The organism is Helcococcus sueciensis DSM 17243 (assembly GCF_000423145.1).
Classification (GTDB): Bacteria; Bacillota; Clostridia; order Tissierellales; family Peptoniphilaceae; genus Helcococcus; species Helcococcus sueciensis.
In genome coordinates this window covers 1-57,671 of sequence record NZ_AUHK01000008.1, presented here as the reverse complement: position 1 = coordinate 57,671, position 57,671 = coordinate 1, and the positions used below count along the sequence as shown (strand labels likewise).

The window sequence follows — 57,671 nt, the reverse complement described above, 5'->3', positions numbered from 1 at the left end:
GACAAGGGAATTGGGCAATTAGCAGGCACTCACATCCCAGTTGGAGGTAAAGGGAATAGATCGGTATTAGCAGGACATAGAGGTTGGTGGGGAGACACCATGCTTTTCTATGCTGATGAGATTGAAGAAGGAGATTATATATATATCCAAAGAGCTAATAAACTTTTAAGATATATAGTAGAACATAAAGAAATTATATCTAAACATGATTGGGACAAATTAGATCCTGTAAAGGATAAGGATATGATTACATTGCTGACTTGTTTGCCTATGGGAGCTATAAATAGATACGAAAAAAGATTAATAATAGACACAGTAAGTGATGAGAAATACAACGCACCAAAACCTAAAGAAGAAATAAAAGAAACCAATCTAAATGCCCTAGCAGTAAGTCAAGATCAAAATGCAGAAATACCATCTTTAGTAAAGACAATGAATTTAGCTATGCTTTTAGGAGCTATTTTAGCCATTCTTTTATTTATATTTACATTTATTAAATTCTTAAGAAGAATTAAAAATACTTTCTTAAAATAAATTAATATGAAGAATAAAGACCAATATCTTCAATACTGATACTGGTCTTTTTTATTGAAAAAGAGTTTAGATATTTATAGACTGCCCCAAAAAGTTGCCCTAGAACCAGATTTTTGAAGTCATCTTATCTATCTAACTCTTTTTAAAATTCTATTAAAATACATTGTTCATATCTAAAGCATCCAAATAAAGGATTTTTGTATCTATATTAAACCCAAGCTTTTCATATAGATTTTTTGCTTTAATATTTTCAACATCTACTGCTATTTGAAAATCCTTACTATTTTCTTTTTCAAATTCTTTTATTGTTTTTGATAATAGATTATAGGCATGACCTTGTCTTAAATATGCCTTCTTAGTTGCTACACTGTACATATAGTTTACATCTGATGCAAAATCCACAGATACTCTAGATATAATATCCTTGTCATTTCTCAACACATATATATCTACGGTATCTGATTTAATACTAGAAATATTATATCTTTCTGCAATTTCTAAAGGTGAATCAAAGGCTTCATGCATCAATTGAGTCAATTCATCTACATCTTTCATACTTGCCTTTTCAAATATCAAATTAGTATCATCCGATTTATTATCTAAATTTTCTTTATTAAATTTTCTAGATAATTGAAACTCTTCGGAGTCGCATCTTGTTAGATTAAGATTTTTAATTATATCAGAATTATTATCAAGAAAGACTTCTTCTGTTATAAATGATACGGTATTTAAGTCATAATCCTTAGTTTCTTTCAGAAAAGTTTTATATAGATGAGTAGCTATCTTTTTTCTTCTATAATCAGGATCTATTTTTAATTGAATTTCTACATCTTTGCTATCAGCATATGTAGCGAGAATTCCTATCAAATCACCTAAATCATTATATGCCATGAAAAATGCAGGCATATCCTTATCAAAATTATAGTCATTATCAAGATAAGGCTCTCTATATGTGTGGTCAAATTTATTAACTTTATTTATAAGTTTGGCTATATTATCAAGGTCTTTTTCATTAAGTTTATTTTTATATATTATTTTCATCTTGTACCTCTTGAGCTTATATGTTTTAATAAATTAATTATATAATAAAAAATAGTTTTAAGCTTTATAAACTCAAAACTATTTTTGTATATTTATATTTCCTGAACTAGTCTATATATAGTATCAGGGGAGGTTTCAGATAATATTTCATCAACTATATTTTTGTTTTCAACAATTTTTAATAATTTATTATACATAGAGTCGAGAGAATACTTTTCATCTTTATTAATTATTAAAAAAATTACAAGTTTTGTTTGTTTTCCATCCCATTCTATACTTTCTTTAAGAGTTACTAACACCCAAAAAGTTTCTTGAGAAACTTTTTCGAGAGGGTGAGGGATAGCGGTGTAATTTCCTATATAAGAAGATGCTATTTTTTCACGTTCAAGTATTGAATAATAAAATTTATCAGTAACTAAACCTTTATTAATCAAATCTCTACTTACGTATTGTATTAGGTCTTCTCTATTATTAAAGCCGAGATTTAAATGTATATTGTCTTTTTTTAGATATACCCTGTGGTTTCTATTTTCAATGAATTCAATAATTTTAAAGTATTCAGATTCATTTAATATATTTTCAATATAAACATAAGGCTTGCCTATGGATAAATCTAGCGGAATAGTTGAAATTATCAAATCATATTCATTTTTAGGAAACTCTTCTATTTCATATAACTCTATGGAGTCAACTATATTAATTTTTGAACTGAACATATTTATAATTTTTTGTTTTACTAATTTTGAAGTAGCGAGTCCAGTTGTACACACAATCAAACATCTAACTTTATCAAATTTATTACTTATCCTTTCGATATAAGTACCTATATGAATTGCGATATAAGCAATCTCATCTTCAGGAAGTTTAATATTAGTCTTTTTATAAATTATGTTAGTTGACTCTATGGCTAGTTGAAATGCAAGAGGAAAACTTGTTTTAATATGTTTTAGTAAAGGATTAGAAAGAATTATATTATTTTTTACTCTATAAATAGCAGGTCCTAGATGAGAGATTATAGCTTCTTTTAATTCTTCATCTCTCGAAGGTGTTATTTTAAGTGATTTCTGAATATTATTTATTATTTCATCTACAATGCTGTTTAAGTCAATATCTAAAAAAGTGTTCATTTTATATCCACTTTTAAGATTTAATCCTAGTAAATGAGAAGCTAAATATTTTTTCTCAATATCAGAAAAATTAATATTAAATATTTTAGAGGTCCTATTTAATATTTCATCTGCTAATTTATATTCAAAGCTTTTAGATATATCATCACTTAAAGTAAATATTAAATCATCGCTATAATCAGTACGATCTACAATGATTAATATATGATGAAGAATATTATTAAAAGCTACATTTGAAATTGATTCATTATTTTCTAATAAAACATTTTTAATAATAGTTTTAATTTTATTGTATTTTTCATCTGATATTCTAAATATTTGTTTATTAGCTAAATCTTCAGAGATTTCATTAGTTTGTTTTGTTAAAAAAGACAATGCTTTTCTTATATCTTTTTCAGATCCGATAAATTTAGTTCCATATTTAGGCTTAGATTTTTCTTCAATATTATAATTATTAAGAGTTTTTTTAACTCCAATAAAATCATTATTTATTGCAGTTTTACTAACATATAATTCATCTATGAAATCATCAAGTTTTATATAATCATCTGCAAGTAGAAATCTTAAAGACATATATAATATACGATTTTGGCTATAAGAAAAATCAAACGAATCAATTTTAAAATATTTTTCAAATTTATCTAAAAATTTATTTTTATTATAAATATAAATTTGATATTCTTTTTCAGGGTTTCTTTTGATTTCTCCGATAGAATCAGTTAAAAGTTTATTTAAATCAGAAATATAATTTCTAATAGTTCTCTCACTTACTGAAAATTCATTAGCCATTTCTTGTAGAGAATACTTTTCACCCAAATATAACTTATATAATAATTCTACTTGTTTTTTATTCATATTCTCCTCTAACAGTTCTATTTATTAAAATAAATTATTTACATATTCTTTCAAATCTTCAAAGTTAGTAGTTTTTTTAAGAAAACTACTACCAATTATAGCTCCATCAGCACCATTTTCTATTACTTGTTCAACGTCTTCCTTATTTTTAATACCGAATCCCACAAAACATTCTAAATTTGATCGAGATTTAATGTTTTCTATAGATTTAATATATTCATCTGGAAGTTTGTCAAATGACCCGGTTTTACCACTACCAGACATTACATATGCAAACAACGAATTTGAATACTCTTCTAAATTTATTGATTCGGAATTTTCCTTAGATATAAGAGGAATTTGTTTATCATATCCAGTTTTATCAACTACGATTATACCATGATAGTAATTTTTCAATTTGTTTAAGTTTAATTTATCAATGGAAGATTTGTATCCCATCAATATAGTTTTGAAATTATATTTAGAGTATATATACTTTAAATCTTTTTCAAATTCTTCTAAAGAAAATCCTCGTTTTAGAATTTTTTTGTTTATATCTTTTATAGTATCTCCATCAAGATAAGCATTTTCATCTGGAAGACCTATTTCAACTCCAAAGATATTGGACTTATCTAGTAAATCCAATATCTTGAAAAAATCATCTCTATTAGGGTATAAGTAAGTCAAAAATATTACTATTTTTTTCATATTAAATTCCAATTATTCTTAATAAGTATCCTAGTAATGGACCATAGAATGCATAGTCAGTTTCTGCTAAGATTTTCATTATTGAAGCATAGCTTCCTACCATTGGAAGAAGTAAGGCTTGACCAAATATTAAAATCAATCCATTTATAAATGAAGCTATTATAGCACCCCTTCTACCACCAGTGCTATTACCAAATATAGCTGTTGCAGCTCCAGTAAAGAATGTTGGTATCAAAGCAGGGAACACTGGTATTGGATATTTAAGAAGTCCTAATATAAATACTCCTAAAAATCCTGCTAATAAACTTGACAAGAATCCTACGATTACACTAGTTGGATAATTTGGGAATAGTAGAGGAACATCTAAACCAGGTATAGCATTAGGTATTAATTTAGTTGAAATACCATGGAATGCAGGAACTATTTCTCCAAGAAGCATTCTTACACCTGTGATTATAACAGTGATCCACATACCAAATGTTAAACCATTTAATAAACTAAAAGTAATTATATCTTTACCTTCTGAAATGTTTTGCATTACCCATGATGGTCCTGCTGCTAAAGATAATACAAGGAATAAAGATGTCATAACTATTGATAAAGCTATAGTCATTTCTCTAAAGAATCCTAAAGATTTTGGTAATTTTATTTCTTCTATGTCTTTACTGTTTTTACCAAATAGTTTACCGGAAAGTGCACCAATTAGAAGACCAACTGAACTTGAATGTGCAAGTGTAAAGTTTTCACCACCTTTAATATTTTTCATAAATGGATATACATAAGCACATGTCATAGTCATATAAATTCCTAATAAAATTGAGCCTATTATAATAATCCATGTTGTACTTAAAGATGTATTATATTTAAGTAGTGCAGCTATTAAACCTGAAAAGAAGAATGAAACATGCGCACTTAAGTGTACGAATTTATATTTTGTAAATTTTGCAATTAAGATATTTAAAGCAAAACCGAGTGCGAAAATCAAACTCATTTCCATACCGATTTCTCCTAGACCACTCATAGCTTGATCCATACTTTCGACATTGACATTAAGATTAAAAATCTTAATGAACATAGGTTGTAAAGGAAGTAATGACATACCTAGAGATTTACCACCTGTGTCTATCAACATAAAACCAATCATGGTTTTAATAACACTTGAAACTATTTTATGGAAAGGTTTTTTTTGGATTAATAATCCTATTAAACAAACTAAACCAATAATGAATACAGCCTGAGATAAAACATTATTAATTAAATATAGAAAAATATTCATACTATGCTCCTAATTCTTCAGTTACTCTTAGAATTTCTTGTCTTAAGAAATTTTTATCCATCATATTATCTATTCTTATGATTTTTGCAGTACTTGAACTTAATCTATCTGCAAAATCAGATGTTGTGATTACTACATCATAATCGTCTGGTGTTACAGAAGAAATGTCAGATGCATCTACTAAAGCATCAATATCTTCATCATCTAATATATCTTGTGAAAAAAGTCTAAGCATCATACTACTTCCTACACCAGCTCCACATACAGTTACAAATTTAAGCATTTTTCCCTCCTATAATATTTCTAATACTTCTTCTTTATCATTTGCTTTTAATATTTTTTCTACTTTATTTTCGTCCATTAGAATATCTGCCAATTCAGCAAGAGCTTCTATATGACTACTATGATCGGTTGCGCTTAAACAAATTACCAATTCAACAGGATCATTGATTTTATTACCGAATTCTATTGGTTTACTTAAACTTATCAAACTTAACCCTATTTTTTTAGCTCCAGTTTCTACTTTAGCATGTGGTATGGCTATTCTAGGAGTTAGGACAAAGTAAGGTCCATTAATCCTATAATTTTCTATCATTGCATCAATATATGAGTGTTCAATAAATCCTTCTTTTTCAAGAAGTCTGCCACCGGCTCTTATAGCATCATCTGGGTTATCAACATCTACATTCAGTTCAATTAAATTGACATTTAATATTTCCTTAAGCATTTAACCCTCCTTATTAAATTTATATATAGACTATCTAACTCTATACATATAATGTATCACTACGAAAAAATCTTTCGATACATCTTTTTTCAAATTTTTGGAAATTAGATATATTAAGATATTTAATAGATTTAAAATTTATTAAAATATTTATTTATAAAATAAATGCATATAAAAAACAGAGACAAATATTTCTAAATGTCTCTGGTACAAAGTCCGATTTTGAGGGATTTAAATTATTATATTTGTTTTTAGTCAAGATATTTTAAAAACTATTTCATTTGTCGAATTCCTTCTTCAAGTATTTCAATCTGTCTTGAAAATGGTAGATGATATCTAATCGTGCTCTTCCCATTACCAATGTAAGCAATTGTAAGCATGATTCGTCCTTTGGATGATTATGTTTATAATATTGTTTTAGTTGAAAAATGGAGTTGATACAATGCTGGGGGTGTGGGATGGATATGTACTAGTTATATAAGAGTTGTTAATATGTGGTATTTTGGTTCATATACATAGGTTATTTCACTTCAAAAGCTTAGAATAATAAAACTCTTTTTCAAAGTTTTATTACTGATATAATCTAAGTATAAGGAGATATTAATGGATAAAAAGACCTTAGATATAAGTTTATTTATTTCAAGAAATGAAGAATTAAGCTTAGAAGAATTATCAAAAAAATTTAATAAATCAGAGAGGTCTATAAGAAATGATATTGATAGTATAAATGATTTTCTAAGAAAGAATAATATGGATTCTATAGTTTTGAAAAATGGATTAGTATTTCTTTCATTAAATGAAAATCAGATTAAAGAAGCTTTCAATAAACTTGATTATTATGACTATACATTAGATATTGTTGAGAGAACTATAATAATTATTATTTATGGTCTAATATTCAATGAAAAATTTACTATATCTGACTTATCCAGACTCATGAATGTTTCAAGATCTACAGTTAAGAAAGATTTTTCACGAGTGAAATCTTTTATAAAGAACTATGGTTTTAAGCTTAAATCTGAACCAGCTAAAGGAAATATACTAGTTTGTGAAAATGAGTGTGATATCAATAATTTGATATTAGATTTATTGAACTATGACATAAATAATGTAGAAAGATTTTTCTATCAGAAATTAGATATAAATATCAATGATATCGGAAATATAGAATTATCAAATTATTTAGACTATATGTATTCAATAATAACTGAAATCGAACACAATACAAGTCAACATCTAACCAAAACTTCAAAGAGATTTTTAGTTCTTTATTTATTAATATACTTAGTTAGAGTTATGAATAAAAAAGAATCTAAAGATACAAATAATGTAAGTGTAAGTAAAAATATTGAATATAAAAATTTTGGAGATAAACTAATCTATTCTATTGAAAATGGATTTGATATCAAACTCAATCAAGAAGAAAGAAATCTTATAAATCGACTAATCAATAAATTGAATTTCCAAGTTAAAAAATATGAAAACGACAATTTATTAAAAATACAATTTCTAACAAGAAGGTTAATTGAAAGAATATCAAAAGAGATAGAGATAAATCTAAATCAAGATGAAGAACTTTTAAGAAATTTATCTAAACATCTATCTTCAATCGTTCAAAATAGAATAAAAAAAATAGATGAATTTGATCATATAACAGAGATAGCTAATGAATATCCAGAGATTATAGAGGTAGTTGAAAAATCTCTCACAGAAATTGAGAAAGTAGCTTCTAGAGAATTATCTAATATAGAAATACATTTTATTGTAGTTTATATAGTAGCTTCTATTGAGAAGTTAAAAAATCAGATTAAAGATATAAATATTTTAATAGTATGTAATGAAGGTATAGCTACCTCCTTCTTAATTAAAGAAAAAATTAAAAGAATAGTGCCTGGAACAAATCAATTTATAGCTAACAAATACAATTATACAAGTGAACTAGAAAGATTAAACCCAGATATAATAGTTTCAAACATAACATTAGATGATAGTGTGGAATATATTTATATTAAAAATATAACTGTATTTGAGGAATTAAAATTTCTTAATGAAAAAGTTGATCGCATAAAACTAGATAAAATAAAAAACTTTGGAAAATTTGAAAGAAAAGATAATTATATAGACTATAAATATAATGATAAACAATTATCCTTAACGGAAATATTACCACAAGAAAATATTAAATTTAATGTAAATGTCAAAAACTGGGAAGATGCAATAGAAGAAGCATCTAAGGTCCTATTAGAAAAAGATTATATTAATAAAGAATATGTAAAAGCAATGATTGATAATATAAAGCAGTATGGACCTTATGTAGTTGTTTCAGAATCTGTAGCTATTCCTCATGCAAGCAGTGACAGTGGCGCATTAAAGACGGGTATGAGCTTAATAAAATTGAAAGATGAAATAAAATTTGGAGATGAAGAGGAAGCTACATTTGTAAAATACATCATATGTCTAGTTTCGGTTAATAATGAACATTTTGATGCTTTTTTCAGTTTAGTGAACGGTCTACAAAATGCGGAACTAAAGAAAAAGTTTATGAATGCTAAAACGTCAAAAGAAGTTTCTAATATATTAAAAGAAATGGAGGAACAAAACCTATGAAAATAAAAGATTTATCTACGGTTACGGTAATATTACGTGGATATACATATAGTCAAGTAGAAGCAGTTGTTAAATCTATGCAAAATACAAGTTTTAATACAGTAGAAATAACAACAAATTCACCAAATGCATTTGAAACGATAAAAAAAATATCAGAAAAATATCCTGATATAAATGTTGGTGTAGGTACTGTTTTAAATAAAGAACATGTAGAAAAAGCCATAGAATCAGGAGCTAAATTTATTCTTTCTCCTATTTGTCTTGAAAAAGAACTTATTGACATGTGTAAGGAAAAAGGAATGTTAGTAGTAGCAGCAGCTTTCTCTCCAACAGAGGTTTATAAAATGGTTAGTTATGGAGCTGATGTAGTAAAAGTTTTCCCTGCCAAAGAAATAGGCGCAAGCTATGCAAAAGCTATACAAGGTCCTTTAGGAGAATTAAATCTTATGGCAGTCGGAGGAGTTAATTCAGAAAACTCACTAGATTTTCTTAATAATGGATACAAATACCTAGGTATTGGATCAGGTATTTTTAATAAAGAAGACATAATTAACGAAAATATAGAAAATATGAAAAAATCAATAAAACAATTTATAGAGAAAGTTGAGGTGATGAATGAGTAACTCATATTTTGATGAGGACTTAGTCTTTATTAAAGATAATTCAAAAACAAAAGAAGAAGTTATAACTAAATTAGCAAATAACTTATACAAGAATGGTATAGTTAAGGAAACTTTTTTAGAAAAGATTTTGGAAAGAGAAAAAGATTATCCAACGGGACTAGACTTGTCAGGAATAAATGTAGCTATACCACATTCTGATCATGAATATGTAAATGAAGGAAGAATTAGTATAGCTATATTGGAGAATCCAGTTAAGTTTCACAAAATGGATGAACCAGAAGAAGAGATAGATGTTTCAATAGTAATAATGCTTTCTATAGCAGAGCCTAAAGCTCATATGGATTTATTACAAAAACTATTTGCATTTATACAAGAACAAGAAGTTTTAGAAAAAATTGTAAAAATGGATAGTAGAGAAGAAGTTATTCAAGCTGTAAAAGAATATATAAATTAATCGGAGGTAGATATGAAAAAAATATTAGTTGCTTGTGGGAATGGAGTAGCTACATCAACAATGGTAGCTTCAAAAATTAGAGAAAAATTAAAAGAAGAAGGAATAAATGCAATTGTTGAACAAGCAAAACTGTTAGAAATTCCATCAAAACAAGATAATTACGACTTAATCGTTGCAACAGGTAAATATGATAACAAAGCTGTTACTAAGAAAGTTATTAGTGGAATGCCATTCTTAACAGGTATTGGAACAGAAAAGGTTATAGAAGAAATATTAGAAGAAGTAAAATAGGAGGGTTTTATGGATTTTTTATATAATGCATTTCAGTCACTGCTAGGCGCTGGTGCATATGTATTATTACCACTTATAATCACAATAGTAGGATTAGTATTTGGTATGAAAATTTCCAGAGCTTTTAGATCTGGTTTAACAGTAGGTATCGGATTTGTAGGTATTAAACTTGTAATAGATATGTTGGCAGGAAATATAGGACCAGCATCTAAAGCAATGGTAGAAAATTTTGGATTGAACTTAGATATAGTTGACGTTGGTTGGGGAGCTATAGCATCCGTAACTTGGGCTTCACCAATTATACCATTATTAATATTAATAATATTCTTAACTAATATCTTAATGTTAGTAACTAACACAACTGACACATTGGACGTTGACATTTGGAATTATCACCATATGGCAATAGTAGGATGTATTCTATACTTCTTAACAAATAATTTACTAATAGCTGGATTATCAGCATTTATTATGGCAGTTATTACATTTAAACTTTCAGACTGGACAAGTCCATTAATTGAAGATTATTTTGGAATACCAAATGTTTCATTACCAACTATGTCATTCCTATCTACAGCTATAATCGCTTATCCATTCAACTGGTTAATCGATAAAATACCTGGAGTTAGAGATTGGGAGATTAAAATAGATAATGCTCAAAAATATTTAGGAATTTTTGGTGAACAATCAATACTAGGATTTATGTTAGGATGTGCTGTTGGTTTATTAGCTAAATATAGTATATGGGATGTTATAAACTTAGGTGTACACATGGCTGCAGTAATGGTATTGATACCTAAGATGACAGCTTTATTCGTAGAAGGATTGATGCCTATTTCAGAAGCTGCTACAGAATTTACAAAGAGCAAATTTAAGAATAGACAATTCCTTATCGGACTTGATGCTGCGGTAGTTGTTGGAGATAGCTCAGTAATCACTACAGCTTTAATTTTAATACCTCTAACAATTTTATTAGCTGCAATATTACCAGGTAATAGAGTAATGCCTTTCGCTGACTTAGCAGTTGTCACATTTAGAGTTGCTCTTATAGTTGCGTTGACTAATGGTAACTTATTCAGATCATTACTTATTGGTTCAGTAGCAATGTCAGCTATTCTATATGCAGGAACAGCTACATCACAAGCATTAACTGACTTTGCAGTGCATACAGGATTAGATTTTGGTGGACAATTAGTTTCTTCATTTGCATCAGTTTCATTGACAATAAGTTACATTGTATTTGAAGCATTCAGATCAAATCCTATATTATTTGTACCTTTATTAGTTGTGGCATTTATAATAATATATGTATTTGCAGAAAGAAAATATAAAGCGTATAAGAAAAACAAATAAGGAGAATTATTTTGAAAATTACTAATATTGAAGTATTTGAAGTAAAACCAAGATGGATATTTGTTAAGATAGATACAGATACAGGAATATCCGGATGGGGTGAAATGATTTCTGGAACCAGAACAAGAGCTGTTGTTAACGGCGCTAAGGAATGGGGAGAGAGAATATTGCTTAATAGAGATCCTTTCGAAATTGAAAGATTATGGCAAGAAATGCACCGTTCTTTCTTTAGAGGTGGCCCTATTGGAGGTACAATAGTATCTGGTTTTGAAATGGCTTTATGGGATATAAAAGGTAAAGCTCTAGGAGTACCTGTTTGGGAATTATTAGGTGGAAAAGCTAGAGATAGAATTAAAGTATATTCATGGATTGGTGGAGATAGACCAGAAGATGTTGTAGAACATGCTAGAGACAGAGTTAATAGAGGATTTGATTCTATTAAGATGAATGCAACAGAAGAGTTACATTATATAGATTCTTTCAAGAAGATTAAAGAAGTATCTGATAGAGTTAAAGCTTTAAGAGATGAATTTGGTTATGATTTAAACATCGGTATTGATTTCCACGGTAGAGTTCATAAAGCTATGGCAAAAGTATTAGTAAATGAATTAGACCAATATAATCCAATGTTTTATGAAGAAGTTGTACTTCCAGAAAATGAAGAATTATTTAAGGAAGTTGCACAACATACAACAACTCCATTGGCTACAGGTGAAAGATTATATACTAGATGGGACTTTAAAAATATATTTAAAGAAGGTGTTATAGATATAATTCAACCTGACGTAGCTTTAGTTGGTGGTATAAATGAGCTTAAAAAGATAGCATCCATGGCTGAAGCGCATGATATGGCGGTAGCTCCTCATGCTCCTTATGGACCAATAGCTTTAGCAGCTACTTTACAAGTTGATGTATGTACACCAAATGTATTTATACAAGAACAATCACTCGGAATTCACTATAATAAAGGATTTGACTTACTAGACTTTGTTAAGAATAAAGAAATATTTGAATACAAAGATGGTTATGTAGATATCCCAACTAAACCAGGATTAGGTTTAGAATTAGATGAAGATAAAATCAGAGAGGTTTCTGCAGAAGGCTTATTATGGACAAATCCTAGATGGAAAAACTATGATGGTACAATAGCAGAATGGTAAAAAATGTTCGATAATATTGATAAAGAAAAAAATAGAAGAAATGCAATTATAGGTATAATATTAATTATTATACCTATAATACTATATGCATATAATAGTTCGCTTAAGTTACCTCATGTAGAAGATATTGTCAATGTTTCTATAAACAATGACAAAGAAGAAGTAAATATTAAGGATACAAAAGAAATTGAAAGAATACATGAATTACTAAATAAAGCTCATGGAAAATATTTAGTTATGAGTAATGATGGTACTAAAGTGAAAGAAAGAGTAGTTTTAAACTTAAAGAATAGTAAATCATATATTATAAATTTTAGAGATGCAACTATAGAATATAATGGGCATCTATATGATATAAATCCTGATGAATATCAAAATATAATAAGTAAATTTAAAAAAATATATCAAGAATAAATTTTAAATATCATAATTTATCAGAATAAAAAGGAAATCTTATAAAGTTACAATTTCTAAAGATTGAGTCAATAATATTTACAATAAAATAATAAAAAAAAGCTATTATATAATAACAATAAGTTATATATAATAGCTTTTTAATTTGGTATATAGTAATCATCTATTAGAATGCTGTCCATCCACCGTCTGCTACTATGGTTGTACCATTTACAAAACTAGAGTCATCTGAAGCTAAGAATAGCATTACATTTGCAATTTCTTGAGGTTTACCAGTTTCTGGATATAGTTCGAAACCTTTCATCAATTTATTTAATACATCCATATTTGGTTCTTTAACTTTGTTACCTATTTCTGTTGCTATTGATCCAGGTGCGACCGCATTACATCTTATTCCTTTATCCTGGAACATAAATCCTATATGTTTAGTCATACCAACTAAAGCGTGTTTAGAAGCCACATATGCCATACCACCTCTACCACCATATAGTCCACCAACTGATGCAGTATTAATAATATTACCTTTATTTTCTTTCACCATATGTTTCAATACTTCTCTTATCAATCTCATTGGACCGGTAACATTAATATCAAAAACTCTATCCCAAACTTCATCAGTCATATTGTCAGCTGAAAGATAATTATCTAAGACTCCTGCATTATTTACCAATACATCTATTCTTCCGTAAGTATCTATAGTCTTATTAACTAATTTTTCAACATCTTCTTGTTTAGACACATCTCCAGCTATAGCGATAACTTCTCCAGGAAACTCTGACGCCCTGTCTACTATTTTGTTAAGTTTATCTTCTGATCTAGCAACAATAACTACTTTAGCACCCTCTTCAGCAAATCTTAATGCTGTTGCTTCTCCGATACCTGAACTAGCACCTGTTAAGATGACTACTTTATCCTTCAGTTTCATTGGTCTGCCCTCCTAATAATATTTTCTATAGATTATATACCCATAAAATGAAAAGGTTAACATTTAAAGTGGGGAGTTTTTAATTTATTAAGTATGTTAGAAGATTTTGCAGTTATGAAAAGATTATGTAGGAATCACTAAAATATTAAAACAAATACAATTAGATGTTTTAGCCTTTTAATCAAATACGAATTTTATGGTAAAAAAATGTAGAGATTTTTAAATTTTTTATTTTTAATATATATTTTATGCACACACTTATATTATTATATTTTTTAACTAAGATAATATAAAAATGTATAGTTTGATTATAAAAAACTTGATGAAATATATTATAATAAAGTTTAATTCCTAGCCTATTTGTAGTATTATTAATATAGATAGAGTATCGGTTAATATTCTAACAAAATTAATACAAAAGGGGGTATTATTTTATGAAAAGAGATAAAAAACGTATATTATCTCTTATTTTAGCTTTTTTACTATTGCTAAATGTCTTTCCTATCCATGCAGTTAAAGCTGCTAATGATATAGAAGATCCAAAAGATATTTTTGCCTATGAAAAAGTTGGAGAAGAAATTTATATAAAAGGATTTAAAGAAGGAAAAGAAAGAAAAGATATAACGATTCCTTCTATGATTGAAAATGCACCTGTTACAAAAATTTCAGAAAAAGCATTTTTCCAAAAAGGAATAGAAAATGTTCAATTTGGTGAAAATCTTTTAGAAGTAGGTAAGTCTGCATTTTCAGGTAATAAGATTACGTTTGTTAACTTTAATGACAAATTAAAGAAGATTGATGAATCAGCCTTTAAAGATAATCAGATCACAAATTTAAAAACAAAAGCAGTTGAAGAGATTGGAAACTATGCTTTTGCAAATAATAAAATTAATAATGTTGATCTTACATATGTTATAACTGTAGGAGATTACGCATTTAGTTATAACAACTTAACCAGTGTAAATGTTGGAAACGATGTTATATCCTACGGTACAGGAGTTTTTGCTAATAACAATAGATATGTGCTAGTAAAAACTGAAAACCCTAATATAAAAACTGAAGTGTTGGGTGATGCTTTTGGTCAAGTTGTAAATCCAGTACTTGTTACAGTTCATCACGTAGATAAAGATACAAAAGAAAAAATAATAACCGATACAGTGATAGGTGATGATTATGACAAAGTTGATGGAATAGTTTTCTTAGGACAAGAGAATACTTATACACCAGATAAAATATCTGGCTATGTAGCTGTAGAAGATGAGATAAAATTTACTCCGGATAAAACTGACTATGAAATCACAGTAGAATACAAAAATGTAAAACAAGCACCAAAGATTGAAGTTGCAAAAAGACCTTACATTGCTAAAGATGGTGATGGTTCTCAAAAAAATCTTTTATCATTTGTTAAAGCAACTGATTTAGATGGTAAGGATATTAGTGATAAAATCACTGTTAATACAGAAAGTATTGATACTAGTGTTGATGGTGCTAAATATAAAGTTGTTTATAGTGTTAAAGATGACTATGGAAATGTAGCACAAAGAGAAATTACCTTTAGTATTGGTAGAGATTGGTTTGAGTTCCCAATTGGAAAAGGTTGGGTTCTAGGCGACTTTACTTATGATGAAAATAAAGTTATCGGTTTCTCTGAATCAGGTTTGAAAAAAGTTGAAACACAAAAAGAACTTGTTTTGCCTCATTTAAACCCAAATGATGGTAGTACTGTAATTGACACAGTTGCTGATAATAATGAGAATAATTCCTTTAGAAGTAGAGCATTAACTTCAGTAAGTGATTATACAGGAAATATTAAAGTAATCGAAGGAGAAGGCGCTAACTGGATTTCAGGTTATAGGTCTCAAGGAGCATTTAAGGGCAACAGCATCTCTACTATTGATTTGAAAAATGTAGAGCATATAGGTTCTTATGCTTTCATGAATAATAATATTCAAGAGATTAAATTTGAAAAACTAAATTATATCGGTCACCATACTTTCCAAGGTAACCAGATAGAAAAAATAGAAGCTACAGACTTACCTAACGTGGAATATGTAGGTCAACTAGGACTTGAAGATAATAAACTAACCAAAGTTCATATGCCTAAGCTTAAAGAGGCTGAGTATGTAGCATTCTGGGAAAATCAAATATCAGATGCTAATTTCCCTATGCTAGAAAAGGTTGGAAATGGAGCATTTTTATCCAATCAAATTACAGAAGTTACCCAAAATAATTTCCCTAATTTGAAATATATAGATGAAAGAGCTTTCAATAACAACAAGATAACAAAAATTGAAATACCAAATGTAGTTATATTAGAAGCTGCATTTGCTGGTAATCCAGATAGTGAGATGGATCTAAATTTCCCTGTTCTAGAGCAATTGGGAAGTAGAGCTTTAGCAAATAGAGATATAAAAGAAATAAATCTACCGAAAGTTAAAGAAATAGCTGGTGATGCCTTCAGTGGTAATCCTGGCTCAGAAGAATGGGACAATAAGGTTGTAGTATGGGCTGATAACTCAATAAAGAGTGGAAGCACTTATATAGTCAATCCTAAAAAATTTGAAATGGGAGCCTGGTCAGAAGATGACTTTACTTGGGACCCAGAAAACCCTGCCAGGGTAACAGGCTTAACTAATACTGGCACCCTAAGATTAGCTGATAAACAATCAGTTCTAACCTTGCCTCCTAGAGCTAAGATAGTAGGCTCAGGTGCTTTCCAAGCTAAAAGAATTAAGGAAGTCTATGGACCTAATATTGAAGATATAGAATTTGCAGGTTTTTATAATAACCAACTAACAGATATTAATTATAGCTTCCCAAACTTGAAGAAGATAACTGGTAAATATGCTTTTGAAAGAAATAACTTAACCGATCTTAAGTTAGATCGTGTAGAAAGTGTTGCGCAAGAGGCTTTTGCAAGTAATAAGCTAACAAGCGTAAATTTACCTAGCGTGAAAAGCATTGAAGAAAAAGCTTTCGAGTATAACCCTGTAAGTTCACTAGAATTACCTAAAGTTGAAAACATAGGTAAGGAGGCTTTTGCAGATAACTTCTTGACAGAGCTTTCCCTTCCGGAAGTAAAGAATATTGGACTTGCAGCATTTGCTAGAATTAGTAAAAGCAGTGCTAATGCATCAAATAGAGGTTATCCTGAAGGAACTATAAATGGATATAAAGACAAAGGACTAAAGAAATTAGATGCTCCTAATTTAGATACTTTAGAAGATTTAGCTTTTGCAGGCAGTAAAATTGAAGAGTTAAATGCTCCTAAATTAAGGGTAATAAAAAGGCGTGCACTTGACCAAAATAAAGTAAAAGAGATTAATTCAACAGTATTGGAAGAAGTTGGCTATAGAGGATTAGCTGGCAATAACTTAACTAGCTTGAGCCAAAAGAATTTAGTAAAAATTGATTCAAGTGCTTTTGCAAATAACAAGATTAGCGAAGTATATGTAAGTGATAAATTAGCTGAGTTAGCGAATAATGCATTTAATGGTAATAGATCAAAAAATTCTATTGGTCAAGAAACTAGGATATTTATAGATGATTATAAAAATCCTCATGACTTAAAAGACGGTATTGTAAACGGTCAACGTCAACACATAGTTAATCCAACCAAGGTAACAGTAGATTATGTTGATACTGAAGGAAATAGGATAGCTGAAACTATTAATGAATATATCCTAGAAGAAAAAACATATAAAGCAATTCATAAGTTTAATTACAAGGTTGATAAGGAAGAAATCACAGTTCCCGACAATAGACAAATTAACCATGTTAAATTTACTTATACTAAATTAGGATATGAACATAAACAAACTAAGGGAATAGAAATATTCCAAGCTAATGAAATTGATAAAAATACTGGTGCAGCTAAAGAACAATACTATATTGGCGAAGTCATGACCACTAGAGCATATCTTGACTTGACAGGTATAGACACCTCATATAACAAAGGTAAACTCAAGGTATTCTTTGACCCTAAATTTATAGACAAAGACTCTATTAGTATACCACCTGCAAACACTATTGAAAAATACGAAGTAAAAGATGGTGTTATAGAAATTACTTTGAAAGAAATTTCAGGTGGTGATCAATTAGATATACCTATAAATTGGAAATTCAAAAAATATGAAACTCCAGATAAACATAGGGAAGAGATAAATTATCTATTTGAAAATGATGGTGAAGTTTACTCTGTTGCAAAACCTATTTATCTAGAAGGTTACTATAAGAAGCCAAGCTTAATTAAGAGAAGTCCATTAAACTTGCCAGACTATAACTATGGTAGTTTAAGAGACTATGACAATGGTCCTAGATTTATGGGAGTATTAGATGAATATGTGGAAGAATCTGGTAGAAGAGGCTACCATGTAAGTGAAGCAAAACCTGTTAAGTATTATTTCTCAATATCAAGTATAGAAAGATATGTAGAAAGTGGTACAATCACAGATACTTTACCAACCTATATAGCTGTTGATGAAAATGGAGTAGAAAGTGAAAAGACTGCCGTATTTGATTCAGAGTTAAACCCAGCATGGTCTTTAGATGGAGATAAAGTAAGTCAAAACAAACACTTTGGTAAAACTTTAAATCCAGGAGCTTTTTTTGAACCACTTTACTTAAGCTTCCCAGGACTTAAGTCTGGCTATAATGTAAACAATAAGGCAGAAGTTGAACTTGTACCTTATGATAAGGGTAATAAAGAAGAAAATATGACATCTTCTGATGACTTGAGTATGTATACAGGATACTATGAGCCAATACAAGAAGATGGTGACCCAAGATTAGATAAGATGAGTCAGGGCCCTAGATCAAATGGTATCAATGCTTACTTCTATGACACTCCAGAAGATAGATTAAAAGTCATACCATATAGAGTAAGAATATCATCTGGAGCTAGATTGACCGACTTTAAAAATCTTACAGCAACTGATTATGATCTTGATGAAAGACTTTATTACTATGGTGTATCATTCCCAAGAAATGATCACACAGCTGGTGGCGTAGAATTAACAGTTCTAGCCATGAAGCAAAATGGCGACAAGTTGGATCCAGCAAATGATACAGTTCTTGAAGAACATAAAATTACTGCTGATACTAAAAATTCAATAGTATTTGATAGATCCCATGCAAAAGATATTGATTATATTCATATTATATTGCCTAAAGAACATAAGCTATTTGCTGCTTTAGAAGTTGATATTAATACTAAGTTGAGAAATCCGGAAAATAGTGTTTACGAGAAAGCACCAAATTCCAACAAGAATATATTTGTCAACAATGCTGTTATGGCAGGAGACCAATATAGAAAAGGTACAGACCAGTTATTATCAAAACGTGGAGACATAAGAGACAAAGATGGAAGACTTGTAAGTGAATACAAAGACGAATGGGACAATATACCAGGTAGTTTCATTTGGGGTGATAAATCAGAAACCCAAGTTAGAGACTATGAAGGTTATATTAACGTAGTTAAAACTCAAACTTATCCTAAAACTGATCATAGGGCAGTATATCCACTAGAAACTGGAGATTATAATTTAAGATTACACCCAGGAGTAAAGGGAACTGACTTTGATGGTGATGTTGTAAACCAACCACTTGATAACTTTGAAATGATAGATCTTTTACCAAAAGGACTAGCTATTCAAAATGATGGAGTAGTGATGTCTGAAGGCTTTGCTCAAAGTGGTGGTAAGTATGAAATCATAAATGACTATGAGGGCACAGGTAGAACTGCTATCAGATTCACTGCTGAAACTTTAAAAGCTAAAGTTTACGACATAGCTTCAATCAAAACTATGGTTGACTATGAAACCCCAGAAGGATATGTAACTAACGAAGTTTATGTAACCTTCGATAACGACAAAATCACAAAGTTGGGAAATAAGAAATCCCCAGTTGGAGATGATTCAGGTCGTGAATGGTTACATGATGAAGTAAGCTTTAGAATGCAAAAAGTCAGAGAAATGTCTGCAAGAAAATACATCAAAAAAGAAAAAGACCTTGCTTGGTCTATGGATGGTGTAGTAACAGAGTCTGAAGGTAAATTTGATTACAAACTTTCATTAATCAATAACCTTGATTCTGAAAGAACAAATATAGATATTGTAGACTTCTTACCTTATCAAAATGACCTAAGTATTCAAGAAGAAAATATTGGTAATGGAAAGAGACCTCCTAGAGGTACCGAGTTTGAAAATAAATTTGACCTTACAAGAGAAATCAAAGTTCCAGCAGGATACAAGGTAACATATTGGAACTCAGATACTCCTGTAGACTATAAGAATAAATCTGCAGATGCCATTATTGAAGAATTAACCTGGTTAGATAGTCCAGCAGCAAATACAAGAGCTATTAGGATTACAGCTGTTGATGGTACAAAATTAGCTGGTAATAGTAGACTAGACGTTGAAATACCAATGATAGCTCCAAAGAATGATATAACAAACAACTATGAGCTCACAGGTAAAAAAGCTTGGAACTCATTTGTAAGAGATGACGACCAAACAATAAGATTCTTGGAACCAAATAAGGTTTGGAACTCATTGACACCTCCAACAGGTTCAATTATCTTAACTAAATTTGGACAAGAAGGTTTAGTAGAAAACAATCCAGGCTTAGAAGCAAAACCATTAGCAGGAGTTAAATTCCAAGCAAAAGATAGTAAAGGTAACTTCTACTTTGCTACATCAGACGAGAATGGTGTCGTTAAGTTCACAGACTTGCCAATCTTAGAAAACTATACAATTACTGAAATTGAAGCTCCAGAAGGATACAAAGTATCTGATAAGTCTATAGAAGTTGGATATGAAGATTTCAAGGCTGTCTACAATAAAGCTGACAATAGCTTTGATGTAAAAATTACAGATAATGATAGTAAAGACAAATTCCTTAATGTTAAACCTGTTTATGGATCATTGAAGTTAAATAAGATCAATGAAGATAAGGTAGCTTTAGCTTATATCAGATTTAATCTAAAAGGTATGAGCGAATGGAACAAGGACTACAATAGAGACTTCTTAACAAACACTAGTGGTAATATAAGCGTAGATAATCTCTTAGAAGGTAAATATCTATTGACAGAAATTATTGAAGAAGGAAAATCTGGTTATAAGGCTGTAGAGCCTATCGAATTTACTATAGATGTAAACAACCGAAATATTGATTTTACTGGTGATAAGGCTATTGTAAATAAGGGACTACAAATTGTAATCAACAAGTTGAAAGTATCAAATAAATTTGATATTGACTCCATAGATAAATTAACAGACTATGGTAAAGTAAAACTTGAAGGTTTCGAATTTGAAATTAGAGAAGTAGAAAATCCAGAAAATGTAATAAAAACTAATCCAACTGGTAAAGAAGGATATACTATTGCCTCTGGATTGAAGGTTAATACACTTTACCAAATTACAGAAGTTAAGAAAGACAATAGTTTATTCTTACACAATCCAAATGCTTATAAATTCAAACTTAATGATAAGGGTGAATTGACAGATGAAAATGGAAATGCATTCTTACAAAACGCTTTAAACATACCAAACCCAGAAAAACCAATTCTAGGTAAGGTGGAAGTTGAAAAGCTAGATGACAACAACAACCCACTAGAAGGTGCAGTCTTTAATCTTGAAAAATATGACAGGGAAAGTGGAAAATATAAACCATTCTTATCAGCTAAAACAAAACTAGTTGATGGCAAAGCTAAGGCAATATTTGACAACTTACCAAGTGGATTATATATCTTGAAAGAGGACCAAGCTCCTAAAGGATACTACAAGTCAAATGCAGAGCATCACTTTGAAATCAAAGAAATACCAAATGAAAGTATGTTGACAAGTTCAGCCTTTGATATTGAAAGTGAAAAAATTGTTCACAAGTATGCATTTAGCTACACTAATAATCCTTTTGAAATTAATATAATTAAAGGGGATACTATTTTAGAAAATGTAGACCTAGAAAAAGCTGAAGCCTATATCAAGGAAAATCCAGGATATAGCTATAAAGAAGTAGGAAAGGACCTATACACTGTCTACAAACCATTAGCCGGCGTAGAATTTACCCTATATGCTTTGGAAGATGGTCAAAGAGTAGAAAAAGGTGTATTTACATCTAATGAAAAAGGTAAGGTAGATTTCAAAGACTTCAAGTTTGATGAAAACTACAATTATGAACTAGTAGAAACAAAGGCTATAGAAAATTATAGACTTGACCAAAAAGCTATTAAGATTTATCTAAAAGATGAAGCTAAGAAGGAAGGATTTACAGGTATCATTTCTGCTTACAAGGAAAATGAACCTATAAAAGCTAGAATAATAGTTTCAAAATACAGTGAAGACAAGAAAGAAATCTTAGCTGGTGCAGAATTTGCCTTGTACAAGGTAGAAGCAGATGGCAAGAGAGCTGATAAACCATTAAAGGTTGCTACAACAGATGACAAAGGTTTCATTGAATTTAGAGACCTAGAATTAGGTAAATATATACTTAAAGAAACTAAGGCTCCTGAAGGTTACTTACTAGTAGATAAAGAATATGAATTTGATCTAACTAGTGAAAATGCTTCACAAAGTATTGTTGTAAATAATCCATTGAATAGTATAGATATACCAGTCAATAAAGTATGGCTTGATAATAATAATCAAGATGGTAAGAGAATTGATTCTGTAACTGTTAAATTATTAGCTGATGGTCAAGAAACTGGTCAAAAACTAGTTTTAGACCAATCAAATGACTGGTCAGGTAAATTTGCTGGTCTAGCAAAAACTAAAAATGGTCAAGAAATAGTTTATACTATAATTGAAGAAAAGGTTGAAGGATACACAAGTGAAATCACTGGAAACCAAGACCAAGGCTTTACAGTAACTAACACCCATACTCCAGAACAAATAGAAATCAAGGGTCAAAAGACTTGGGATGATGGAAATAACCAAGACGGCAAGAGACCAGATCAAATAATAGTAAAACTATTTGCAAATGGAAAAGAAGTTGCTAGAAAAGAAGTAAAAGCTGATGAAAATGGTAAATGGTCATATAGTTTTGAAAATCTTGATAAGTATGAAAATGGTGAAGAAATAGTCTACGCCGTAGCAGAAGAAAAGGTTGAAGGTTATGTAAGTCAAGTAAATGGCTATGATATAACCAATATTTACAAACCAGAAAAAACAAATATAAATATTGTAAAACGCTGGAATGATAAGAATAACCAAGATAAGCTAAGACCAACAAGTATAAGCATAGTACTTCTAACAGATGGCAAAGAAACTGATCAAAAATTAGTATTGAATAAAGAAAATAATTGGTCAGGACAATTTACAGACCTTGACGAATACAAGGATGGTAAGAAGATTGTCTACACCATAAGAGAAGAAAAGGTAAAAGGCTATACAAGTGAAATTACTGGTAACCAAGAAGATGGTTTTGTTATAACCAATACACATAAACCAAAAACTCCACCGATACCAAAGACAGGCGATGATACAAATATTGCCTTGTATACAGGTGTTGGTTTAGTTGGATTAATAGTATTATTATTTATTAGTTATAAAAAACAAAAAATATATAATAAATAATATGATAAAGAAGAGGATTATTGTAAAATAAAATAATCCATTTGAAATAAAAAAAATAATATTTTACCTAAAAAGTCCTACAATCAACTGATTTAGGGCTTTTTAAGGTGTAATATTAATATGAATGAATATAAAAATAATAAGTTTAGATTTTAATCTACTGTTACTCAGATTTATTTGAATATTTTTAGAGATAAAAAGGAATATTAATGTATAATATTATTTAACATAAATATATTTTTGGAGAAAACATATGATACTAAAAACCGCAAGACTAATCCTAAGACCCTGGGAAAAATCAGACGCCAAAAGCCTATACGAAAATGCAAATAATCCAAATGTAGCTTTAATGGCTGGTTTTCCACCTCACAAAAACCTTGAAGAAAGCCTATCAGTTATAGAAAATATTCTTACTGGATCAGAATGCTATGCTATATGTAAAAAAGAAGACAATATAGCTATTGGTACAATAGAGCTTAAAATGAAAAGTAAGATGTTTAATAAAAATACGAAAGACGAATGTGAGATAGGATTTTGGATTGGTGAAAAATACTGGGGAAATGGATTTGTCCCAGAAGCTGGAGAAAGATTGATTCATCGTGCCTTTGAAGACTTAGAAATGAATGTAATCTGGGCCAATTATTTTGCAGGAAATGAAAAGTCTAAAAGAACTCAAGAAAAATTAGGATTTGTTTATTACAAAACTTTCGAAAATCAACAAGCAAAATTAATAGATAAAATAACCGATTTTAATTTTACTAAGCTAACTAGGGAAAGATATTTAAAATTAAAACATTAAATGTTTAGTAAATGAAAATAGAATACAAATGTGCAAAAACATCATAAGTTTAATCTTACGGTGTTTTTTTATTTGGAATACAAATATTTTTATAAAGTGAAAAATCTTAAAAAAGATTCAAATTTAGACGAATTCAAAGATATATATATTCAATAAAATAATATATATATGGATATTTTATTAGTTTTTGCACGGTAGAATATGAAAGTGCAAAATGTTTATACTTACGTATGAAATCCTTTGCTATAATTTAAATCAAGGTGGAGATATGAAATTAAATGAAAGACAATTAAATATTTTAGAAGATTTGTATTATTCTCCGCTTCCAATTGATAGTAATCAAATGATGTTGAAATATGAAGTGAGTCTTAGAACTATAAGATATGATATTTCAAAAATAAGAAAATATCTTAAGAATGAATTTAATATTCAAATGCAGAATAAGAAAAACAAAGGATATTATATTAAGCCAAAAGATAAAACAAACATCATTAATTTATTTGAAGAGAATGAAGACATAACTACTAAAAGAATTGAACAGCTAGTACTAGTTATGTGCATGTCAAATGAAAGTCTATCAATTGAAGATATTAGTGAAAAAATGTATTTCAGTGCTTCTACAATTAGGAATTTAATAAAAAAATTAAATGAATCACATGTTTTAGAAGTATATATTGATGAAGATAAAAAAGTAAAGTTTAACAATACGGAAAAAGAAATAAGGACAATATCTACGGAATATTTAGTAAAAAAGATATTAAGAAATAATCAAGATTGTAACAACGAGCAGGTGTTGGAAATTTTATCTGAGTATTTTGACAAAAGTTTAATTGAGAAGATTATAAAAGAGTTAAAGAGATTAAATAAAAAATATAATATTTGGATATCAAACTATGCTTATGTTTCAGAATTGGTTTATTTAGCTATTTCACATGTTAGATATTCTAAAAAGAAAACTGATGTAAATGAAAAGTATTCAAAAGAGTTATTAAATAAAGAATATCAATATTCTAAAGAGATTGTAAAGCAAATAATTGATATAGAAGCTGATGATAAAGAAATATTATTATTTATGAACTTTATAATTTCTAAAGGTGTTTTTATTGATCCGAAAGAAATAACGGATTCAGACTTTATAAAATCTATAGATAGAATGATGGAGTATTTCTCTAAATCCGAAATTGATAAATTAGACCTTGATACTCTTAGAAAAGATATTTCAAGACATCTTGGTCAATTCTTAAAGAGAAATATAACTGGATTTATTGAAGATGAAAATCCAATTTTGCAAGAAATAAAAAATGATTATCCGAAATATTACCAGCTAGCAGCTGAAGGATATAAGATTTTTATGGAAGATATGAATTTATCTTATTCTGAATCAGAAATTAGTTATATAGCTATATATCTTTACAAAAACAAAAAAGAAAAGAAAAATAAAAAATATCGAGTTGTTACTGTATGTGGTACAGGTAGAGGATTAGCTAGATTGTTGCAAACGAGATTAGAGAATGTCTTTGGTAATATCGAAATAATAAAAAATTTATCGTCACATTATTTTATTTCAAATAAAGATATTGAAGATATAGATTTTATAATTAGCACTGTTAATTTGCCATTAACAAATAAAGATGTGATTGTGGTATCTGCATTCTTAGGAAGAAATGATATTAGAAAAATAAGAGACTACATGGATTATGGTAATATTGCACAAAGTATTCCTGTGAATTCTTCAGAAGAAAAAAACATACAGATTAGTAATGATTATAAGAGTATTACAAAACTATATTCAGATGTATTTCTAAAACTGTATGATTCAATTTTAGATATGCCAGAAGAATACAGTGTCAATGAAGAAAAAATGTTGGGGCTCACTATTCATTTAATACTTGCAATACCAAGAATATTAGAACAAGAACCAGATGATTTTGAGTTTGTTGAAGAGATGAAAAAAATAGAAAAACAACATTCAAAAGTATCGAATATATTAGATGAATTTTTTAAATATTTAGAAAATAAATTTAATACAAAATTAAATATACAAGAAAAATACGCATTTTATCAATACATAATTTGAGAGGAGGTAGATTTATGGAACAGTCAATTTACAAACAATTATCTGAAAATATAGAAAATATTTCAGAATATACAAATGAAATAGAAAAGACAGAAGAGTTTTTCTTATCAAGAAAAATAAATAAAGAAACTCTAGATGAAGTTTTTTGGAATCATTTAATTACTTTACTGGAAAGAATAGATAATGATGAACAAAATGATTTAGAAATGGATGAATTAGATGAAATTTCAAAAGAAGCAAAAGATTTATTAGATGAATATATTTCAGAAATGAATAAGATAAGAAATTTTGATGTTAATAATTTTGAAAAGAAACTATTAAGTATTTACACACAAAGAATGATACAGGGGGTATAGCATGGGAAGACCATTAGTTGTTATAGGACATAGACTTGGAAAAGGAGACCTAGTAAAGAAGGGAATAGAACAAGAAGGTGGCGAAGCTATTGTAATAGAAGGTGTAGCTGCTGATATGAAAGTTGGCGATGTGATGAAAGAAAATAATGCTGATTTTGGAATTTCATTTTGTGGATCAGGTGGTGCAGGAGCTATTACAGCAAAAAATAAATATGGATATAAATCACAACATCACTTAAGAACAGTTGATGCTGGTGTAAGAGCGTTAAAAGAAGGTAATCAAGTTCTTGGATTTGGATTTATGGATACAGAAGAATTAGGAAGAAAATTGGTTCAAGAATGGAAAAAAAATAATGAATAAAGAAGTTTTGGTTAAAGAAAATATAGAATTAGAATGCTTAGGGACTGCGGATAATATAAACAAGGCTGTTGAAGAAGCGTTTAAGGATATGAGAAAAAAAATAATGGAAAAAATTCCTTATCCTATAATTACAATTTCAACAGAGAATGTATTTTTAGTAGATAAGAAAGTCAATAAAACTGAAGAAGCATTTCTATATTTTTTTTCAAAAAGAATAAGAGAAGAAATTTCTCTTAAATTAAGAGTAAAAATTAATATTTCATATTTAAAAATATAATAGGAGGGAAATATGGAAATAATTTTAAAATCGATAATTGTTGGATTCCTTATGGGTGCAGCAATAAGTGCAGGAGCATCAAGAATGTTTAGAGCTCCTCAAGTGCAAGGTATGGGGGCGTTTAGAACTTTAGGAGAACTAAATGCAAGTAATGGTGATCCTGTTTCTCATTTCTCATTTGGGTTAGGATTTTTCATAACTTCAGCAGCGAGTGCAATAGGAACTGGTTCACTTACACAAGATGTTTTACATAGAGTAATTCCGAACTGGGCAGCGGCACTTGTAGGTTTGAAGAAGGATAAAGATTATAAAACAGCAACTACAGAAATGTTTATTGTTGGTGGTATTATAGGTGCTTTAGTATTACTATTCTTAAACACTACTGCTTCATTGATTCCAGTAGATTTAGCTACTATGGCTAAGGACATATTAACACCAGCAGCTACAAATATGATTAATTATGTAATGCCATTATTATTCTTATGGGCAGCTATGGATGCTGGACAAACTATAGGAATTTGGGCAATTATATTTGGTGGTATTATGGCCATTATATCCGGAAACTCATTGCCTGGTATAATTTTTGGGATATTATGTGGATCATTAGTTGAAGAAAAAGGTAAGAAAGATAAAAGTACAATTTCAATGTTTATTATTGTAATTGTAATGATCTTATTAATTGCATATTTCAGAGACTTCCACGTGAAATTATTTGATTTATTTAAATAGAAAGAGGTAATAAATGAAAAAGAAATTCTCGGCTTTTTTAGAAAAAGATATTGCATTTATTTTACTATTAGCTCTTGCTTCTGCTGGAGTTGTTGGTGCAACTAACTTGTTCTTAGTGAATGGAACAGGTCTTATGAATGAAATTTATATTGGTGAAATGTTAAGAGTTGGACAAAAAACAGGTGATTATGCAGCTCCAGCAGCGTTTGCTGTAGGTTTCTTGTTAGCTCGTATATTAGAAGGTCCATTAGTTGGTATTTTAGATATTGGTGGATCTTTAATGACAGGTATTGGTGTTGGGATTCCAGCTTTAATATTAAGTGTTGGTATGGGAATCTTAATTGAAAACTTTGCATTAGCTTTATTAACTGGATTTGTATTAGGTGCGTTAGTTGGTGGATTGATAATTGTAATCAGAAAATTAGCTCCTAATTTATCTTTAGCTGGTGCAACATCTATAATGATGGGAGCAGGAAACAGATCAGGTGAAGCTTTAGGACCATTGGTATTATTAAGTGCTGTTGCATATAATATTCCAGTTGGTATAGGTGCTACAATTGGTTCATATATATTTTATAAATACAAGAAACCAATGGTAGGTGGAGCAATACTTGGAGCAATGATAGTAGGGGGAGTTTGGTTGTTGTTAGGTGGACAACTACCAGTTACACAATAATGAAAATATTAAAAAATTTAGTTTTAGTGGATGAAAGTCATAAATTAAACTTAAAAAAAGTTGATATAGTAATTGACGATGGAAAAATAGTTGACATTGTAGAAGAATATAATGGAGATTGTGATAATATAACACATTATAATGGAGAGTATGTTTCTCCTGGTTGGATTGATTTACATGTTCACGTTTTTGAAAATGAAACAGATATTAGTACTGAAGCGGACAGAGTAGGAGTTGAATCAGGAGTAACAGTTATATGTGATGCTGGTTCAAGTGGAGAATCTAATATTGAAGAATTCTATGAATTAGCTAAAACTAAAAAAACCATTATTAAATCATGGATAAATATTGCTTCTACAGGGTTAAGAGATAGACATGAACTTAAGGACCCGTCTAATGTTAATATTGAAAAGACTTTAGAAAAGATGGAAGAATTTAGTGATTTTGTTGTTGGTTTAAAGGTTAGAGCATCTTCAAGTGTCATGGGTGAAGATACTCTAACACCATTTGAAAAAGCTAAGATAATTAGAGAAAAATCAGGAAAGCCAATAATGGTTCATATAGGAAATTATCCTCCAACATATGAAGAAGTGTTGGGACATTTAAGAAAAGATGACATAATTACTCATTGTTTCCACGGAAAACCTGGAAATATTTTAACTGAAGAAAATAAAATCAAACCATATATGCTAAGCAAAAGAAAAGAAGGAATAAAATATGATGTAGGTCATGGACAAGATAGTTTTTCTTATTCTGTGGCAAACTTTGCTAAAAAAGATTCGTTCTATCCTGATTCTTTGAGTTCTGATTTGCATAAATATAACTTAGATGGTCCGGTGTATAGCTTGGCTAATGTAGTTAATAAATTTTTAGAATTAGGTTTTGATTTAAATGAAGTAATTAACTGGGTTACTATTAATCCAGCGAAAATGATAAAATTAGAAGGTTTAGGAACTTTAGAAAATGGAAATGATGCGAATTTAACCATTTTCAAGATTGATGATGAAGAAAAAGATTTAATAGACAGTCAAAAAGAAATAATACATGTGCATTCGGTCGTTAAAATGGTCGGAGTATATATAAAAGGTGAAAGTTATAAGGTTAAATATGAAAACTAATTTTAAGGATAAACTAAAAAAAGTAATAAATGCTTCTGGAAGAATGACAAAACTCGGAGTATCAACTCAGTCAAATTATGTTCAAGAGATGATGATTTACGGATCGAGTAATTATTTCGATATAGATCAACTTTACACAGAATCTGGAGCAGAAATTGCTAATTTATTAAATGCTGAAGATGCTGTAGTTACAAGTAGTGCTTCTGCAGGAATAGCTTTTACTATAGCTAGTTTATTATGTAAAGACAATGATAATTTAGTTGAAAATTTAATTTTAAACAAAGAAAAAATAGATAAAAGAGAAGTTATAATCCCTAAGGGACATAATGTAAATTACGGTGCTCCTATTCATACTATGATTGAATCTGCAGGTGGTAAAGTCGTAGATGCAGGAAGTGCAAATAAAGTCACAAAAAAAGATGTTGAAGGATATATCACAGAAAATACTATTGCTTTATTTTATGTAAAAAGTCATCATGCTGTTCAAAAAAATATGGTAAGTATAGAAGAAATGGTTGAACTATCAAAGGATTATAATATTCCTCTAGTTATTGATGCTGCGGCAGAAGAGGATTTTACAAAATATTATAAAATGGGAGCTAATTATGTTATCTACTCTGGTGCCAAGGCTTTATCCGGTCCAGCATCTGGATTTGTGCTTTGTGACAATAAAGATAACGCTAAAAATATGAGAAAACAATATTATGGCATAGGTAGAAGCATGAAAATTGGTAAAGAAAACATATTTGGACTAGTTGCAGCCGTAGAAGAATATGTAAAAAATAATGGATATAAATCTAAAGTTACAAAGAATGATTTAGAAGATTTAACAGAAAAATTCAATGATATTGAAGGTTTGTCTGCTAAGATCATTCAGGATGAAGCGGGAAGAGAAATCTTTAGATGTAAATTACATGTAGATGAAGATAAATTCGGAATGAATGCTTTCACACTGAACAAAAAGTTAAATGAATCAAATCCTGCAATCTATTGTAGAGAGCATGAATTGAATTTGGGAAATCTTTCTTTTGATCCAAGACCATTGAGTAGTAAGGATGATTTACTAATAATATATGAAGCTGTAAAGGAAATAGGAGGAAATAAATGACATTAAATTTTTATAATGATAAAGTTTGTCTAAATGTACTAACACAATCTGTTGAAAATGCTGTACAAATTAATGAAATTACAGAAGGTAACGTAGCTTTAGGTATTTTGACAGCAAGTTATGATACAGTAGAAGAAGCGATTGATGATATGAAAAGATATCAAAAAGAAGTAGATAACAATATATCTGTGGGACTAGGAAATGGAGATCCATCTAATTGGAAAAAAGTTGCAGAAGTGTCTGCAGCTATTAAGCCTAAACATATCAATCAAATATTTACAGCTGTTGGATATACAAGAGCTTTAGTTGGAAGTGATGAACCTTTTATCAATTCAATGATGTCACCATCAGGCAAACCAGGATTTGTAAAGATTAATACTGGGGAATTAAGTAGAAACTTTGAAGATGCTATAGTTCCGGTTGAGACTGCAATAGCTATGGCTAAAGAAAGTGGAGCTAATTCTATCAAGTTTTTCCCTATGAAGGGGTTAAAAGCTATTGAAGAATTAAAAGTATTAGCTGAAGCTTGTGCTGAAAATGATTTGGGATTAGAACCAACAGGTGGAATAAATTTAAATAACTTTGAAGAAATATTACAAACAGTTATTGATGCTGGAGTAAAGAAAATTATTCCGCATGTATACTCATCAATTATTGATAAGGAAGCGAATCTAACTAAATTAGAAGATGTAGAAACTTTATATGAAATTATAAAGAGAGTAACAAAATAGTGAAAATTTGTGTTTCAGATATTGATGGTACAATAGTAAATTCTTTAGGTGGATTAAGTAAATATACTATTGATACATTAATTGATTTTCAAGAAAAAGATAATATTTTAATATTAGCAAGCGGTAGAAGTTATTTAAGAATGATGCCAATTGCTAAGCAGTTAAAAATGGATATATTTAATGGATATTTAGTAGATGTAAATGGACTAAGTATATATAATTTCAAAAATAATGAAAGAAAAATTATTCAAAGAATGGATATGACTGAAATAAAAGATATATTCAATTTTATTAAAACTTTTGACGCTGAAATAAAATTTTATTGTGACGATGCTATTTACACATATCTTTCAGATAATATATATAATCTAAAAGTGAAAATCAGAAGTGAAATGAAATTGCCAGAAGACTATCCTTGGACAAGTGGAGAATATAGCTGGCTAGCAGACCCTAGAGATGGTTATCCTATTCAAAAAATGATTAGTGATATTTCAGAAATAGAGCATGAAATAAATAAAATTGCTATTTGTCATGACCATGAAACGCTGATTGCTATACAGGAGAAAATTATTAATTCAGAAAGATTTAATGAATATAATATTCAGTTTAGTGGTCAAAGACAAGTAGATATTACTTCTAAAAACATTTCAAAAGGTAAAGCGGTACAATATATTCTGGAACAAATTAAACCGGATAATACTAATGTATACATTTTTGGAGATAATGAAAATGATTTTAGTATGTTGAATTTATCTAAAAACTCTTATATTATGAAAAATTCAAAACTAAATAACAAGAATAATAAATATAATATAGCCCCTTCAAATGACGATGATGGAGTTGCTAAAATAATTAATGGTTTATAAAAACTCCTAATAAGCTAGCCTAGCAGAACACATCTCTATTTATTAATTTTAATAGATAGAGATTGTGTTTTTTTTTTTGCAAAATATTCCCACCCAACTTTTACAATCCCCAAAATTTGGGTATATTAAATGTGTTAGATTTTAAGAAAGCATGGTGATTAAATGAAAGATAATAAAAATGGTGGTGGTATCCACTACGCTTGGTTTATATTAGCTATTTCAGCAATAGTTTTAGGAGTTTTTGTTCCGATAGTAACATCTCTGTCCAATAGTTGGCAGATTGCTGTAACAGAGGATTTAGGATTTTCTAGAACCGCTTATTCCATAAGTGGGACTATAACTCAAGCGGTAGGTATATTTTTAGGGCCGGTAGCGTCATATTATTTAACTAAATATAATTTTAAGAAATTGTGGACAGCTTTTGCTATATTGTTCTCTGCAGGGGTATTTGGTTTTTCTTTAGCACAAAATCAATATCATTTTTACATATCTGCTTTTGTAGTTGGGGTTTGTTTTATAGCGACTACATCAATTCCTATAATGATGATGATAAATAACTGGTTTTATGAAAAGAGAGGGCTTGCAACTTCAATTGCAGTATCAGGTATATCTGCAGGTGGAGCTATACTGAGTCCACTTATCAGTAGGGTTATATCTAATTATGGATGGAGAACATCATATAGAATGTATTCCCTTATTATACTGGTAATAGCTATTGTATTTGGAATTTTCCTTATTTATTTAAAACCAGAAGATAGAGGAATGAAACCTTACGGATTTAAGAAAAAAGAAAAAATTGAAAAAGAAAATTTAGGTGGAGAAGTAAGCAAGTCTTTAGAAGTCGGATTAAGTTTAAGTGCATCAATAACTTGTAGTTTCTTTATATTTTTAATCTTAGGATCTATAACTAATGGACTTGCAAATGGTGCTAGTTTACAATTTCCACCAGCATTGCAACAAGCTTTAGGTGTAGAAAGATCAGGTTCTATAATTTCTATATATTTATTAATAGGTGTATTTGGGAAATTATTGCTTGGAGAAATCGCCGATAGATTTGGAATTTATAAAGCTTTGATATTTGGTTCAATTACATTATCACTAAGTTTTGTATCTATGTTATTTATCGATACTTCTTGGGGGCCATGGGCGTTAGCAGTAATTTTTGGACTTGGTTTAGCAATGGGGACAGTTATACCTCCATTAGTTACTTCTTCTATTTATAATAGGGAAATGTATGGTGAGGCTTACGGTTTCGTGCAATCAGGTATGCAAATAGGGGCGGCTATAGGACCTTTATTTGTGTCATTTATTTTTGATAGATCAACTTCATATTATATTGCTTGGATTGTTAATATTGTTCTAGCTATATTGACAGGAGTGCTTTGGTATATTGCACATCAAAGAGCCAAGAAATATAAAAATAAGAATGTGAAGTAATTTAAAAGGAGATAAATTATGGAAAAATATATTGATATTCTGAGAGATTTAATTCAAATAGAATCAGTGAATGATAATGAAAAGGAAGTTGCTGAATATATCGAAAAATTATTTAAAGATTATGATAATGTAGAAACTCAAATAATCGATTCTTATCCTAATAGATCAAATATATTAGTTAAAGTTAAAGGTAAAGAAAAAGGTAAAATATTTGCTTTTTCAGGACATTTAGATGTAGTCGAAGCTGGAGAAGGCTGGACTTATCCTCCTTTTGAAGGAAAAATAGTTGATAATAAGATGTATGGAAGAGGAACTTCTGATATGAAAGCAGGGGTTGCTGCTAGTTTATACGCTATTTTAGAAATTCTAGAAGAAGGCGTTGAATTTAAAGGTGAAATTTGGTTTATAGGTACGGTTGGAGAAGAAGTAGGAATGCAAGGAGCATTGGATCTTGTAGAAAAAGGTTTACTAGATGATGTAGACGCAATCTTAATATCTGAACCTACAAAAGGAGAGGATGAACACTTAGCTATATATGCATCTAAAGGTTCTATCATGTATACAGTAAATGCAAAGGGAAGAGCGTGTCATTCTTCAATGCCAGAAATTGGTATAAATGCTATAACAACCATTACAGATTTTGTAACAAATGTACAAGCAAAATTTGATGAAATAACTAATGATGAAAAATATCAAAATGCTGACTTAGGTTCAACATTGAATGTTTTCTCAATGATAGAAGGTGGAATTCAATTTAATTCTGTACCAGAAAATGCAAGTATTAGTGGAAATATAAGAACAGTACCTGAATTTGGATCTGAACAATCTATAAAAGTTTTAGAAGATGCTATAGAAGAAAATAATAAGGATGATAGTAAGGCCAAGCTAAGTCTTGAATTGATTCAAGTATTAGACCCTGCTCTTGCAAGTAAAGAAAATGATTTAATAAATTCATTAAAAGAATCAGCAAAAGATAAAAATATAGTTGTAAAAGCGTTGATAGGTACATGTGAACTATCCAGATACATTCATATCAGAGATGATATTCAATTAGTCGTATATGGTCCTGGAGTTACAAAAACAGCTCATATAGTTGACGAATATGTCGAACTAGATGAATATAGTGAAAATGTAAGAATATTTAAGGATACATGTCTTAGATTTTTGGAGAGATAGGGTAGAACACCACCAGTTAACTTATGGTTTTAATTTATAAAAATTATATGTGATTAATGTTAGAGATTTAAATATTTTAATAAAATATTAAAAAATTGTAAAAAATATAAAAAGAATAATATGAAATCCATTTCAATAAATAAATAAGGAAAATACAATATAACAGCTTATATGTTATTTTTTTATCTCTAAATAATTCATGAAAACGATATCTAAACTAATTGACTTAAAAAAAAATTTAAATTAATATAATTGTAAGGAGTTTCATATGACTATAAAAGATGTAGCCAAACTTGCAGGAGTATCAGTGTCTACGGTTTCACGATATATTAATAATAGTGGAATTGTAAGTGCTAAAACTCAAGCAAAAATAAGAAAAGCGATAGAAGAACTTGATTATATCCCTAGCTTGAATGCACAATCTTTAAAAAGTAGGGAGTCAAAAATATTTGCTTTGATTTTACCAGATTTAAGAAATTCTTTTTTTGTAGAGTTAGCGGAAAATGTAGAAAAAGAATGTTTAGATCGTGGCTATAATTTAATCATTTGTAACCTTAATCATAGTTTAAAAAAAGAAAATGTTTATATATCTATGATAAAAAGAGTTGGTATCGATGGTGTTATGGCATCTTCGGGCACAAACTTAAGAAGACATTTAGATAAAATACCTATGGTTTTATGGGAGAGAATGAACTTTGATGAAGTTCAAGGCTATCAGCTTATAACGAATCATGAACAAGGTGTTAGACTAGCAGTTAAACATTTACATGAAATTGGATGTGAAAAAGTATTATATTTACACCCATATATCCATAACTTTCCTTCTTATATAAGGATGAAAGAGTTTAAAAAAACTTGTAGAAAATATGGAATATTAGGAGAAACAGCAGGGTTTAATGATTTGCAACGTAGTTTTGATAGAATAGATTATAAAAATTATGATGCTATATTCTGTTGGAATGATGATACTGCTATAGACTTGATATTCTACGCTCAAGAAAAAGGAATAAATATACCTGAAGATATAAAAGTGGTAGGTTTTGATAATACTAATTTATCTTCAAGAGTAAAACCTGGTTTAACTACAATAGAACAATCAACACCGGAAATTGCAAAAATAATGGTTAAAACACTGATAGATATAATGAATGAAAAAATAGAACTCAATGGGACAAAAAAGATAAATGTTCAAACAAAATTAGTTGTTCGAGAATCAACTTCAAATAAATAAATAAAAATAAATATATATATAAATATATTTTTTTAAACAAAACTGGTATCGATACCACAACTGAAAAACAAACGTTAGGAGGGATTTTATGGAACTGTTGGCTGGAGGTATAAATAATATTTATATGGCCAGAAAAGGGAAAAGAAAGAGAAAATCAAGTTTTGATTTAGAAGGTGGAAACAAAGATTTCTTTGTTTTTGAACCAGGAGATGTAAAAGATATCGCAAATATCAAGACACCAGGAATTATTAGACATATATGGATAACAATGGCTCCACATTCTACTAAAACTAATGAAGACTATATATATAGAAAAGTTGTTTTAAGAATGTTTTGGGATGATGAAGTTAATCCTAGTGTTGAAGTTCCAATAGGGGATTTTTTTGGTATTGGGCATGGTGTAGTGAAAAACTATGTATCTGCACCGTTTCAAATGGCTCCAGAAGGTGGTAAAGCATTTAATGCATTTCTTCCAATGCCTTTTGATAAATCAGCAAGAATTGAAGTAGAGTGTAATACTAAATATCCTATAAAGTTTTATTTCTACATAGATTACGAAGAACATAAAAAAGAGGATATTAATAGCCCTTATAGATTCCATGCAACTTGGCGTAGAGAATTAACTAAAGGTATAGATGATAAAGAAGTATCAAATGTTGAATATGAATTCGGTGGAAAAAATACAACTGGAGATGAAAATTATGTTCTACTAGAAGCTGAAGGAAAAGGGCATTATATAGGATGTAATCTAAATATTCATAATTTAAGATTTACTAGAGAATGGAACTGGTATGGAGAAGGTGACGACATGATTTTCATTGACGGAGAAGAATGGCCTCCATCTCTTCATGGTACAGGAATGGAAGATTATTTTAATACTGCATGGTGTCCACAACAAGAGTATCATTCTCCATATTTTGGAATCACAATGGGTGGAGGAGATAATTGGTCAGGAAAAATAAGTACTTATAGATATCATATAGAGGACCCAATTATGTTCGAAAAATCCATAAAAGTTACTATAGAACATGGACACAATAATCATAGAAGTGATGATTATTCAAGTACGGCATACTGGTATCAAACAGAACCACATAAAAAATTCGAAGAAATATTACCTGTAGAAGAAAGATTGCCTATAGATACTATTGAAGGATTAACAGATGAAAAATTAGAGCCAATTAATGGAAAAATTGATTTGAGTAAATATTAAAATTATAAGGAGAAAAAAATGAAAAAAGTATTAGCGATAGTTTTATCAGCATTAATGGTGTTATCTCTTGTTGCGTGTAATCAAGAAAATAATCAAGGTGGAAGTGGTAACAGTGGCGGAGAAAAAGGAACAATTGCATTAGTAATTCATAGACAAGATGATGACTGGTCACAATCATTTGCTCAAGGTTTTGAAAAAGCAGTTAAAGAATCAGGATATGATTACGAATTTTTAAACCCTAATGGTAATTTAGAAACGCAAATATCTAATATAGAATCATTCACAGCTAAAGGGGTAAAAGCTATGTCGATAATTCCTCTAGATGTAGACGCAATAGTTCCAGCGGTTAAAAATGCTAGAGATAAAGATATTAAAATTATTTCTGAAGGTCCATCTACAGATCATGTTATGACTTCTGATGGATATGGTGGTGGACAACAAGCAGCTAAAGCATTAGTTGAAGGTATGGGAGAAAAAGGTAAAATAGCTATAATTGATATTACAGCTACAATGCCGGGTGTTGCTCTAAGAACAAAAGGATTTAAAGAATATTTAGAAAAATATCCAAATATTGAAATTGTAGAAGAAAATAGAGTTATGACAACAGATGAAGCGATCTCTACAGCTGAAAATATTTATACTTCACATCCGGATTTAAATGGTGTTTATGGATCATTTGCAAATGCAACTATAGGAGCGGGTAGAGCTGCAAAAAATATGGGATTAAAAGATTTAACAGTAGTAGGTATTGATGGAGATAAAGAAATATTAAGAATGATTGATGAGGGTTGGATTTACGCAACATCATCTCAAAATCCAATTGAACAAAGTGCTGCATCCGTTAAAAACTTAATTGACCAAATAGAAGGAAAAGCAGAAGAAAAATCTGAAGTAGTTGTTGATCATGTTTTAGTTGATAAAAATAACTTTAAAGAAATATGGAAACAAATATATGGAGAAGATTATAAATAAGATTCTTGTGAGCTTCTATCAAATTGATAGAAGCTCATTATATAGAAATGGTTACGGAGTGAAAAATGTCATTATTAAAAATAGAGAATATTACTAAAAAATTCAATTCATTTTATGCTTTATCTGGAGTAAATTTTGATATAGAAAAGGGAGAAATTCATTCTCTAGTTGGTGAAAATGGTGCAGGAAAATCTACATTAATAAAGCTTATAAGTGGTATTTACAAAAAAACTAGTGGTAAGTTTTATTGGGAAGGTAAAGAAGTAGATTTTATAAATCCTGTATATTCTCAAGATTTGGGTATAGGAACAGTTCATCAAAGTTTTCCATTAGTTGAAGACTTAAGTGTTATGGAAAATATAGTTTTAGGTCATACGCCAACAAATAAATATGGAATTGTAGATTGGAAAGAAATAGAAAAAACAGCCATTGAAATAATATCAAACTATAATCTTAATTTAAATCCTAGGGTATTGGTAAGAGAATTATCTACAGCTCAAAGACAATTAGTATCAATTGTACGAATTTTATCAATGGATGCTAAATTAATAATTTTAGATGAACCTACAACAACTTTATCTAGAAAAGAGCAAGATAAATTATTTGAACTTATACATGTTTTGAAGGATAAAGGAGTATCAATTTTATATATTTCTCATGAACTAGATGATGTTATAGCTATTTCTGACAGTATAACAGTGTTAAGAGATGGAAAAACAATTGAGACTATGAAAAAAGATGAAATATCATATAAACGTATGATACGTGGTATGGTCGGTAGAGAATTGAAATCGGTAGAAGAAGTGGAAAGAGAAATAGGAGAAGATGTAGTTTTAGAAGTGAAAAATCTTTCAAGTAATGAGGGGATAAAGAATATAAGCTTTAAGCTTCACAAATCTGAAATTCTCGGTATAGGTGGTTTAGTTGGTTCAGGAAGAACCGAAATATTAAATGCTATTTATGGATATTCTAAGTATGATGGTGAGATATATATAAATGGTGAAAAAGTTGAAATAAAAAATATTCAAGATGCATTAAAGAATAATATAGGGTACTTGACTGAAGATAGAAAAAAAACAGGTTTGCTAACAGATTTAAGTATTAAACATAATATAACAATTAACAATTTAAATAAAATAGTAAATAATGGAATTTTAGACCTTAAACTTGAAAATGAAGAAAGTGATAAATATATAAATAAATTAAATATTAAATCTAGAAGTAGAGACCAAAATGTTACTGATTTAAGTGGCGGTAATCAACAGAAAGTTATTTTTGCTAAATGGGCTATGAATAATCCTAGTATACTTTTTTTAGATGAGCCTACAGTAGGAGTAGATATTGGGGCTAAAGAAGAAATATATGAGATTATATATGATATGACAAAACAAGGAATTTCTATAATATTAGTTTCTTCAGATTTGCCAGAGTTGCTAAGACTTAGTGACAGAATACTAATAATGAAAAACAAAGAACTTAGTGGTGAAATAGAAAATAGAGAAGAATTTAATCAAGAAAAATTTATGGAAATTGCAACAAAAGTAGAGAAAACAAATTCAAAATAGTTGGAGGAGATAAATAAAGTGGAAGTAGTAAAAAAAATATTAAAAAATAGAGTTTTAACAAATACCATTATAATAGGGATTTTATTTGTTATATTTTCTTTGATGAATAATTACTTTTTAACATATGGTAACTTGAGAAATATTATATTTCAATCTGGGATTACTATAATAACGGCTTTTGCTATGACTTTTATTATATTAACAGGTGGAATTGATTTATCTATGGGAGCTGTAGTTGCTCTTTCTACTATTGTAGGAGTTTTGTCTATGAACAAAGGAGCTCCATTAATAGTAGGGATTTTAGTTACAATTTCAGTAAGTACATTATTTGGGCTTGTTCACGGATTATTTGTTGCTAAGACAGATTTAAATCCTTTCATTATAACGTTATCTACAATGAATGTGGCTAGAGGGGCTTCTTACATAATCACAAATGGTGCTACAATACCTTTTAGTAATAACGCTTATTTATCAATATTCAACGGAAGTTTTTTAGGGATTCCATTTCCAACATACTTAGTTGGTTTATTACTTGCGATTACTATGTTTATTTTATCTAAAACAAAAATTGGTAGAGAAATTTATGCTGTAGGTAGTAATAAACAAGCAGCTGAATTTTCAGGTATTAATTTATCAAAAGTTTATATATTTACATATTTAATAGCGGGTGTTTTAGTTGGTATAGGAAGTTTATTAGTAATTGGTAGAGTTTCATCTGGTATTCCATCTTATGGGGTTGGTCTAGAACTTGACGCTATAGTTGCTGTAGTATTAGGAGGAGCAACAATGTCAGGAGGTAGAGGAACAGTTTTAGGAACTATAATAGGTTCTTTAGTAGTAGTAGTTCTATTAAATGGTTTAACAATATTAGGTATAAGTAATTATATACAAATGATAATAAAAGGTATCATAATATTGATAGCGGTATACTGGGATAGTTTAGATTTAGATTAAAATAGGAGAAAAAATGTCAAAAAATATTATAGAAAAATTAATTGACTATACAGATGCTCAAGTAAGAGAGTTAGAAAAACTTAAAAATTTATATAATGATGAGTATGAAAAAGCAATCAATCTTATGCTAAATGCAAAGGGAAAAATAGTATTTATAGGGGTGGGGAAATCAGGACATATAGGAACGAAATTGGCGGCAACTATATCTAGTACAGGTACTCCATCCATATTTGTTCATGCAACTGAAGCTGTACATGGAGATTTAGGAATGATTCAAGAAAATGATGTAGCTATATTGCTTTCAAATAGTGGTGAGACTAAAGAGGTTCTTAATACTATAAATTCTTTAAGAAAAATGAAAATACCAACTATATCTATATCTAGCTCTGAAAATTCGACATTAGCTAAAAATACTGATATAGCTCTTTGTTATAGTTATGAAAAAGAAGCTGATCATTTAGACTTAGCTCCAACTACAAGTTCTACCATTATGCTGGTTATTGGAGATTCATTGGCTTGTGTTTTAAGTGAGTTAAAAGGATTTAAGAAAGAAGATTTTCATCTTTATCATCCAGGAGGAAGTTTAGGAGACAAATTATCAAAATAGGAGGAGATATGGATATATTAGTTATTGGTAGTTTTATGATGGACCATATAATTAAAACGCCTAGAGCTCCAATAAAAGGAGAAACAATAATAGGAGACAGTCTAAAAATAATGCCTGGAGGTAAAGGTATAAATCAAGCTGTAGCAGCAAGTAGACTAGGAGCTAATGTGAGTATGGCTGGAATGCTTGGAGATGATGTTCATGGAAAATCATTTTTAAAAGTTCTAGAAAATGAAAATATTAATAGTGATAATATTTTAATAAATAACAAGTCTTCTACTGGAGTTGGTATGGTTGTGAATGAGGATGATGGAGATAACAGAATTATTGTTATTCCAGGTTCTAATCTTGAATATAATTTAGATGATTTATATAAAATTAGAAACGAAATAAAAAGAAGTAAGATTTTAGTTTTACAGTTGGAGATGCAATTAGAAGTTATGGAAGAGGCTATAAATATCGCTCACGATTTAAGCGTTCCTGTTGTGTTAAATCCTGCTCCAGCCCAGAAGTTAAGTAAAGAATTGTTAAGTAAAGTAACTTATTTAACACCTAATGAAACAGAATTAGGAATTCTAACTGGTGATAAAATCGATAGCATTGATCAAGCATACAAATCAGCTAAAAAATTGTTAGACTTAGGTGTTAATAATGTTATAGTAACTTTAGGAGATAAAGGCGTGATTTATTTAACGGAAGATGAACGAGGATATATAGAAGCACAAAATGTAGAAGCTATAAACACGATTGCTGCCGGAGATTCATTTAATGGGGCGCTCGCTTATTGTTTAGTAAATGATAAAAGTTTAGGAGAATCTGTTGAATTTGCGAATTGTGTAGGGGCTCTAACTGTAACAAAAGATGGAGCAATACCTTCTCTACCATATTTAGAAGATGTGCTTGAATATATAAGTAAAATTTAAGGGAAAATCATGGAAGTAAATTTAACTAAAGGAAATATACTAAAATCATTAATATTATTTTCTATACCAATTATAATTGGGAATATATTTCAACAAATGTACAATATATTTGATACATTGATTGTTGGGAAACTTTTAGGGAATATCGCATTGACTGCGGTGGGTTCTTCTTATGCTTTAATGGTTTTAATTAGCTCAATTATAATTGGCTTTACTATGGGAGCAAGTGTATCTTTTTCTCATTATTATGGTGCCAACTCTCATGATAAATTGAAGAGTGCTATATTTAATTCTTTTATTTTTGTTTTAGTGGTATCTTTGGTTTTAAATATATTGTCATATCTTTTACTAGATAAAATATTAGTTTGGATTAATATACCTAGTGAAGCTTTGGTTATGACTAGAGAATATCTGAGTATAATTTTTATAGGTATATTTTTTATATTTCTATATAATTTTGTAGCATCTATATTAAGATCGATAGGTAATACCAAAATTGCTCTATATTTTTTAATATGCTCTACATTAATTAATATCTATTTAGACTATGCTTTTATTAAATATTTTAATATGGGAGTAGCTGGTGCGGCGTGGGCAACAATAATTGCTCAAGTGTTCGCATCATTAGGAATTACAATGTATTTGGTAATTAAAAGAAAAGATTTATTACCTAAAAAAGAACATATGGAATTTGAAAAGTATGTTTTAATGGATATAATTGACAATTCTAGTTTAACAGCCATACAACAATCGATTATGAATTTTGGAATATTGATGATACAAGGATTGGTAAATAGTTATGGACTTATAGTGTCGGCGGCATTTGCGACAGTAGTAAAAATAGATGCTTTTGCATATATGCCAGCACAAGATTTCGGGAATGCATTCGCAAGTTTTGTAGCACAAAATAATGGAGCAAATAACAAAGAAAGAATAGATAAAGGACTTAAATTATCCATGTTAGTTTCTATTATATTTTGTTTAATTTCATCGATATTGGTATATATTTTTGCTGAAAATCTTATGCTTATTTTTGTAAAAGAAAGTGAAATAGAAGTATTAAAAGTAGGAGTCAATTATCTAAGGACAGAAGGTGTATTTTACATAGGAATAGGAATACTTTTCTTATGGTATGGATATTATAGAGGATTATCTAGGGGAAAACAGTCCATAATACTAACTGTAATATCACTAGGGCTAAGAGTGCTACTTGCGAATATTTTACATGTATATTATGGTACATTTGGTATATGGATTAGTATAGTAATTGGATGGTTCGTAGCGGATTTATATGGATATTATATATATAGAAAATTTAAGAAATTGGAAATAGCTTAGTTAGAATTTAGAAGATAGAATTAGCTCTATCTTCTTTTTGCTTTATCGTGATAAAAACGCATCAATTCTAATAATTACAAATATATAAGTGCTTTGTCAGAAAACATGCTATTTTATTGATATAATATATATTAATAAAAATGATTTTTAAAAGTGCTAAATTATATAGACATTAAGATTAGATTTAAAAGGATAAATATTCTAAGAAGGGGAAGATATGAAAGCTTTATACAAAAAAATTTATGAAGATTTTAAAGAAAAGATTGAATCGAATAAATTGAAAGTGGGAGAAAATATCCCTTCTGAATCGCAATTACAAATGAAATATAAATGCTCTAGAGATACTGTAAGAAAAGCGACTTCGCTATTAGAACAAAATAATTATATTGAAAAAAGCAGAGGAAGACAGGCTACAGTAAAACTTAGAAATAAATATACTTTTCCAACTTCAAAGATTGAGTCATTTAAAGAATTAAATATCAGAAATGGTTTGAAAGCTAAAACTAAAGTAGTTTTTCTTGAATATGGTTATAAGGAAGAAAATGATTTTTCATCTCATTTTGATAATTGTGTAAAAGTCGTAAGATTAAGATCAATGGATGGAGAGAAGAATGTCCTTGACATAGACTATCTTGATGGTGATTTGATACCAGGGCTAACTAAGAAAATTTGTGAAAATAGTATTTATGAATTTATTGAAACAAAATTGGGTGTAGAGATAGGATATGCTAAAAAAATCGTGACTGTAGAAAAACCTACAAGTTTAGATATGGAAATTTTAGGAGTAGATGAAGATGATTTGCTTGTAAATATTGAATCTTACACATTTACAAAAGATGGAAAACTATTTCAATCAACGATATCTAAACATAGACACAGTAAATTTAGATTTGAAGCATATGCAACAAGATAAAATGTAAAGGATTTCATATTGTAATATATTTTCTCGTATGATAATATCGACTCAACAAGACTAGTACGTACAAGTTAAAAGGAGGAAATATGGGAAAATATAGTCAAGATGCCAAAAAGCTTTTAGAGCTAGTTGGTGGAAAGGAAAATATCAAAGCTGTTTCACACTGTGTTACAAGAATGAGATTTGTATTATTTGACGAATCTAAAACAAATACAGAAGAGATAGAAAAACTCAAATCAGTAAAGGGAAGTTTTACTCAAGCTGGACAATATCAAGTTATAATTGGTAATGAAGTAGACCTATTTTATAATGACTTTAAAGAAGTTTCAGGACTTGAGGGAGTTTCAAAAGAACAGGCAAAAGTTGATGCTAAATCAAATCAAACAGCACTTCAAAGAATAATGTCAACACTTGCAGAAATATTCGCTCCAATAATACCAGCGATTGTTGTAGGTGGTTTGATTTTAGGTTTTAGAAATATTTTAGAAGCTGTTCCAATGTTTAATGAACTTGGAGAATTTACATTAAGAGAAGGAAAACAAACTATCGTTCAAATGTCAACATTTTGGAATGGTGTAAACCACTTCCTATGGTTACCTGGTGAGGCTATATTCCATTTCTTACCAGTGGGTATTACATGGTCAGTAACTAGAAAAATGGGTACTACTCAAATTTTAGGTATTGTTTTAGGTATAACATTAGTATCCTCACAACTTTTAAATGCATATGATGTTGCTAAAGCGGTTGAAGAAGGAACAGTGCCATTTTGGGACTTTGGATTTACAAAAATAAATATGATAGGTTATCAAGCGCAAGTTATACCCGCTATGCTTGCAGGTTTCACTCTTTCATATCTAGAAAGATTCTTTAAGAAGATTATACCGGATGCAGTACAGATGATATTTGTACCATTCTTTGCACTATTAATTTCAATTATTGTAGCTCATACTATACTTGGACCAATTGGTTGGAAGATTGGTTCTGCAATATCTTCAGTAGTATATAAAGGACTTACATCTACACTTAACTGGTTATTTGCAGCAGTGTTTGGATTCTTCTATTCACCACTTGTTATTACTGGTCTTCATCATATGACAAATGCGATAGATTTAGAATTGATTAATTCTACAACAACTGCTACACAACAAGGTACAACATTATTATGGCCAATGATTGCTTTATCAAATATAGCTCAAGGTACAGCAGTTGCTGCAACATTATTTATAAATAGAGGAAATACAGCAATTAAAGAAGTGGGAGTTCCAGCTTGGATTTCTGCTTGGCTTGGTGTTACAGAACCGGCTATGTTCGGTGTAAATATTAAATATAGATATCCATTCTTAGCAGCTATGATTGGTTCATCACTTGCAGGATTATTCTCAGTAATTACAAATACTGGTGCTCTTTCAATAGGTGTTGGTGGTATTCCAGGAATATTATCATTCCCATTCAATAAATGGCCAACATTCTTTGTAGCTATGTTAATTTCAATCGCTGTAACATTCGTATTAACAGTTCTTTTCTCAAAAAGACAAAAAGCTAAAATGATATAGAATTTAAGATGTAAAAGATGAGGAGTTCATTTTAGAACTCCTCGTTTTAGTAGAAGATTGGAGTAAATATGGATTTTAAGGATAAAGTAGTTTATCAAATATATATTAAATCATTTCAAGATACAGACGGTGATGGCATAGGTGATTTGAAAGGTATAACAAAAAGACTTCCTCAATTAAAAGATTTGGGAGTTGATATTGTATGGATTACACCTTTTTTTAAGTCCCCTCAATATGATAATGGATATGATGTAGCAGATTACAAATCTATCGATCCTTTATTTGGAGATTTTGATGATTTTGATGAAATGATGAATACGGCTAAATCACTTGGAATTGAAATTATGCTTGATATGGTGTTTAATCATACTTCAACTGAGCATGAATGGTTTCAAAAAGCTCTAAGCGGTGATAAAAAACATCAAGACTATTATATATTTAAAGAATCAAATGATGGAGCTCCAACAAATTGGTTATCAAAATTTGGCGGAAGTGCCTGGGAATATGTTGATAATCTTGATAAATGGTATCTACACCTATTCCATGTGAAACAGGCTGATTTAAACTGGGATAATCCAGATTTAAGAAGAGAAATATATGATGTAGTTGATTTTTGGAAATCAAAAGGTGTATCAGGGTTTAGACTTGATGTTGTAAATCTAATATCAAAACCTGAAATCTTTGAAGATGATTATGAAGGGGATGGAAGAAGATTTTATACGGATGGGCCAAATGTTCACAAATATTTGAAAGAACTTGCACGTGAAGGTGGATTTAGTGAACTGATTACTGTTGGAGAAATGAGTTCTACATCTATAGATAATTGTATTCTTTACTCAAATCCGGATGAGAAAGAATTATCCATGGTATTTAATTTCCACCATTTAAAGGTAGATTATAAAGATGGTCAAAAATGGGTTCTTGACCAGATTAGATGGGATGAGTTATTTGGTCTATTTGATGAATGGCAAACAACCATGCAAGAACATGATGGATGGTCTGCTTGGTTCTTCAACAATCATGATCAACCAAGGGCTATTTCAAGATTTACTGATGATATAAATTACCATTATGAATCAGCAACATTGATTGCTACATTGACACATATGATGAGAGGAACTCCTTATATTTATCAAGGGGAAGAAATTGGTACATCAAATCCAAGATTTGAAAGAATTGAAGAATATATTGATGTTGAAAGTCAAAATTATTACAATATATTGCTTGATGAAGGTAAAACTCCAAAAGAGGCACTTCATATAATTTCTGAAAGATCTAGAGATGATGGTAGAACTCCCGTAGCTTGGGAAGAAAATTCTCCATATTATGGGTTCTCAACAGTTGAGCCTTGGATAAGTTTTGGTAAGGTGAGTAATTTTTATGATAGGGATTTAAATAGTCAAAAATCCATTTATAAATATTATCAAGAGCTTATTAAACTAAGGAAAAATCATAAAACTATTTCTCATGGAAAATATAAAAAAATAGATTCTATTTATCAAACGTATGCATTTGAACGTATATATGAAGATGAATCCATACTTGTTATGCTTAATTTTACAGAGGAGGAGATGGATTTAGAAATTTCTGAGGAAATTATCAAAAAATATAATGAAGGTGAAATATTGATAAATAATTATGATGATTTTAACATTAAAAAATTAAAAGCTTATCAAGCGATAGTAATTAGAAAATAGTTTGATCTCTCCATAAAATTTATTTAAATATATCTACAGAAGTTTAATTTTCAATATTTACTAATAAATAAAAATGTACGAAACTTTACAAGAATGATATAATTATAACTATATTGTGATATAGGCGGTATTAATGTTTGAACAAGTAGTAGATAAGTTGAAGGAGTTAAGTATAGAAATATGATATAGTTGAACATAAGCCAGCCTTAACTATAGAGCAAGCTGATAAATTCATTGAAGGAATGGTCGGTGTTAGAACTAAAACTAAAATTAAAACTATGTTTTTAACTAATAAGAAAAAGAAAAATTTTTATCTTGTGATTATGGACGACTATTAGAGAGTGGACATGGATAAATTTAAAGAAATTGTCGGCGAAAAGCAAATAAAAATGGCTTCAGAAAATAGTCTTTATGAAAAAATGAAGCTAGAGCCGGGGGGTATCACCTTTTGGTCTTCTAAATAATGATGATGAAGATGTAAAAATCTATATGGATAAGGAAATTATATATGAAGAAATAATGACATTTCACCCAAATACAAATGAAAAAACAATGTTTATAAAGACTAAAGATTTATTCAAATATTTTGACAATATTGGATATGAAGTAAATATTGTTGAGTTGTAGGATATTTATAGTATTTTTTTATGGCGTATCAGGACCAATATAATTCTGATACGCTTTTTTTTAATATGTATAATAAATAAAAAGACCTGTTTGTTAAAGTTGTTATCAAAAAATAATAAATGAAGAGTAGCTTACTTTTTTTTGATTTATTTAACAAACAGGTTAATTTATATTAAATTGAATATCCATTTATCAAAATAAAAATAGATATTGGAAGTTTTTAAATTATGAGTTTGATTATTTTCCTTTTGCAGCTTCGATAAATTCTTTAGCTCTGTCATAATCAATTTCATTATATAGATATTGATCTTTCTTTATTGTTGTACCAACGATAACTCCATCACAATATTCTAACATTTCTTTTATATTATCTTTATTTGATCCGCTACCCATAATTAATGGATAATCTGGATATTTATTTTTCACTTCGGCCATTTTAGATACTTTAGGAGGTAATCCAGCTCTTGGTCCGCCTATGAGCATACCGCTAATTGGCATTGAAACGAAAGCGCTAGATATTTGATCTAATATATCTCTAGTGTCTAGTTCTACACCAGCGTGTGCTTCAAAATAAGTATAAATAGATACATCATCTGCTTCTATCATCTTTTTATATCTGAAAATTTCTCCAGGATGAAATCTTTGAAGCCCAAAAGTTGTTTCATAAGAATTAGATACATAAGTTCTTACGAATTTTGCACCTATTGCATTAGCGACAGCGATTGTTGCTTTTGGATCTATTAAAACTCCGCATCCATATGGGATTTTTATATCTTCTATGACAGCAGAAGCGATTCTTACATAATTAGCGATTACTTCAGGACCAACTTCTGTTAGATAAGGTCTATCAGCTTCATTAGCAAAAACTATTGCGTCAAATCCTAAATCTTGTAATATTTTAGCTTCTCTTTTTGCTCTCTCTATTTGTTCTTCAATAGAGTAGCTTTTATCGTAATAAGGTGTACCAGGCATTGCTGTCAAGTGTACGCATCCGATAATTGGTTTATCAGTATTAAATGTTTTTCTATGTTTTTCTAATAAATTCATGAATCCTCCTACATTATTCCGGTAAATTTCAATACAAAAGCAAGTGCGAAAATAATTAAAATTATTTTATTAGCAGATATTTTTCTCTTTTGAAGTAAGTGGTAAACGAATCCAAATGCTACTAGATTTAGTAAATTAGGTAGAATGCTATCTAGCATTGGTTGAACTTCTGAAACGACTTCACCAACTTTAAAAGTAAGTGGAGTTTTTAAGTTCATATTTCCAGATACTAAAGCGCCTAAAACCATCATTCCAACTACACCAAGAGATTCGGTAATTTTAGATAAAGAGCCTTCTCTTAGCAACTGAACAACAGAGTTTTTACCTAATTTATATCCAGAGTTAAACATGATTCTGCTTACAATTAGAGCGTACAAACTCATTCCAAGAATAAATATAACTGCTCCAGTAGGATTTCCTTTTAAAGCAAAATCGATAGCGATTCCTAAAAGAATAACTTTTACTAATGCTTGTGTAATTGAATCTCCTATACCAGCGATTGGTCCCATAAGAGCAGTTTTCATGCTTGATATAGTTTCATTAGTAATGTTTTCTCCGTTAGCTTTTTCTTCTTCTAAAGAAGCTACAATTCCTAATATAACAGATCCCCATGTATTTTCGGTGTTATAGAAAGTCAAATGTCTAGTTAAACCGTCTGCAAGTTTTTCTTTATCATTTTTATATAATTTTTTGAATAAAGGCGACATACTATGAGCGAATCCAAGTCCCATCATTCTTTCATAGTTATAACAAATTTGCCCGAAGCTTATCCAAGTCAACCAAGATTTAGTTAAGTCGCTTTTTGATAATTTAACATTTTTATTATTATTTTTAGTAGTTATATCGTTCATTCTTGACCTCCTGCTAATTTATTTCCTGAATAAATATAGTGCATAATAGCTAAAGCTGCTCCAATTATTGAGATAGCCATTATATTTAATTCTAGATATGCAGATGCTACAAAACCAATAATGAAAAACGGAATTAATACTTTTCTACCTAATTGTTGAAGTAGTAAAGCTAATCCGAGTGCTGGTAATATTTTACCTGCTAGAATTAAAGAATCTATAACGATTTGTGGAATGGTTGATAAAAATGCTTCTAATCTTGCTGCACCAAAGTACACTGCTAGAAATGAAGGTATAAACAATAGCACGAAAGGTACGATTTGAGATGCAAAAACATTCATAACCATTATTCCAGTCGTATTTCCTTCTTTAGCGTATTTATCTGCTTTATGAACTGCAAAAGAGTTTAAAGACATCTTTGCGTTTTGAGCAATTGTACCTAGAGTTGCTAATGGAACAGCTATTGTAAGACCAACTTCTGGTGGTTGATGTGCTAACATTGTCATAGCGACACCTAAATAACCAGCTATAGATAAGTCGGATGGAACAGCTCCACCAACTGCAACTAGACCCATGTATGGCAACATAACATTTGCCCCAACTTGTAGTCCGTAAGACAAATCTCCAAATACTAAGCCATATATAAATCCGGCTACTATAGGTCCTCCAAAGTGGAAGGCCCATCTAAGCCACATTGGCATAGCGGCAGAAACAAACCAAGTTAAAAATGCAACGAGCAATGCTTCTTTTATCATTTTTTTCTCCTTATTTTAATTTGTTAGATTATTTCTTTTATCTGTGTGCATCATTTGTGCATAAACGTTAGTTCCTGATTTTATTATATTATCTAAAGATACTAATTCTGATTCTGATAAACTAACGTTGTTTGTAATTTTCTTCCTATCAGGAGTTGATGAAACATTTCCTATTTGTAATTCATTAATCTTATATCCATTATTAATAACTCTTTCGACATTTTTAATATCCTTAAATAGGAGTAGAGTGTTTTTCGAATCATTTTTTATCATTTCTAAATAATCAATTTGAGAAGAGTTTATAACTTTTGTTTCAATTCCGACAGGAGCTGAATAAGAAATTACTTCTCTCATAAATTCGTCATTATATACTTCATCATCAACAACAACTATTCTATTTAATTTTAAATATTTTGCCCATGAAGTCATTATTTGTCCATGAACAAGTCTTTCATCAATACGAGTCAATACTATTCCCATTTTTACCTCTTAATTTATAAATTTAATTGAACTGTCTTTTATTGATTTAATTTGCTCAACTATTTGAGTTAAATTACTATTATCAAACTTTATTAAAGAGACTATTTCTATATATAAAGGAAGATTTATCCCTGTTATTATATAAATGTTACTCCTACTTGATTGTCTAATTAGTTTTAATACAGTATTGAAAGGGCTGCCACCTTGTATGTCAGCTAGAACTAGGATGTCATCGTTATAATCCTCAAAATATGTAAAGATTTCGTTTTCATACTCTGCAATATTTTTATCAGAATCTAGTATAAAGAAATCAGAAGCATTATTGAATCCTGTTATCATAGCACCTGTTTCTACAAGGCTTTTTGCAAAAGACCCGTGGGATACAACTAAAACTTTCACTATTCCTCCTTTCTACTAAACAGTTTTAGTTAATCTATTTAGTAAATATATGTTATCATTAATAAATAAGTATGTCAACGATTTCATTTGTTTTATTTTTAAATAAGTATATAATAATTATTATTAAAGGAGTGCGTATGATAAATATTAAGGATATAGCTAGGATGACAAATCTATCAACGACTACTGTTTCAAAAGTGATAAACAATAAAGTTGATGACTTAAGTGAGGAAACTGTAAAGAAAGTATTAAAGGTAGTAAAAGAATATAATTACATGCCTTATAAAACTATTTTAAATAACAAAAGTAGTAAGAGTTTCACCATAGCGTACATAACTAAAAATCTTACTAAATCACTTCTAATACTTACAGGTATTCTAGATGTTTTTAATTCAGAAGGTTATTCATTATTGATATACGATAGTCAAAATTCCATTGAAACTGAAAATTTAAATTTATCCAAACTTTCAAATCAGAATATTGATGGACTTATTTGGGAGCCTGTAGATTTAAATAATAGTGAATATCATGAAAAAATAATTAAACAGAATAATTATAAAATACTATATATTAATTCTTATGAACAGAAAATAGATAATTTTTATATTGATTATGAAAAAATGGCATATATCGCTACACAAAAATTAATAGACTATAAACATAAGAGGATTGCTTGTGTTTATAAATCAGATAGTTTAAGAGGAATGGAGACTTTAAAGGGCTATAAAAGATGTTTAATGGATAATTCTATATCTTATTTTAAGGAAATTACTTTTGATGATGACGATTTGAATTTTAATGTTTCTATGTTTGGAAGCTCAACTGCTATTTTAACTTCTCATTTTACAGCAGCTGATAATATAAGAAGATATTTTAACAATCAAAATATATTCTTCCCAGAAGATATTTCTTTGGTTTCTATGATGAATCAGATTAGATCTAGTGTTGAAGAACCTGATATTTCAACAATAAAAATACCAAATAAAGATTTTGGTAGATTTGTGGGAAGGAAAATAGTTCAATTATGTGAGTTAAACAGAATTGAAGAGAAAAAATTTGTTAAGGACTATCTAATAACTAATGATATTACAATCGATATTCCAAAAGATATAAGAGAATCTAAAGCTATAGTAATTGGAGGGATTAACGTAGAAAATATAGTTCATATAGATAAAAGTTTAGAGGAAGTTTCATCACAATATGCTGATAATATGCTAACAATCCCCGGTGGGAAGGCATTAAATCAAGCGATAGGTATAAAATTGCTTGAAAAAAATGTTGAATTAATAGGTAGGATAGGAAGTGATGAAGCTAGTGATTTAATTCTTAAAACTTTAGAAGATTATGGAATAAATGATAAACATATAACCATTGATAAGTCAACGAAAACGGCTAGTTCTATAGTTGTAACGAAAAAAACTGGAGAATACAGTACTATAGTTACTAAAGGCGCTAATGACTTTATTTCTAAGGAATTCTTTTTTAAAAATGATAATCTGTTTAATAATACTTCGTTTTGTATTGTTAACACAGAAATACCTATGGAATCAGTAAGTGAAATATTAAAAATATGTAAGTTAAAAAAGGTTAAAACTATACTTCAACCTTCAACAATTACGAATATTCCGAACAGAGATTATAAAAATATAGATATATTATTTTTAACTTCATTTGAAGCGAAAGTGTTAACAAAGGAAAATATTATTGAAAATCAGTTTAAATATTTTTCTTCAAAGAAAATAAAGATAATAATTATTTCTCTTGGATCAGAAGGAATATATTTAAAAGTTAATGATGAAATAAAGTTTTTTAAATCTAAACAGCATTCGGTTGTTGATGAATCTAGTTATAATGATGCATTTTTATCTGCTTTTTGTGCAAGATTAATGGATAATTACTCTGTATATGAAGCTGCAAACTCAGCTATAATAGCTGCAAACTATAGTATATCTAAAATGGGTTCATTTGATTCATTAATTGATTTAAAGACTTTAAATCGTATAGAGAGCACGAGGTAATAATTTAAAATATATTATTTATCATACTTAATAAATATGTTATAACATACAAACTAAACAAAACTAGGAATAATTTCAAATTTATTTAAAATTATTCCTTTTTTATTTTTCATTTTAGTGAGTTGAGTGAACATAAGTGAACGAAATAATAAACCACCTGCTATACAGGTAGAGGTAATTTTAAACTTAAAATGTTTTTATTTATCGGATATGATATGGTCTGATATATTTGTAAAACTAAAAATATGCTATTATACAAAATTTTTTTAAAATTCTCTATTCAAGGAGTATAATCTCTAATGGAGGTTAAAATGAAGAAAATTTATAAAATGGAAAGTAACACCCATTACTTAAAGAAACTTAATTTAATCGCATATGGCTCAATTATTGGAATATTGGTTGGTGTGCTTATTTCAATATATAGGAAACTTGTGGTATTTATGCAAGGAAAGATGATTATGTTTTATGAAAGTGGAAAATCTTCAATTTTAAGTTTTTTGTTAGTTTTATTTGTAATAATTATTTTTGGACTTATAGTTGGATTGTTAACACAAATTGAGCCTAAAATCGGTGGTTCGGGAATTCCGCAGGTTGCCGGTCAGATGAAGGGGTTAATGAGAATTAATTGGAAAAAAGTTTTGCCATTTAAGTTTGTGGGCGGGCTTATTGGACTTGCAACAGGACTTACGGTTGGAAGAGAAGGTCCGTCAGTACAAATGGGAGCGACAGTTGGTCAGGCTATAGCAGAGATTAGAAAGAAAGATGATAAAAACAAGAAATTATTTATAACAGCCGGAGCAGCTGCTGGATTATCATCCGCATTTAATGCACCGATTTCAGGATTTGTATTTGTACTTGAAGAATTGCATCAAAAGTTTGATAAATACATATTTTTAATAGCGGCATCGGCTGCATTTTTAGCGGACTATGTCTCAGATTTTGTATTTGGTACAAAGCCTGTAATAAATGTTGGTCATCTTAAGGAAATACCTATCGATAAATATTATTTGATTATATTACTTGCAGTTTTAATAGGCTTTTTATCACAATATTTTATAAAGGGAATTTATTTTGTAAAGAGATTCTATCAAAAATTAAGATTACCTACATATTTAAAAATAGTTATTCCATTTGTAGTGACTGCAATTGCGATAATTATATTTCCAAATTTATTTGGTTCTGGTGAAGAATTTATATTTTTACCATTTGAATTAAATCCTGATATAAAAACTCAAATTTTACTTTTAACTGCAAAATTTATACTTTTACTTTTAGCATTTTGTTCTGGAATGCCAGGTGGGATATTTTTACCAATGCTTGTGCTTGGAGCACTTATTGGAAATATATTTGCAAGCATTATGGTAAGTGTTGGATTACTCACTCAAGACTATATTATGATATTTTCACTAATTGCAATGGCTGCAAATTTCTCCGCGATAGTTCGAAGTCCACTTACTGCAATGCTTTTAATACTTGAAATGACAGGTGCATTTATTTATTTTCTACCAATTGGACTTGGTGCCATGATTGCATATTTAATGATTGATGTAATCAAAATAAAGCCTGTATATGAAATGCTTCTTGAAATGATGGTGAAAAAAATAAATTTTACTTTAAGTATTAAATTTATTTTAGATATACTATAATATAAGTAATAGACGGATTTCAAAACCTAGCTTGAAAAAATATAGACTTTATTATATTTGAATTATTAAATTTATGAGAATAGATTAGTAATTAATTTGTAACAGTGGTTGGCGTTTAGTTTTTATTATTGTTTTTTTTAGAGGGCACATTATGAAAGATAACAGAGAAAAAAGAGAAAAAGCTATAGGTTTCGGCGGAATGATTGGTGTGGGAATAGGTGCTTTAAAAGGTGCAAGCTCAGATCATTTTGAAATATGGCTACTAATTGGTATGACAATAGGTATGATGGTTGGCGGTCTTTATCTGGTTCTAAAAGAAATATGGGAGGATGAATAAAGTTTATATAATTTATATTTGAAGAGTTTCTTACTTAATTGATGAAATATAGTAAAAATGAAAGCGTGTCAGAAGGATTCAGTATCTGATATGCTATTTTTTTATATGAAAGTTGTGACAGAGAGATAGAATTAACCGTTTCGAGTAAAATCGAAACGGTTTGTGTAAATTTATAAGGAGGTAAGATGGATAAGAAAGAATGACAATTAAATCTAGAAGATAGTGAATATACTTATACAAGAATAGATCATGATAGGGTAATAGTTCGAGCGGTAGTTATAGATGATGAAGAGAATTTCTATTTTGTGAGAGTAAATAGAGATGATGATTTTGGAAAGGCGACACTTATTGAAACTGCAGGTGGTGGAGTTGAGCCGAGAGAAGATTTAGAAACGGCAATTAAGCGCGAACTTAAGGAAGAGCTTGGTGTTGAGGTTAAGATTTTAAGAAAGATTTGTATTGTAAGTGATTATTATAACTTTATACATAGACATAATATCAATCATTATTTCCTGTGTAAGATTGAGTCCTTTGGAAATACGAATATGACAAATGAGGAAATCAATGATTTTCATCTTTCAACTTTGAAGTTAAGTTATGATGAAGCTTTGGCTGAGTATGAAAAATGCAGAGTTTTAAGACTTAGAAGATTTATTGAAAATAGTGAAGTTCTGTTGTTTAAAAGAATTGATGAGAGTGTATATGGAGTTTAAGATTTTAAAAATGTTGTATAAGGAATTTTTATGTAAGATATAAATAGGATTTTAATGCTGCATCAAGGTAAGCTCAGTAAAATAGGAAAAGGTGTGGATTATTTAATGAAAAATAAGGAAATAAAAATTAATGTATAGAGTTAAAAAGGTGGTGTTGCAGATTAGTTAGATTTAGTCTACACACCACCTTTTTTCTTAAATATCTAAATTTAGACATTACAGTCTAGTCTTAAATTTTTGATTTTTCAAAATTTTATATATAGACACCTAAAAATAGGCTCACTTAATAAAGCTATGCTTTTTTACAAATATTTTTCTAAGCAGCTTTATATTTTATTATTTCTAAATTGTTTTTCATTATCTTTGATGATAATTTATTTAAGTTTAAGGCTATTGATAAAAGGTTTATTTCACTTCTTACATTTAGTTTTCCTGTATGATTAAATCTATTGTATGATAAACCATCTTTTATTTT

Annotated in this window: 49 protein-coding genes and 1 pseudogene (1 of these 50 running past the window's edge); 38 read left to right on the top strand and 12 right to left on the bottom strand. The window is 29.2% G+C overall.

Annotated elements, in window-relative coordinates; genetic code table 11:
- Positions 1 to 534, top strand: partial view of a class C sortase gene (locus G534_RS0103530; RefSeq protein ID WP_027347896.1) — the 3' portion only. The gene continues 375 nt to the left of window position 1, outside the view; 534 of the gene's 909 nt are visible here — the last part of the coding sequence; its start codon lies beyond the left edge, outside the window; its stop codon occupies positions 532 to 534.
- A 153-nt stretch (positions 535 to 687) separates the two neighbouring features.
- On the opposite strand, the gene G534_RS0103525 is transcribed toward G534_RS0103530, so the two are convergent.
- From G534_RS0103525 to G534_RS0103500, 6 genes are all read right to left on the bottom strand, one after another.
- Positions 688 to 1,575 carry a GNAT family N-acetyltransferase gene (locus G534_RS0103525; protein WP_027347895.1) on the bottom strand — a complete coding sequence of 296 codons (888 nt, stop codon included), beginning with the start codon at positions 1,573 to 1,575 and terminating at the stop codon, positions 688 to 690.
- Between the two features lie 92 nt (positions 1,576 to 1,667).
- Complete coding sequence (locus tag G534_RS0103520; protein WP_027347894.1) at positions 1,668 to 3,557, bottom strand: BglG family transcription antiterminator; 1,890 nt, start codon at positions 3,555 to 3,557, stop codon at positions 1,668 to 1,670.
- Positions 3,558 to 3,581: 24 nt separating this feature from the next.
- Positions 3,582 to 4,244 carry a tryptophan synthase subunit alpha gene (locus G534_RS0103515; protein WP_027347893.1) on the bottom strand — a complete coding sequence of 221 codons (663 nt, stop codon included), beginning with the start codon at positions 4,242 to 4,244 and terminating at the stop codon, positions 3,582 to 3,584.
- A gap of 1 nt (position 4,245) precedes the next feature.
- Positions 4,246 to 5,520 (bottom strand): PTS ascorbate transporter subunit IIC, encoded by a 1,275-nt coding sequence (locus G534_RS0103510; RefSeq protein WP_027347892.1) that lies wholly within the window; start codon positions 5,518 to 5,520, stop codon positions 4,246 to 4,248.
- Position 5,521: 1 nt separating this feature from the next.
- Positions 5,522 to 5,803, bottom strand: a complete 282-nt coding sequence (locus tag G534_RS0103505; RefSeq protein WP_027347891.1) for a PTS sugar transporter subunit IIB — start codon at positions 5,801 to 5,803, stop codon at positions 5,522 to 5,524.
- A gap of 9 nt (positions 5,804 to 5,812) precedes the next feature.
- Positions 5,813 to 6,247, bottom strand: a complete 435-nt coding sequence (locus tag G534_RS0103500; RefSeq protein WP_027347890.1) for a PTS sugar transporter subunit IIA — start codon at positions 6,245 to 6,247, stop codon at positions 5,813 to 5,815.
- A gap of 603 nt (positions 6,248 to 6,850) precedes the next feature.
- Here G534_RS0103500 and G534_RS0103490 point away from each other — a divergent pair.
- The 7 genes from G534_RS0103490 to G534_RS0103460 are packed head-to-tail and all read left to right on the top strand — an operon-like array spanning position 6,851 to position 13,149.
- Complete coding sequence (locus G534_RS0103490; RefSeq protein WP_027347889.1) at positions 6,851 to 8,854, top strand: BglG family transcription antiterminator; 2,004 nt, start codon at positions 6,851 to 6,853, stop codon at positions 8,852 to 8,854.
- Positions 8,851 to 9,477, top strand: coding sequence for a bifunctional 4-hydroxy-2-oxoglutarate aldolase/2-dehydro-3-deoxy-phosphogluconate aldolase (locus G534_RS0103485; RefSeq protein ID WP_027347888.1), 627 nt, complete (start codon positions 8,851 to 8,853; stop codon positions 9,475 to 9,477). Before G534_RS0103490 ends, G534_RS0103485 begins: the two co-directional genes overlap by 4 nt.
- Positions 9,470 to 9,931 carry a PTS sugar transporter subunit IIA gene (locus G534_RS0103480; protein WP_027347887.1) on the top strand — a complete coding sequence of 154 codons (462 nt, stop codon included), beginning with the start codon at positions 9,470 to 9,472 and terminating at the stop codon, positions 9,929 to 9,931. Before G534_RS0103485 ends, G534_RS0103480 begins: the two co-directional genes overlap by 8 nt.
- A 12-nt stretch (positions 9,932 to 9,943) precedes the next feature.
- The gene (locus G534_RS0103475) at positions 9,944 to 10,222 is read left to right on the top strand and encodes a PTS sugar transporter subunit IIB (protein ID WP_027347886.1); all 279 of its coding nucleotides are present in this window, start codon (positions 9,944 to 9,946) and stop codon (positions 10,220 to 10,222) included.
- A gap of 9 nt (positions 10,223 to 10,231) precedes the next feature.
- Positions 10,232 to 11,575, top strand: coding sequence for a PTS galactitol transporter subunit IIC (locus G534_RS0103470; protein ID WP_027347885.1), 1,344 nt, complete (start codon positions 10,232 to 10,234; stop codon positions 11,573 to 11,575).
- Between the two features lie 11 nt (positions 11,576 to 11,586).
- A complete protein-coding gene (gene dgoD, locus G534_RS0103465) occupies positions 11,587 to 12,735 on the top strand; it encodes a galactonate dehydratase (RefSeq protein ID WP_027347884.1) in 1,149 nt (382 codons plus the stop codon).
- Between the two features lie 3 nt (positions 12,736 to 12,738).
- On the top strand, positions 12,739 to 13,149 hold the full coding sequence (locus G534_RS0103460; RefSeq protein ID WP_027347883.1) for a hypothetical protein: 411 nt from the start codon (positions 12,739 to 12,741) through the stop codon (positions 13,147 to 13,149).
- A 166-nt stretch (positions 13,150 to 13,315) separates the two neighbouring features.
- Here G534_RS0103460 and G534_RS0103455 read toward each other — a convergent pair whose 3' ends face one another.
- A complete protein-coding gene (locus G534_RS0103455) occupies positions 13,316 to 14,074 on the bottom strand; it encodes a glucose 1-dehydrogenase (protein WP_027347882.1) in 759 nt (252 codons plus the stop codon).
- Between the two features lie 434 nt (positions 14,075 to 14,508).
- Between G534_RS0103455 and G534_RS07820 the strand changes: the two genes are divergently transcribed.
- The 26 genes and pseudogenes from G534_RS07820 (at position 14,509) to G534_RS08920 (ending at position 48,953) form a co-directional block, all read left to right on the top strand.
- Positions 14,509 to 23,646: a Cna B-type domain-containing protein gene (locus tag G534_RS07820; RefSeq protein ID WP_034595942.1), complete on the top strand. Its 9,138-nt coding sequence runs from the start codon at positions 14,509 to 14,511 to the stop codon at positions 23,644 to 23,646.
- Between the two features lie 253 nt (positions 23,647 to 23,899).
- Entirely contained in the window at positions 23,900 to 24,445 is a 546-nt protein-coding gene (locus G534_RS0103445; RefSeq protein WP_027347880.1) for a GNAT family N-acetyltransferase, read from the top strand.
- Positions 24,446 to 24,713: 268 nt separating this feature from the next.
- Positions 24,714 to 26,522 carry a BglG family transcription antiterminator gene (locus G534_RS0103440; protein WP_027347879.1) on the top strand — a complete coding sequence of 603 codons (1,809 nt, stop codon included), beginning with the start codon at positions 24,714 to 24,716 and terminating at the stop codon, positions 26,520 to 26,522.
- A gap of 14 nt (positions 26,523 to 26,536) precedes the next feature.
- Positions 26,537 to 26,878 (top strand): hypothetical protein, encoded by a 342-nt coding sequence (locus G534_RS0103435; protein WP_027347878.1) that lies wholly within the window; start codon positions 26,537 to 26,539, stop codon positions 26,876 to 26,878.
- 1 nt (position 26,879) lies between these two features.
- On the top strand, positions 26,880 to 27,239 hold the full coding sequence (locus tag G534_RS0103430; protein WP_027347877.1) for an SFCGS family glycine-rich protein: 360 nt from the start codon (positions 26,880 to 26,882) through the stop codon (positions 27,237 to 27,239).
- Positions 27,232 to 27,516, top strand: a complete 285-nt coding sequence (locus G534_RS0103425; RefSeq protein ID WP_027347876.1) for a DUF4312 family protein — start codon at positions 27,232 to 27,234, stop codon at positions 27,514 to 27,516. Before G534_RS0103430 ends, G534_RS0103425 begins: the two co-directional genes overlap by 8 nt.
- 12 nt (positions 27,517 to 27,528) lie before the next feature.
- Entirely contained in the window at positions 27,529 to 28,245 is a 717-nt protein-coding gene (locus G534_RS0103420; protein ID WP_027347875.1) for a DUF4311 domain-containing protein, read from the top strand.
- A gap of 13 nt (positions 28,246 to 28,258) precedes the next feature.
- The gene (locus G534_RS0103415; RefSeq protein WP_027347874.1) at positions 28,259 to 28,921 is read left to right on the top strand and encodes a DUF4310 family protein; all 663 of its coding nucleotides are present in this window, start codon (positions 28,259 to 28,261) and stop codon (positions 28,919 to 28,921) included.
- Entirely contained in the window at positions 28,921 to 30,039 is a 1,119-nt protein-coding gene (locus tag G534_RS0103410; RefSeq protein WP_027347873.1) for an amidohydrolase/deacetylase family metallohydrolase, read from the top strand. The genes G534_RS0103415 and G534_RS0103410 overlap by 1 nt, the downstream gene beginning before the upstream one ends.
- Complete coding sequence (locus G534_RS0103405) at positions 30,029 to 31,147, top strand: DgaE family pyridoxal phosphate-dependent ammonia lyase (RefSeq protein WP_027347872.1); 1,119 nt, start codon at positions 30,029 to 30,031, stop codon at positions 31,145 to 31,147. The genes G534_RS0103410 and G534_RS0103405 overlap by 11 nt, the downstream gene beginning before the upstream one ends.
- A complete protein-coding gene (gene dagF / locus G534_RS0103400) occupies positions 31,144 to 31,878 on the top strand; it encodes a 2-dehydro-3-deoxy-phosphogluconate aldolase (protein ID WP_027347871.1) in 735 nt (244 codons plus the stop codon). The genes G534_RS0103405 and dagF overlap by 4 nt, the downstream gene beginning before the upstream one ends.
- Positions 31,878 to 32,744 carry a Cof-type HAD-IIB family hydrolase gene (locus tag G534_RS0103395; RefSeq protein WP_027347870.1) on the top strand — a complete coding sequence of 289 codons (867 nt, stop codon included), beginning with the start codon at positions 31,878 to 31,880 and terminating at the stop codon, positions 32,742 to 32,744. The genes dagF and G534_RS0103395 overlap by 1 nt, the downstream gene beginning before the upstream one ends.
- A 162-nt stretch (positions 32,745 to 32,906) precedes the next feature.
- Positions 32,907 to 34,181, top strand: coding sequence for an MFS transporter (locus G534_RS0103390; protein ID WP_027347869.1), 1,275 nt, complete (start codon positions 32,907 to 32,909; stop codon positions 34,179 to 34,181).
- Positions 34,182 to 34,199: 18 nt separating this feature from the next.
- On the top strand, positions 34,200 to 35,357 hold the full coding sequence (locus G534_RS0103385) for an ArgE/DapE family deacylase (protein ID WP_027347868.1): 1,158 nt from the start codon (positions 34,200 to 34,202) through the stop codon (positions 35,355 to 35,357).
- 268 nt (positions 35,358 to 35,625) lie between these two features.
- Positions 35,626 to 36,588 carry a LacI family DNA-binding transcriptional regulator gene (locus tag G534_RS0103380; protein WP_027347867.1) on the top strand — a complete coding sequence of 321 codons (963 nt, stop codon included), beginning with the start codon at positions 35,626 to 35,628 and terminating at the stop codon, positions 36,586 to 36,588.
- A gap of 88 nt (positions 36,589 to 36,676) precedes the next feature.
- Positions 36,677 to 37,801: a glycoside hydrolase family 172 protein gene (locus G534_RS0103375; RefSeq protein WP_027347866.1), complete on the top strand. Its 1,125-nt coding sequence runs from the start codon at positions 36,677 to 36,679 to the stop codon at positions 37,799 to 37,801.
- A gap of 18 nt (positions 37,802 to 37,819) precedes the next feature.
- Positions 37,820 to 38,773, top strand: coding sequence for a sugar ABC transporter substrate-binding protein (locus G534_RS0103370; RefSeq protein WP_027347865.1), 954 nt, complete (start codon positions 37,820 to 37,822; stop codon positions 38,771 to 38,773).
- A gap of 65 nt (positions 38,774 to 38,838) precedes the next feature.
- Positions 38,839 to 40,338: a sugar ABC transporter ATP-binding protein gene (locus G534_RS0103365; RefSeq protein ID WP_027347864.1), complete on the top strand. Its 1,500-nt coding sequence runs from the start codon at positions 38,839 to 38,841 to the stop codon at positions 40,336 to 40,338.
- Positions 40,339 to 40,356: 18 nt separating this feature from the next.
- Complete coding sequence (locus tag G534_RS0103360) at positions 40,357 to 41,292, top strand: ABC transporter permease (protein WP_034595939.1); 936 nt, start codon at positions 40,357 to 40,359, stop codon at positions 41,290 to 41,292.
- A gap of 13 nt (positions 41,293 to 41,305) precedes the next feature.
- On the top strand, positions 41,306 to 41,899 hold the full coding sequence (locus G534_RS0103355; RefSeq protein WP_027347862.1) for a KpsF/GutQ family sugar-phosphate isomerase: 594 nt from the start codon (positions 41,306 to 41,308) through the stop codon (positions 41,897 to 41,899).
- Between the two features lie 8 nt (positions 41,900 to 41,907).
- Entirely contained in the window at positions 41,908 to 42,822 is a 915-nt protein-coding gene (rbsK, locus tag G534_RS0103350) for a ribokinase (protein ID WP_027347861.1), read from the top strand.
- A gap of 9 nt (positions 42,823 to 42,831) precedes the next feature.
- The gene (locus tag G534_RS0103345) at positions 42,832 to 44,160 is read left to right on the top strand and encodes an MATE family efflux transporter (protein ID WP_027347860.1); all 1,329 of its coding nucleotides are present in this window, start codon (positions 42,832 to 42,834) and stop codon (positions 44,158 to 44,160) included.
- A 217-nt stretch (positions 44,161 to 44,377) separates the two neighbouring features.
- The gene (gene treR / locus G534_RS0103340) at positions 44,378 to 45,073 is read left to right on the top strand and encodes a trehalose operon repressor (RefSeq protein WP_027347859.1); all 696 of its coding nucleotides are present in this window, start codon (positions 44,378 to 44,380) and stop codon (positions 45,071 to 45,073) included.
- A gap of 89 nt (positions 45,074 to 45,162) precedes the next feature.
- The gene (treP, locus tag G534_RS07815) at positions 45,163 to 46,629 is read left to right on the top strand and encodes a PTS system trehalose-specific EIIBC component (protein WP_034595938.1); all 1,467 of its coding nucleotides are present in this window, start codon (positions 45,163 to 45,165) and stop codon (positions 46,627 to 46,629) included.
- 68 nt (positions 46,630 to 46,697) lie between these two features.
- Complete coding sequence (locus G534_RS0103330) at positions 46,698 to 48,326, top strand: alpha,alpha-phosphotrehalase (protein ID WP_027347858.1); 1,629 nt, start codon at positions 46,698 to 46,700, stop codon at positions 48,324 to 48,326.
- Positions 48,327 to 48,673: 347 nt separating this feature from the next.
- Positions 48,674 to 48,953, top strand: a pseudogene (locus G534_RS08920) (YbaK/EbsC family protein).
- A gap of 237 nt (positions 48,954 to 49,190) precedes the next feature.
- Here G534_RS08920 and G534_RS0103315 read toward each other — a convergent pair.
- The 5 genes from G534_RS0103315 to G534_RS07805 are packed head-to-tail and all read right to left on the bottom strand — an operon-like array spanning position 49,191 to position 52,482.
- On the bottom strand, positions 49,191 to 50,000 hold the full coding sequence (locus tag G534_RS0103315) for a BtpA family protein (RefSeq protein ID WP_027347857.1): 810 nt from the start codon (positions 49,998 to 50,000) through the stop codon (positions 49,191 to 49,193).
- Positions 50,001 to 50,008: 8 nt separating this feature from the next.
- On the bottom strand, positions 50,009 to 50,851 hold the full coding sequence (locus tag G534_RS0103310; RefSeq protein ID WP_027347856.1) for a PTS system mannose/fructose/sorbose family transporter subunit IID: 843 nt from the start codon (positions 50,849 to 50,851) through the stop codon (positions 50,009 to 50,011).
- The gene (locus tag G534_RS0103305; RefSeq protein ID WP_027347855.1) at positions 50,848 to 51,603 is read right to left on the bottom strand and encodes a PTS mannose/fructose/sorbose/N-acetylgalactosamine transporter subunit IIC; all 756 of its coding nucleotides are present in this window, start codon (positions 51,601 to 51,603) and stop codon (positions 50,848 to 50,850) included. The genes G534_RS0103310 and G534_RS0103305 overlap by 4 nt, the downstream gene beginning before the upstream one ends.
- A 15-nt stretch (positions 51,604 to 51,618) precedes the next feature.
- A complete protein-coding gene (locus G534_RS0103300; RefSeq protein ID WP_027347854.1) occupies positions 51,619 to 52,083 on the bottom strand; it encodes a PTS sugar transporter subunit IIB in 465 nt (154 codons plus the stop codon).
- Between the two features lie 9 nt (positions 52,084 to 52,092).
- Positions 52,093 to 52,482 (bottom strand): PTS sugar transporter subunit IIA, encoded by a 390-nt coding sequence (locus G534_RS07805; protein ID WP_034595936.1) that lies wholly within the window; start codon positions 52,480 to 52,482, stop codon positions 52,093 to 52,095.
- 137 nt (positions 52,483 to 52,619) lie between these two features.
- Here G534_RS07805 and G534_RS0103290 point away from each other — a divergent pair, with 137 nt between their 5' ends.
- The 4 genes from G534_RS0103290 (at position 52,620) to G534_RS07795 (ending at position 57,196) form a co-directional block, all read left to right on the top strand.
- Entirely contained in the window at positions 52,620 to 54,500 is a 1,881-nt protein-coding gene (locus G534_RS0103290) for a PfkB family carbohydrate kinase (RefSeq protein ID WP_027347853.1), read from the top strand.
- A gap of 311 nt (positions 54,501 to 54,811) precedes the next feature.
- On the top strand, positions 54,812 to 56,146 hold the full coding sequence (locus tag G534_RS07800; RefSeq protein ID WP_051177406.1) for a ClC family H(+)/Cl(-) exchange transporter: 1,335 nt from the start codon (positions 54,812 to 54,814) through the stop codon (positions 56,144 to 56,146).
- 151 nt (positions 56,147 to 56,297) lie between these two features.
- A complete protein-coding gene (locus G534_RS0103280) occupies positions 56,298 to 56,483 on the top strand; it encodes a hypothetical protein (protein ID WP_027347852.1) in 186 nt (61 codons plus the stop codon).
- Between the two features lie 242 nt (positions 56,484 to 56,725).
- Complete coding sequence (locus G534_RS07795) at positions 56,726 to 57,196, top strand: NUDIX domain-containing protein (protein WP_051177405.1); 471 nt, start codon at positions 56,726 to 56,728, stop codon at positions 57,194 to 57,196.
- Positions 57,197 to 57,671 lie beyond the last annotated feature (475 nt).

Excerpts from the sequence above, each read along its gene's own strand:
- dagF (WP_027347871.1), top strand. The coding sequence starts at position 31,144 with ATGACATTAAATTTTTATAATGATAAAGTTTGTCTAAATGTACTAACA.
- G534_RS0103380 (WP_027347867.1), top strand. The coding sequence starts at position 35,626 with ATGACTATAAAAGATGTAGCCAAACTTGCAGGAGTATCAGTGTCTACG.
- G534_RS0103510 (WP_027347892.1), bottom strand. The coding sequence starts at position 5,520 with ATGAATATTTTTCTATATTTAATTAATAATGTTTTATCTCAGGCTGTA.
- G534_RS0103470 (WP_027347885.1), top strand. The coding sequence starts at position 10,232 with ATGGATTTTTTATATAATGCATTTCAGTCACTGCTAGGCGCTGGTGCA.
- G534_RS0103370 (WP_027347865.1), top strand. The coding sequence starts at position 37,820 with ATGAAAAAAGTATTAGCGATAGTTTTATCAGCATTAATGGTGTTATCT.
- G534_RS0103425 (WP_027347876.1), top strand. The coding sequence starts at position 27,232 with ATGAATAAAGAAGTTTTGGTTAAAGAAAATATAGAATTAGAATGCTTA.
- G534_RS0103505 (WP_027347891.1), bottom strand. The coding sequence starts at position 5,803 with ATGCTTAAATTTGTAACTGTATGTGGAGCTGGTGTAGGAAGTAGTATG.
- G534_RS0103410 (WP_027347873.1), top strand. The coding sequence starts at position 28,921 with ATGAAAATATTAAAAAATTTAGTTTTAGTGGATGAAAGTCATAAATTA.
- G534_RS0103490 (WP_027347889.1), top strand. The coding sequence starts at position 6,851 with ATGGATAAAAAGACCTTAGATATAAGTTTATTTATTTCAAGAAATGAA.
- G534_RS0103515 (WP_027347893.1), bottom strand. The coding sequence starts at position 4,244 with ATGAAAAAAATAGTAATATTTTTGACTTACTTATACCCTAATAGAGAT.
- G534_RS0103355 (WP_027347862.1), top strand. The coding sequence starts at position 41,306 with ATGTCAAAAAATATTATAGAAAAATTAATTGACTATACAGATGCTCAA.
- G534_RS0103475 (WP_027347886.1), top strand. The coding sequence starts at position 9,944 with ATGAAAAAAATATTAGTTGCTTGTGGGAATGGAGTAGCTACATCAACA.
- G534_RS0103455 (WP_027347882.1), bottom strand. The coding sequence starts at position 14,074 with ATGAAACTGAAGGATAAAGTAGTCATCTTAACAGGTGCTAGTTCAGGT.
- G534_RS0103305 (WP_027347855.1), bottom strand. The coding sequence starts at position 51,603 with ATGATAAAAGAAGCATTGCTCGTTGCATTTTTAACTTGGTTTGTTTCT.
- rbsK (WP_027347861.1), top strand. The coding sequence starts at position 41,908 with ATGGATATATTAGTTATTGGTAGTTTTATGATGGACCATATAATTAAA.
- G534_RS0103375 (WP_027347866.1), top strand. The coding sequence starts at position 36,677 with ATGGAACTGTTGGCTGGAGGTATAAATAATATTTATATGGCCAGAAAA.
- G534_RS07820 (WP_034595942.1), top strand. The coding sequence starts at position 14,509 with ATGAAAAGAGATAAAAAACGTATATTATCTCTTATTTTAGCTTTTTTA.
- G534_RS0103440 (WP_027347879.1), top strand. The coding sequence starts at position 24,714 with ATGAAATTAAATGAAAGACAATTAAATATTTTAGAAGATTTGTATTAT.
- G534_RS07800 (WP_051177406.1), top strand. The coding sequence starts at position 54,812 with ATGAAGAAAATTTATAAAATGGAAAGTAACACCCATTACTTAAAGAAA.
- G534_RS0103415 (WP_027347874.1), top strand. The coding sequence starts at position 28,259 with ATGAAAAAGAAATTCTCGGCTTTTTTAGAAAAAGATATTGCATTTATT.
- G534_RS0103315 (WP_027347857.1), bottom strand. The coding sequence starts at position 50,000 with ATGAATTTATTAGAAAAACATAGAAAAACATTTAATACTGATAAACCA.
- G534_RS0103290 (WP_027347853.1), top strand. The coding sequence starts at position 52,620 with ATGATAAATATTAAGGATATAGCTAGGATGACAAATCTATCAACGACT.
- G534_RS0103300 (WP_027347854.1), bottom strand. The coding sequence starts at position 52,083 with ATGGGAATAGTATTGACTCGTATTGATGAAAGACTTGTTCATGGACAA.
- G534_RS0103460 (WP_027347883.1), top strand. The coding sequence starts at position 12,739 with ATGTTCGATAATATTGATAAAGAAAAAAATAGAAGAAATGCAATTATA.
- G534_RS0103365 (WP_027347864.1), top strand. The coding sequence starts at position 38,839 with ATGTCATTATTAAAAATAGAGAATATTACTAAAAAATTCAATTCATTT.
- G534_RS0103435 (WP_027347878.1), top strand. The coding sequence starts at position 26,537 with ATGGAACAGTCAATTTACAAACAATTATCTGAAAATATAGAAAATATT.
- G534_RS0103525 (WP_027347895.1), bottom strand. The coding sequence starts at position 1,575 with ATGAAAATAATATATAAAAATAAACTTAATGAAAAAGACCTTGATAAT.
- G534_RS0103345 (WP_027347860.1), top strand. The coding sequence starts at position 42,832 with ATGGAAGTAAATTTAACTAAAGGAAATATACTAAAATCATTAATATTA.
- G534_RS0103480 (WP_027347887.1), top strand. The coding sequence starts at position 9,470 with ATGAGTAACTCATATTTTGATGAGGACTTAGTCTTTATTAAAGATAAT.
- G534_RS0103485 (WP_027347888.1), top strand. The coding sequence starts at position 8,851 with ATGAAAATAAAAGATTTATCTACGGTTACGGTAATATTACGTGGATAT.
- G534_RS0103445 (WP_027347880.1), top strand. The coding sequence starts at position 23,900 with ATGATACTAAAAACCGCAAGACTAATCCTAAGACCCTGGGAAAAATCA.
- treP (WP_034595938.1), top strand. The coding sequence starts at position 45,163 with ATGGGAAAATATAGTCAAGATGCCAAAAAGCTTTTAGAGCTAGTTGGT.
- treR (WP_027347859.1), top strand. The coding sequence starts at position 44,378 with ATGAAAGCTTTATACAAAAAAATTTATGAAGATTTTAAAGAAAAGATT.
- G534_RS0103280 (WP_027347852.1), top strand. The coding sequence starts at position 56,298 with ATGAAAGATAACAGAGAAAAAAGAGAAAAAGCTATAGGTTTCGGCGGA.
- G534_RS0103330 (WP_027347858.1), top strand. The coding sequence starts at position 46,698 with ATGGATTTTAAGGATAAAGTAGTTTATCAAATATATATTAAATCATTT.
- G534_RS0103405 (WP_027347872.1), top strand. The coding sequence starts at position 30,029 with ATGAAAACTAATTTTAAGGATAAACTAAAAAAAGTAATAAATGCTTCT.
- G534_RS0103385 (WP_027347868.1), top strand. The coding sequence starts at position 34,200 with ATGGAAAAATATATTGATATTCTGAGAGATTTAATTCAAATAGAATCA.
- G534_RS0103520 (WP_027347894.1), bottom strand. The coding sequence starts at position 3,557 with ATGAATAAAAAACAAGTAGAATTATTATATAAGTTATATTTGGGTGAA.
- G534_RS0103420 (WP_027347875.1), top strand. The coding sequence starts at position 27,529 with ATGGAAATAATTTTAAAATCGATAATTGTTGGATTCCTTATGGGTGCA.
- G534_RS0103430 (WP_027347877.1), top strand. The coding sequence starts at position 26,880 with ATGGGAAGACCATTAGTTGTTATAGGACATAGACTTGGAAAAGGAGAC.
- G534_RS0103390 (WP_027347869.1), top strand. The coding sequence starts at position 32,907 with ATGAAAGATAATAAAAATGGTGGTGGTATCCACTACGCTTGGTTTATA.
- G534_RS0103310 (WP_027347856.1), bottom strand. The coding sequence starts at position 50,851 with ATGAACGATATAACTACTAAAAATAATAATAAAAATGTTAAATTATCA.
- G534_RS0103500 (WP_027347890.1), bottom strand. The coding sequence starts at position 6,247 with ATGCTTAAGGAAATATTAAATGTCAATTTAATTGAACTGAATGTAGAT.